Origin of the sequence: Pseudoalteromonas sp. Bsw20308 (genome assembly GCF_000310105.2) — a bacterium.
In the GTDB taxonomy this organism is placed as follows: Bacteria; Pseudomonadota; Gammaproteobacteria; order Enterobacterales; family Alteromonadaceae; genus Pseudoalteromonas; species Pseudoalteromonas fuliginea.
In genome coordinates this window covers 3,632,205-3,689,875 of the sequence record NZ_CP013138.1, presented here as the reverse complement: position 1 = coordinate 3,689,875, position 57,671 = coordinate 3,632,205, and the positions used below count along the sequence as shown (strand labels likewise).

Genomic DNA, 57,671 nt, shown 5'->3' with positions numbered 1-57,671 from the left:
TGCATAGCACTACTACTTGAGCGCTGCAATAATAAGAGGTTGTTAACAATCGTTTTCATACGCTGTGAAATACTAAGTACATCACTTGTATAGGTGTCGCTAATACGTTTATCGTCAGGGTAGCGAATAGCCACCTCTGAGAGGCTTATGAGTTCAGCTATTGGGGTTTTTAGCTCGTGTGCAATGTCGCTTGTTAGGCGTTTTTCATTACTATAGAGTTGCTGATTAACGGTAATAAACTTATTTAGCTCGTTACGTATAGGTTCTATTTCTTCTACTTTAAAGTCGCTTTCTATTGTTTGCGCAACACCGGTAATATCGAGTAACTTAATTTGGTCGTTTAAATTGTGTAGAGGGTGCAGGCCTTTATTTACAATACGTGTCACTAAATAGCGCACACCAAACACACCAAGTACACAGGTTAAAATAAAGACCACATCAATAATAATCAGTACTTTATTAAGCTCAGAGGTGGGCGCTGCAATTGCAAGCGTCATGGTATTAAAAACAGCAGAGTGAGTGGGGTTTCTATCATCTTTTTGGGCTACAAAGTGACTTATAAGTGCGCGACCATCACGCCCGTTAGGAAGCTCGTAATCTATGATTTTAGATTCGTTTATCGGCATTTCTAAAAAAGGCAGGTTAGCATTTTCATAAAGCGCTAATGAGTCCGAGCGCTCAAACACATCACGGCCATGCCATAATTGGTAAAACTCCGTGGCATCGGCTGCTTCATATTCCGACATAAACTCACCAGCAAAATCAAATTCAACCACGTTGTTGTCATCTTCAACTAAGGTTTTTAAGTAGTTAGCTTTATTAGTTAAAGACTGATTGAACTGATCTTCCACCCAAGTATCAACACTTAAATCAACGGTTAAAAATATGGTGAACAAAATAACTGAGATCACAGCGCTAATATTATTAACGAGTTTACGTTTTATTGAGTGATTTTTATTTTGTTGTTGCGACATAACCAAATCCACGTTTATTTTTTATCGGGAGCTCGCCATCAAACTGTCTTACTTTTTTACGTATAGTTGAGATGTGTGCTTCAAGCGCATTTTTAGAGAGCATATCAAACTGACCTACCACCGCTTCACTTATAAGTTCAAGCCCCAATACTCGCTCTGGGGCGTTAAATAAGCATTCTATTATTTTGTATTCATTACGCGTGAGCTCAATAGCATGTTGCTTGTAGTGAAGAGTTTTAAGGGAGAGATCTAATACGCAATCACCTACGGTTAGGGTATTTTGTTGGTTTTGCAGTGAACCACGACGAAGTAATGCAAGGACACGAGCATGGAGTTCTTCAAACGAAAATGGCTTAGTTAAATAATCGTCAGCGCCTTTCATAAGGCCGTTAATTTTATCTTGAGGCTCACTTCGTGCCGATAAAATTAGCACACGGCTTTGGCTATTACTGCTGCGCAGTGCTTGTAAAATACTCATGCCATCAACGCTCGGTAGCATTAAATCAAGTACGAGGAGGTCGTAGTTTCCACTCAGTGCCATACTCAACCCTTCTGAGCCATCACCAGTTTCATCTACGGTAAAACCAAGGTTGCTAAGGCCAACTTGCAAGCTGCGTCTTAGTGCTTCAGAGTCTTCAATAACGAGGATTTTCATGTTTACTCGGTTTATAAAAATAGCCTTGTTACTTTAACAAGGCTTTATTATCAAGTCACTTGGTTAATGATACCAACCATTTGTGTAGGCTAAATTACCTAAGTTCGCATGGGCTAGGGCTTTTTTTACTAGTTGCTCATCGTTTTCACATGGCACAAGCTGGTTATTGCTATACGTATAGGTGGTTGCTGGTTTTTGTGGTTGTAACACCACCACTTTATTATCGTGCATGTAGGCAAAGTTTTTGTCGTATTGCATCATTGCGCGTTGTTTTTTGTCGCTAATTGGCTTTGATAAATCATGACCTATCATTGGGTGCTTACCACTTGCGCCAATTAAAGACAGTAGAGTAACAGGAATATCGAGCTGACTGGCTAGTTGGCTATCTCGTTTATGGGTAATACCTTTTCCAAAAATAACGGCCGGAATTTTAAAGTGATCAACCGGTACTAAATTTGAACCCGATACGCGCGAGTCGTGATCGGCAATAACTATAAATACAGTATCATCCCAGTAGCTCGATTTTTTAGCTTTTTCGATAAAGGTGCCTAGTGCGTAATCGGCATACTTGGCAGCATTATTACGGGTTTGTGTTTGTTTATCGTACAGCGTTATTTTATCGTCAGGAAAGTCATACGGGCTATGATTAGAGCTTGAAAATATAAGGCTAAAAAAGGGTTTGTTTTGATTTTTAAGCTTAGTAAGTTCTATATCGGCTTGGTCGTACAAGTCTTCGTCTGATGCGCCCCACGAGCCATTAAAGTCTATTTTTTTAAAGTTATTTGTATCTACGATACTTTTAAAACCGTTGCCTAAAAAGAAGCTGCGCATGTTATCAAAATGGCTTTCGCCACCATAAATGAACTGCGTGTTGTAATTTTGCTTCGCTAAAAAATCAGCAATGGTAAAAAAGTCGCGTTGTGATTTATCAAGCTTAACAACCGCACGCGAAGGCGTTGGTGTAAACCCTGTAATTACCGCCTCAATTCCACGCACTGAACGTGTACCGGTGGCGTATAAATTATCAAATCCCCAGCCTTGTTTATAAAGGGCGTCTATATTAGGTGTAAGTGGTAAACCGCCAAGCGTGCCTACATAACGAGCACCTAAACTTTCTTGTAAAATAATGACTAGATTTTTGGGTTTACCTGTATTACTTGCGCCATGAAACGTTTTTGTAGGGGCGGTTACATCACTAAATGTGCCTTGCGTATTTTGCATGTTACTACGCACAATACTAAGCAATTCATCGGTGGGCATTTTACCGTAATAGTCTTGGCTTGATTGCTCATTAGAAAGTTGCTTAACTGCAAACGCGACGCTATAAAGTGAGTTAAGGGTTAAGTCGTTAAGTAAGTGATCTGTAGAAAACGAGACCATGGCGGGGTTAAGTGGTCTGTGCCCTAATGAGTTGCGGGCGCCCAAAATAGTTAAGCATACTAAAACGAGCGCTAAAATTGATTGGTTTAAGCCTGTTAGTGATGACTTGCTTTGCCATTGATTGCTAAATACTTTACTTGCAAATTTACAGCTTAAAACAAGTGCTATAACAGCAGTAAATACTTCTACCTTATAGCCTGAAAAAATCATTTTTGAGACTTCTTTAGGGTAAATTAAATATTCTATAAATAAGCGGTTTGGGCGTAAATCGTACTCGTTTATAAACGTAGGCGTAATCACTTCAAAAAAAACAAGTAAAGCAGACATTCCCACTAAATAAATTTTAATGAGGCCGCGTACTTTATTTTGCCAACCTACGCTTTGCATCAGTAAAGTAAGTAGTAATGCGGGCATAATAATGTAGCTTAGAGTGGCTATATCTACTCTTAACCCACCTATAAATATAGATAACCACGCATGCGATCCAAATACACGCTCCCCTTGCCATACACTTAATCCAAAGCGAGCAAGTGTTAAAAAGCTAAGTGCCAAAACAGTAAATACAACAAAAATCCATACAGGGCCAAGTGCATTTTGTATTTTAGGTATAAAAGTTAGCTTTATGCCCATAACACAGCCCACCAAATAAGAGCGGCAATTAGCATAGCTATAAACACGCTTGCAGAGGCTATATCTTTAGCTAGCCCCGAAAGCTCATGGTATTCACTGCCAATTCTATCAACTACAACCTCAACTGCTGTATTTACCAGCTCAGCAAACAATACAAAAAGCAGGCTGGCTATAAGCAGTAATTTATCCTTTAGTGCAATTTCTTGTAGCCACACAAACACACCGAGTAACGAAAACAGTGCTAGCTCTTGTTGGAACGCCGCTTCAAATCGACTCATCCATTTTAAGCCGTTAAAAGAATGGCTTAAGGTAAAAATAAGGCGCATTAAGCCTTGGCGTTTTATAACGGTTTTATTACTCATAGTTTTATTTCGCTTGGTGTTGTTTGGCAGCTAGCAAGTAAATCAAGTGATGCCTGATACGTTTTGCTTTTAATGCCAATTAAATTTAAAAGGGTGTGAAAAATATTGTTGTGTGAGCGTGCAGCAGTGGTGTCTAAATTAGCTAAACAGGTATTAGTAATGCGCTGATTATGCTCATCAGCCCACATATAAAGAGGAACATGCGTTTGTGTGCTAGGTGCAAAGCTATACGGAAAACCATGTAAATAAGCCCCACCTTCGCCAAGTGATTCGCCATGATCGGAGACATATAAAAACTGTTTATCTATGTTGTTTGGCAGTGCTTTTAATTGCTCAATTACCTGGGCGTTAACAAAGTCGCTGTACGCAATTGTGTTGTCGTAGGTATTAACTAATTCATCGAGTGAGCAGTTTTGAATGTCGCTTCTGTCGCACGTGGGCGTAAATTGCTTAAATTTTTCTGGGTAGCGTTTAAAGTAGGTTGGCCCGTGTGAGCCCATCATATGTAGGACAATAACGGTGTTAGCTTGGCTTAAATTAGCGAGTTTGCGTTTAAGTGGAGCAAGGAGTGCTTCATCAAAACAATATTTCCCATCGCAAAGCGCTGATGGGGTGGTTGGGATATCAATATTAACAACACGGGTGCATACGTTTTTACAGCCACTGTTGTTATCAACCCACAGTACGTCGCTGCCAGCTTGTTGTGCTAAGTCAACCAGGTTTTGTTGGTTGTCGGCTGCTAATCGATCAAAGTTATTTTGTGTTTGCAGTGAAAACATACACGGCACAGACACTGCAGTAGCGGTGCCACAAGACGCCACATTATTAAAATACGTTACATTATGCTTTTGTGTATAAGGGTTGGTGTTGCGCTTATAACCTTGATAAGCAAAGTTTTCTGCTCGTGCGGTTTCGCCAACAACCATAACTGTTACGCTGGTGGTGTTAGGCGCAATAAGAGTGGGTGTTGCATCTATATTTTTAAATTCCATATTGGTATACAGCAGCTGATCGCGCATATATTTATAACTGCTAGAGAGGTATTGAAAGGGAATAATTTCTTTTTTCAAAATGCGGTTATTGCGGCCTGTGGCTGCGTAGTCGGCGTAAAAGTTTACGACCACTAAAGCAATTAATGAGCAGCACGCTACAATAAGTTTTATACGACTAATCGCTTCTTGGTGAGGGCGGGTAAAATGTATTTTTACTTTGCTTAATATAAAAACAGGTAGCGCACAAAACAGTAGTAGAAAGCCTATGAGCTGCGGATTTAAATAGCTCAGCGCTTCACTTGAGTCTGTTTCGAACATGTTTTGAATCATCGAATAGTCAAACACGACGCCGTAATTTAATGAGCCGTAAAGCACGGCACTCGAAATTATCAGTAAAAGGTAGTTAATTGGTTTTAGTAACCACCTAACCGACACTATCGAAAAGAAAATAATTAAAAGGCATAACAAAAGTAGCGGGACTGAAAGTAAAAATAGCCATGAAAAAGATGCAAGAGAGGTTATGGCGCTAAACGAACCTTGAATAAAAGGAATGTTTATAACTAAACAGTAATAACAGGCAATCATCACTACAAAGGCATTTGCACTACAGTGAATGTAAAACCGCTTACTACGATTTGGCTTTTTTTGTACTGGTGTTTGGCTAGTTATGTTCATATTTAGGCTCGTTTAAAATAACAACGCCATGCTATGCAACAACACTTAAGAGTCGCTTAAGAGAACCTACGCATTACCTGAAGGTGATAAATAATTTTATTTATAAAAATATTCTCAAAAATTAATCAAACCTTAAATAAGGGATATAAGAATAGTGAATTTCTGAGAATAAAATTAGAGCATAAAAAAACCACTACTAGCTTATATAGTGAATTTTAAAACCTGATAAATTGCCTTTTAGTCTTTTTGTTAGATTAACTTTGGTGTTGACTTAAAGGGCTTAGCGCGGTACTAATATAAAAAGAAAGCGAAGGAATAACCTTCGCGATAATTGAACAAAATTTGGTATTAATTACATGCTTACAAACGCACTTAACCTAGTCCTGATTATTATCGTGGTGATTATTCCCGCGAGGGCTTCGTAGTGCTTTAAAAACTTAAGCATTAAAAAAGCCCTCCGCACTTAACCGTTCGGAGGGCTTTTTAGTTTTAAGGGTAAAATTTGTAATTGGGTTGTCACTGAGGAATGAGGGTTTATTAATGACAGGCGCAGAACTAACAATCGACTTATTGGCCAAACACGGCGTAAATGAAGTATTTGGCTACCCAGGCGGAGCTATTATGCCAATTTACGATGCGCTGTATGGCGCGCCAGTCAAACACTACCTAACTCGCCATGAGCAAGGTGCAGGGTTTGCAGCAGTTGGTTATGCTCGCAGCACACGTAAATTAGGCGTATGTTTTGCAACATCTGGCCCAGGTGCAACTAATTTAATAACCGCTCTTGCTGATGCGATGATGGACTCAGTTCCGTTGTTAGCGATCACCGGCCAAGTGCCTACTGCAGCTATTGGTTCAGATGCCTTTCAAGAAATAGATGTACTAGGTATGTCGCTTTCGTGTACTAAGCACAGCTACATGGTAGAACGAGCTGAAGACTTAGCAGAGATATTACAAGAAGCGATTCATTTAGCGCAAAGCGGCCGCCCTGGTCCTGTACTTGTCGATATCCCAAAAGATATTCAAATGGCGCAAGTCCCTTTTAAACCTTGGCTAGCAGCTGATGAATACTTACCAGAGTTAGATTTAAAGCAAGTTGCTATTGCTAATCAATTGTTGAGTGAGGCTAAACAGCCTGTAGCGTATGTAGGTGGTGGTGTACAAGCCGCTGATGCGCAAGACGAGCTAATGCAATTTTTAAATAAAACGCAGATGCCAGCTGTATCAACACTTAAAGCGTTGGGTAGTGTGTTACCAGATTACGAACATTACTTAGGTATGTTGGGTATGCATGGTGGTCAAGCTGCTAATATCGCAGTGCAAGAATGTGATGTACTTGTATGTATAGGGGCACGCTTTGATGACCGCGTAACAGGTAACTTAGCTAAATTTGCAGCTAAAGCTAAAGTAATCCATTTAGATATCGATGCTGCTGAAGTTGGTAAGCGAAAACCTGCTAAAGCTTCATTAATTGCTGATTTAAAAACGTCGCTACCCGCACTTGAGTGCTTTGTAACACCTAAAGCGTGGTGTGACACAAATAAAGAAATGAATGTTAAGCATGCGTGGCGTTACGACTACCCAGGTGAGAAGGTTTTTGCACCGTACTTATTAAACCAACTAAGCCTTCGCATGCCAAAAACAGGGGTTGTGTGCTGCGATGTTGGTCAACACCAAATGTGGGTAGCACAACACATGAAGTTTACTCACCCGAGTAATCATTTAAGCAGTGGTGGTGCAGGCACAATGGGCTTTGGTTTACCGGCTGCTATTGGCGCACAAGTAGCACGCCCTGATGACTTTGTTATCACTGTATCGGGCGATGGCTCAATAATGATGAATATTCAAGAGTTGGCCACGATTCGCCGTAATAATTTACCTGTAAAAATATTAATTTTAGATAACCAACGTTTAGGGATGGTTCGCCAATGGCAGGAACTGTTTTTTGAAGGGCGTTATTCTGAAACTAACCTGTCGGATAACCCAGACTTTGTGCAATTAGCTGCTGTATTTGGTATCCCAGGGCAAACAATTACTCACGCTAACCAAGTTGATGATGCGATAACTGCATTAGTTAACAGTAAAGGTCCGTACATAGTACATGCCTGTATTGATGATAAAGAAAATGTTTGGCCGCTTGTACCACCTGGGGCTGCTAACGACGAAATGATGACGGAGAAAGCAAAATGAAACATAGCCTAACTATTGCATTAAAAAGCCAAAGTATAGCGGTAGAGCGCTTTTTACGAGTGGTGCGTCATCGTGGTTTTGACCTTACGCATTTTCAGCTCAATATGGACGATGGTTTTTATAATGTAGACATGACGGTAGATAGTGATAAACCAATTCACCTATTAACCAGCCAGCTAAACAAGCTGGTGGATGTAAAAGAAGTCACTTTACAAAATTTACAGCACCAACAGGCTGTGTAATTACGAATTAAAAAATAATTTACGAGTAACTGAGTCACTCGGTTATTCACCAATTTTAGAATGAGGAATGCCCGCTTACATTGCGGCAAAAACTGAGGTAACTATGGCTAAATTAAGAAGTGCAACAACAACTGAAGGACGTAAACGTGCAGGCGCAAGAGCATTATGGCGCGCAACAGGTATGACAGACTCTGATTTTGGTAAACCGATTATTGCCGTAGTTAACTCGTTTACACAATTTGTACCTGGGCATGTACACCTTAATCAGCTTAGTGAGCTTATGGGTGAGACGATAACCCAAGCCGGTGGCGTTCCTAAAGAATTTAATACCATTGCGATTGATGATGGTATTGCAATGGGACACGGCGGTATGCTTTATTCGCTGCCTTCACGCGATTTAATTGCTGACTCGGTTGAATACATGGTAAATGGTCACTGCGCCGATGCGATGATTTGTATTTCAAACTGCGACAAAATCACTCCAGGGATGATGCTTGCAGCGCTACGTTTAAACATACCGGTAATATTTGTATCGGGCGGCCCAATGGAAGCGGGTAAAACTAAACTTGCTAACATCGACATTAAACTTGATTTAGTCGATGCCATGGTTAAAGGCGCTGATGAATCGGTAAGTGATGCAGATTCAGAACAAGTTGAGCGCTCTGCATGTCCAACATGTGGTTCGTGTTCAGGCATGTTTACTGCAAACTCAATGAACTGTTTGTTAGAGGCAATAGGTTTAGCATTGCCAGGTAACGGCACGACGCTTGCGACTCATAAAGACCGTAAACAACTGTATGTTGAAGCGGGGGCTCGTATTGTTGATTTATGTCGTGAGTATTATCAAAAAGATAATCAAGATGTATTGCCACGTGCTATTGCTAACAAAACAGCCTTTATGAATGCAATGGTTGTTGATATTGCAATGGGTGGCTCGTCAAATACGGTATTGCATTTACTCGCTGCAGCGCAAGAAGCGGGCGTTGATTTTGATATGTCGCACATTGATGCGCTTTCTCGTAAAACACCGTTTTTATGTAAAGTGGCACCAGCAACACCAGAGTACCATATTGAAGATGTACACCGTGCAGGTGGCATGATGGCTGTTGTACGCGAGCTTGGTAAAGCGGGCTTAGTTGATATGTCAGTGAATCATGTAGCTGGGTCAACAATGGCTGAGCTTGTTAAAAAATGGGATGCAACAGATCCTACTAACGAAGCTGCGCGCAAATTTTACCGTGCGGGTCCTGCGGGCATTCGTACCACTAAAGCAATGAGCCAAGAGTGTCGTTGGGATGAAGGCGATAATGACCGCGTGAATGGTTGTATTCGAAGCGTTGAACACGCTTTTCGCCAAGACGGTGGTTTAGCTGTGCTTTCGGGTAATCTAGCTGTTGATGGTTGTGTTGTAAAAAGTGCTGGCGTAGTTGATGAAATGCTACATTTTGAAGGCACCGCCATTGTATACGAATCACAAGATGATTCAGTAGAAGGGATTTTAAATAACGAAGTAAAAGCCGGTGATGTTGTTGTTATTCGTTATGAAGGCCCCAGAGGCGGCCCAGGTATGCAAGAAATGCTATACCCAACTAGCTACTTAAAATCAAAAGGCCTAGCTGAAAAATGTGCACTTATTACTGATGGTCGCTTTTCGGGTGGTACTTCGGGTTTATCAATTGGTCATGTGTCACCAGAGGCAGCAAGTGGTGGTGCAATTGCTTATGTTGAAAATGGCGACAAAATCATTATTGATATCGCAACCCGTGAAATTACGTTAGCGTTAAGTGATGAAGAGCTTGAAGCACGTAAACAAAAACAATTAGCACGCGGAAAACTGGCGTACAAACCAGTTGATCGTGAGCGCTATGTCTCGTCTGCTTTAAAAGCATATGCATTACTTGCAACAAGTGCTGATAAAGGCGCAGTGCGCGACTTAGCTAAATTGGAGGCGCTTAGTTAATTATGGTCTCTCAAGAGCTCGATTATTTTCGCGCTATTATTCAAGCAAACATGGAGCCTTTGGCTAAAGTTACTGAGGTCAGCGAAATGGCTGAGCTTGGTGCTAAATTAGGTAACCATGTTTGGTTAAAGCGTGAAGACCAACAGCCCGTGTATTCATTTAAATTACGCGGTGCGTATAACAAATTAAATAAATTACCTAAAGGCTCAGTGGTTATCACTGCTTCTGCGGGTAATCATGCTCAAGGGGTTGCACTAAGTGCTTCTCACTTAGGGCATCAAGCTACAATTGTAATGCCAGTAATAACGCCTGAAATAAAAGTCAGCGCAGTGCGTGCACTTGGCGGTGAAGTTGTGCTACATGGGCATCATTTTGATGCCGCAAAAGCACATGCGCTTGAGCTTACAGAGCAACGAAACGGTATATTTGTTCCACCATTTGATGACCCTGACGTCATTGTTGGTCAAGGCACTGTAGCACGCGAGCTAATGCAGCAATTAAACGAGCTCGATGCGGTGTTTATTCCTGTTGGCGGCGGCGGTTTACTTGCTGGGATGGCGGTTTATATTAAATCGCTGCGTCCAGATATAAAAGTAATTGGCGTAGAAGCCGATGAAAGTGCATGTTTACAAGCTGCACTTAAAGCCGGTAAACCGGTAGAGCTTGATCGCGTTGGCAGTTTTGCCGATGGCGTAGCGGTTAAAATTATTGGCACTGAAACATTTCGCTTAGCGCAAAAGTTTTGTGATGAAGTTATAACCGTTACCAGCGACGAAATATGTGCTGCCATGCAGGATATTTTTGTATCTACCCGTGCAATTGCAGAGCCTTCAGGTGCACTTGCAACGGCAGGGCTTAAAAAGTGGAGCCAACAGTCAGGGTTAAAAGGGTTACATTTAGCGGCTGTGCTTTCGGGTGCTAATTTAAACTTTGATCGCCTGCGTTATGTTGCAGAGCGCACTGCGCTGGGTGAAAAAAACGAAGCGTTATTAGCGGTTACTATTAAAGAAGAAAAAGGCAGTTTTAAACAGTTTTGTGCTTCTTTAGGTGGCCGTGCTATTACTGAGTTTAACTACCGTTATGCAGGACCTGGTGAAGCACAAATATTTGTAGGTATTGCCCTGCGCCAAGGCGAGCAAGAGCTTAATGAGCTAAAGCAAGACTTAACAAATAATGATTACCAATTTTGCGACCTGTCGGATAACGAACTCGCTAAATTACATGTGCGCTATATGGTTGGCGGAAAAGCACCAGAGCAATTACATGAGCGCTTACTTCGCTTTGAATTTCCTGAATATCCAGGTGCGCTTGCACGCTTTTTAGATACTTTAGGTAGTAATTGGAACATTACCTTATTTCATTATCGTAATCACGGTGGTTCTATGGGGAATGTACTGGCAGGTTTTGCTATTGAGCCAAGTCAGTATGAGATGTTTAACGAGCACTTAGATCGTTTAGGCTACAGTGTGCAAGATGAAACACAAAATCCGTGCTTTAGCCAATTTTTAACATCAAAGCCGCAAGCAGAAAAAGCCGAAAAACTCGCCTCAGTATAGTCCTTCTTTAAAGGCAGGCACCTAACTAGGGTGCTTGCTTTATCGCAAATTTTACATATAGTTACAGGTAATCGTCATACTTTTTGAGGGCACTTGGTTGCTATTAAAAGGATTAATTTTTGTATTGTGTTTTTTTTGTAGTCACATAGTGGCGCAAGAATCAGTTACATTACAGCTAAAATGGACGCATCAGTTTCAGTTTGCCGGTTATTATATGGCAGAGCAAAAAGGCTTTTATAATGAAGCAGGCCTTGATGTAACTATAAAACCAGCTAATCCAATGATGCCTGATACTTTTGGTCCTGTTGCCAATGGAGAAGCACAGTTTGGTGTCGGACATTCAGGCATTTTACAGCAACGTATTAATGGACAACCTCTTGTTGCTATGGCTGCCTTATTACAGTTTTCACCTTACTGCTGGATGGTTAAAGACACGTCTGATATTTTTCATCCACGTGACTTTGTTAATAAACGTATCACTGCGGTGAGCAAAAATGATGGTACCGAACTACTTATTATGCTTAAACGCAGTGGCGTTGATGTCGATAAACTCAAACTTTACGATGGCGAAAATCCAGATCAGGCTTGGATTGAAAACAAGCTAGATGCTATGCAAGTGTATGTTACTAACCAGCCGTACTACATGACTCAGCAAGGCGTATCTCACCGGCTTATATGCCCACAGCGTTATGGTATGGATGTATATGGAGATATTTTATTTACCAGCGAAAGTATGCTTAAAAAAAATCCGCAAACGGTGGAAAAGTTTTATCAAGCAAGCCTAAAAGGCTGGCGCTATGCAATGATGAATATGGATGAAGCTATTGCGGTAACCCAGCAAAGATATGCACCGAGTAAAAGTTTTCATCAGCTCGCTTTTGAGGCCGAAGTACTAAGGGATTATATAACGCCACCCACGACCAGTTTAGGGCATATGTCGATAGCAAAATGGCGTTTAATTGCTGATCTATATGCAATTGAGCAAAATGAACTTGATGAGGTGAAAGCGAATTTTATATATAAATATCAAGAACCCGAAAAAGTGCAGTTATCGTGGATGTTAATTGCTGCGATGATTATTAGTATTGTTTCTATTCCTCTGTATTTACGTTTAATATTCAGCAAAAAATAACCACTTAATGAGAGTTCATCGAGCTGGTATAATTAATTGTCTTTTTTATACTTTAAGCAGTTATGACTTTAGCGGAACAATTTTTTGCACTTGATTCATTACTCATGCGTAATCGTCATTATTGGCAGTGCACTGCGTTTGATTTTGACGCGATTCCTTGGGGAGATCTGCAAGACACACTCAATAATCTAACGGATGATCAAGTAATCGCACTTGATAATGATCAAGATAAACTATATCAATTTTTTAGCAATCATATAAACCAACTTGATGAGCTCGCTAATTTATGCGAATTACCTAGCACCGCACACGCGAAAGTTGATTATCCTTTTTGGCTGAGTAACGGCATTAAAGGCCGTAAATTTGAGCAGTTAAAAGATTTTGTATCTGCACTACCTAATACTAAGCAACCAGTTTTAGAATGGTGCGCCGGTAAAGGGCACTTAGGGCGAATGCTTGCGTTTAATGGCGCAAGTAATGTGCATAGTATTGAACTGCAACAAAGCTTATGCGAGCAAGGACAAAAAAGTGTACAGCAACAAGGCTTGGTAATGCACTTTAGCCAAGCAAATGTATTAAAAGACGATATCACTCAATTTTTTAATACAGATATGCATGCTGTAGCACTTCACGCATGTGGAGGTTTACACCAAGCATTTATGCGCCAAGCAAGTTTAGCAAAAGTACAACAAATTAGTTTTTCACCTTGTTGTTATCATTTATTTACGGTTAATGAATACCTTGCAATGAGTGAGGTTGCAAAACAAAGTGGACTAAACCTAACACACCGCGATTTAAAGCTCGCTTTACAAGAAACTGTTACTGCGCCTTCTCGTTTAGAAAAAGTGCGCAAAACAGAACTAGAATGGCGACTCGGTTTTGATGCACTAAGAAAGTCGATTACTGGCGAACAACACTACGTAAGTGTTCCTTCGGTTAATAAAGCTATATTCTCAGATTCGTTTAAATCATTTTGCGGATGGGCAGCAGAAAAAAAGACACTAAACATACCTCAAGATACTGATTACAATAAATATTTATCTATTGGGCAGGCTCGAAAAAAAATAACTGATCGCGTTGAACTGGTTCGACATGTGTTCAGAAGGGCAATTGAGGTTTGGCTTGTGCTCGATCGTGCTTTATATTTGCAACAGCAAGGCTATCAAGTAAGCGTTAAAACGTTTTGTGAAAAGCAGTTAACGCCTCGCAATATTTTGATTCTTGCTAATATCCACTAAATTTCCGCCCTCGACTTAATAAGAGATGCAATGAGAAAGTTAAAAAATTTATTCGATAACAATAAACGTTGGGCTGCTCGTACAAGTGAAGCAGACCCTGAGTTTTTTAAAATTTTATCTATGCAACAAAATCCTGAATATTTATGGATTGGTTGCTCAGACTCTCGTGTACCTGCTAATCAAATAGTTGATTTACTACCAGGCGAATTATTTGTACATCGTAACGTTGCTAACGTGGTTGTACATACCGATCATAACTGTTTATCGGTTATGCAGTACGCTGTAGAGGTTTTAAAAGTAAAACATATCATGGTTGTGGGGCATTACGGTTGTGGTGGCGTACAAGCCGTTTTAAGCAATGCAAAGTTTGGCTTTATTGACAACTGGCTACGCCATGTAGGGGATGTAAAAGAAAAGCACCTTGAACAACTTGACGCAATGCCAGAAAGTGAACGATTAAGCCGCCTTATTGAGCTAAATGTAATAGAGCAAGTACGTAATGTATGCCGTACTAATATAGTGCAAGATGCGTGGGAGCGTGGCCAAGAGCTAAGCGTTCATGGTTGGGTGTATGGTTTAGAAAACGGGCATCTTCATGATCTAGAATCTGTAGTGACGTGCGCGAGCGAAGAAACGCAAAGCTATAAAAGAGCAGTACAACACGTACTTAATAAAGTGGGTGAGAGTAAATAAATTCATGACTAAAACGGCGGTATTAATTGGTGCTACAGGTTTGGTCGGTAATGAGTTGCTCCATAAGCTACTTAATAGCGAGCATTATACCAAAGTGGTTACGTTGAGCCGTCGGGCTTTGCCTATTTTACACGCAAAGCTAGTTAATCATGTTATTGATTTTGAAAAATTAACTCAATACGTTGAGCTGTTTAAAGGTGATGTATTGTTTTCGTGTTTGGGCACCACCCGTAAGCAAGCTGGATCGATACAAGCTCAGCGTAAAGTTGATTTTGATTATCAGTTTATAGCGGCGCAGTTAGCGGCATGTAATGGGGTTACGCATTATTGTTTAGTGTCATCAAGCGGGGCGAACACGCACAGCAATAGCCCTTATTTAAAAATGAAGGGTGAGCTTGAGCAGCATATAAAAGCACTCGCTTTTGATAAAGTAAGCATTTTTCAACCGTCTTTATTGTTAGGTGATCGTGAGCAATTTAGAGTGGCAGAAAAAATAGGCAGTATTATTTTTCCTGTTATTACACGACTTCCATTTTTAAAGCGTTACAAACCAATAACTGGCGAGCAAGTTGCGCAAAAAATGCTGAGTGTGAGTTTAGCGCAACAGACTAAGTTATTTTATTACGTACTTGATGAGCTATTTGAATAAACTTAGTAAAACGCAAAAGGCAGCCTAAGCTGCCTTTGTAATTATTCAGTATCAGTCTCAGTGCTAAGTTGTTGCTCAAGCAATGCAACTTTAGCTTCAAGTTCGGTTAACTTTTCGCGAGTACGAATAAGTACTTGGCTTTGCACATCAAATTCTTCACGGCTCACAAAGTCCATCTCAGCAAGCTTGTTTTGTAAAACTTGCTTTGTTTTACCTTCGAGTGTGTCTGCTAGGTTTTTTACACCTTGTGGCATATTGCTAGTAATTTGCTTAGCAATTTCTTCAAGTTTTGCTGGGTTGATCATATTTGTCCCTTCGGCATTGCCTAAATGATAATAACTAATATTACCTTATACCCACGGTATTTAACACATGATCATCTTTACCTTAATTAATTAAGGCAATTGCTATGCTCGCAGTAATGGTTACGTTAAAATTGTGCGTCTTTTAAATTTCTTTGGTCGTTATGAAACTCAATCCTAAACAAGATGAAGCCGTAAAATATATTAGTGGTCCATGCTTAGTACTCGCAGGCGCAGGCTCTGGTAAAACCCGTGTTATTACGAATAAAATCGCTTATTTAGTGAAAAAATGTGAGTACAAAGCGCGAAATATAGCCGCCGTTACTTTTACCAATAAAGCAGCTAAAGAAATGCGTGAGCGAGTACTGCAAACGCTCGGTAAGCAAGACGCTAAAGGTTTATGGGTATCAACGTTTCATACACTCGGTTTAGAAATAATAAAAAAAGAATTAAGCACATTGGGGTTTAAACCTGGCTTTTCGTTATTTGATGATCAAGATACTAATCAGCTTCTTAGTGAGCTCACCGAAGACGAACTAAAAAAAGACAAAGACCTACTCAAACTACTTAAAATGGAAATTGGTAGTTGGAAAAACGAATTAGTACTGCCAGAGCAAGCAATACGTGAAGCGCGCGATGCGCAAAAAGCCTTGTTTGCACAGCTTTATGCTCGCTATCAAAATCAGCTACGTGCATATAACGCACTGGATTTTGATGATTTAATTATGATCCCTACCTTGTTACTCACTAATAATGCCACTTCCCGTGAGCGTTGGCAGCAACGCTTTAAATATTTGCTGGTGGATGAGTATCAAGATACCAATACAAGCCAATATCAACTTGTTAAATTGCTAGTAGGCGAGCGTGCCCGTTTTACCGTGGTAGGTGATGACGACCAATCAATTTATTCTTGGCGTGGTGCACGTCCGCAAAACTTAGTGTTATTAGGTAAAGACTACCCAGGGCTCAGACTAATAAAGCTTGAGCAAAATTATCGAAGTGCAGGGCGAATACTAAAAGCGGCTAACATTTTAATTGCGAATAACCCACATGACATAGAGAAAAAGTTATTTAGTGAACTAGGTTATGGTGAGCCGATTAAAGTAATAGGGTGCCGCGATGAAGAGCATGAATCTGAGCGCGTAGTTGCTGAAATAATCTCACATAAGTTTATGAAGCGAACCAGCTATAAAGATTACGCGATTTTATATCGTGGTAATCATCAAGCACGTGGCTTTGAAAAATCACTAATGAGTAACCGTATCCCTTATAAAATTAGTGGCGGTATGTCGTTTTTCGCTCGCTCAGAAATTAAAGATATTATGGCGTATTTACGTTTGCTAGTTAATCAAGATGATGACAATGCTTTTTTACGTATCGTAAATACACCGCGACGCGAAATAGGTACGGTTACCCTTGAAAAGCTTGGTACGCTTGCTAATGAAAAACATGCGAGCTTGTTTGCTACTTGCTTTGATAACGATTTAGGCTACAGATTAAAAGGGCGTGGCTTTAATGCGCTTGCTGGGTTTGCTCGTTGGGTTGTTGAGCTATCTGATAACGCGGTACGAAGCGACACGCTCGAAGCAGTTAAAGACTTGGTGCGTAATATTAACTACGAGGCGTATTTGTACGAGTCGTCCCCTAGCGCAAAAGCCGCTGAAATGCGCATGAAAAACGTATCCGAGCTATATCGTTGGATCACCGATATGTTGACCGGTGATGCCGATAACGAACCAATGACATTGGCTGAGGTTGTTAGTAAGCTAACCCTTCGCGATATGCTTGAGCGTAACGAAGAAGAAGATGAAACTGATGCAGTGCACTTATCAACACTACATGCATCAAAGGGCTTAGAGTACCCATACGTATTTATGGTGGGTATGGAAGAGGGCTTACTTCCGCATCAGGTCAGTATTGATGAGGACAACGTAGATGAAGAGCGCCGCTTAGCTTATGTTGGTATTACTCGTGCTCAGCAGGAGTTAACACTTACTTATGCAAAAAATCGTCGTCAATTTGGTGAAACCTCACAAACTGAGTTAAGCCGATTTGTACAAGAGTTACCGCAGGACGATCTCGCGTTCGAAAACAAAAAGGCGCCAAATACGCAAGCAGAGCGCATGGAAAAAGGCCAAGCAAGAGTCGCTAATTTACGGGCTATGTTTAATAAAAAACCTGAGTAATTAACTACTATAAAGGGTAATTACTTAGCTGAGCTGTGATTGCGTTGTGCTTGTTGGAGATTGCTCAGCGCAAACAAGAGAATGTTGTTTACCGACAAAAAAAGCTAAACCGTGTTTATCTAATAATGTTCTAAAGTTGAGTATTGAAGGGCCCTTGGCTATTACCTTTATTGTTTTAAGTTTAGTTATTGCTAATACACCTTGTAACTGAAAATCATAGCTTTCCTGCTGTAGAATACGCTTGCTAAACGTTGAACTTAGTAATAAATAGTCGAAGTTAACGTCGGTTAATAAATTAAGTTCACATCTATCTCTAGCAAAATTGTTTAATCCAATAGAGTAGCCAAGATGGGGAAGTTTTTTTAGATTTTCGAGTTGTGTAGCACATGCATGGCGAATTTCTTGTTCATCAAATAATAGACAAAGCTGGCTTTGGCCAATTTGTTTGCTCAGTACTTCGGTGAATAAAGTAAATTCATGAGGCTCTAATAACAGGCAAGAGCAGGGCACAAGTGCCATGCTTACATTAGCTTCAAGCGCTTGTGCATAAGCTCGTTGTAGTAGCTGTAATTCTACCTCAAGATGCTGTTCTTTGTCGGATGCAAACTTTTTCAAAATATCAAAGCTAGTAAAACCAAGTATTGGGTGTTCACCAAATGCTTCAAATAATGATTCAGATTGATGTTGCTCATCTAAGGTAATAATTTCTGAGCTTCTAAAGCTCATTGGTAATGCATCTAAATGATGCAATATATGTAATTCTTGCTGTGATACTGATTGTGACAGGAGTGGATGAAATAACTCGTAGCGATTTCGGCCCGAATTTTTTGCATAATACATAGCTGCATCAGCATCGCGAATAATTTCGTCTGTGTGTGTATAGTCGTGCTTTGAGTAGGTTATTCCTATACTCGCGCCGCTTTGAAGAGAGGTACCTTTTAAACTAAATGGTTTCTTCATTAAATCAATAATACGATTTGCAACGTCTTCCGCTTGCTGTGGCTCGGTTAAATGCGTTAATAAAATAACAAATTCATCCCCGCCTAAGCGAGCAAGTAAATCGTGCTCGCGTATGCACTGAGAAAATAGCTCTGCGACACTAATTAAAAATTGATCACCGGCATGATGTCCTAACTGGTCGTTTATATCTTTAAATTTGTCTAAATCTATAAATAACACAGCAAAATGATGTTCAGGAAAGCGTTGAAAATGTTGTAGCGTTTTTTCTAGTTGTGTTAAAAATAAACTACGATTAGGCAAACTAGTGAGAGAGTCATGATGTGCATCATGATAAAGCTGCTGTTCTATTTTTTTTCGCTCTTCCATTTGCATTTGTAAATGTAAATTAGTTTGACGTAACTCTTTCGTTTTTTCGCTCACCCGAAACTCTAGCTCTTGGTGGCTTTTTTTTATTGATTGGTTAGCTAGTTTGGTTTGCAATACAGCTGCAATTTGATGCGATACAAAGGTGATAAGTTCGCAATCATCTTGGTTAAAAATATGTTTGTTGTAATAGGCTTGGCAAACAATTAAACCCATAACTCCTTGCGAGGTCTTTAGTGGAGCACCCAACCAACTGGTGGCCATTTGCTCTTTTTTTACTGGTTTAGCTCGTTGTACTACGCCTTTCTCTATTAATTTTTTTGCTCTGCACGGATGTATAAGTTGTGTTTCTTCGGTGCTTATAACTAGCTCACTATAGCCTTTAGCAAAGCGTCTTGGTTGCGTATTATCTTTAAATTCATCAACACAATAAGGAAAGCTGATCCAGCCAGATTCTTTATCATAAAGTGCAATATATAAATTTTCTGCATAGGTAATTGTTTTTATTATTTCATGTATTTTAATGTAAGCATCGTTAAGGTTTTTAGCTTGAGTCGCTAATTCTGAAATTTTAAATAGAATTTGTTGACGTTGAAGTGCGCGTTTTCGTTGCTCTATTTCTAGGTTTAATGCGTCATTACTCTGAGTGAGTGCACGGGTACGAATTTTAACTTCTGATTCTAATAGCTCTCGTTTTTTAACGCGCTCTATTGCTGTTGCTAAGTAAAGTGACATAACCTCAAGCAATTGTATTTGCTGGTCACTGTAACCTTTTCGAGTATCGTAACTTTGTGCAGCGAGCACACCAATGATATTTCTTTCCTGATAAACAGGTACGCCAACCCAATGCTCGGCGGGGGTGCCTAATGCTTTAAATAAACCTTTTGCAGCTGCGTCTTGCATTTGCTGCTTAGTAAAACAGGTTGTTTTGCCTTGTTTAAATACATAGCCAGTCGCGCCTTCATCAAAGCTGTTTGTTTGGTTGAGTGCAACTGCAATTCCATCTTTTTCATCTGAAAAGTAAGAAAGCTCTAATGATTGTGTGTCTTGATTCGATAAAACGACATAAAAACTTTTACTAGGCACATATTTTTGTAAAATGTCATGGATAGCGGGATATAACAGAGTTAACTCAGCAACAGTACTAGCTTGCTCTGATAGTTGGATCAGCGCATTTTGTAGGTGATGGGATTGTTTGTACTTTTCGAGTAGCACTTTAAGGCGCTTGTTTTGATACGCTAACTTACTCGATGCTGAGAGTTTATCTTCCAATGACGTTAACCGACTATTATTATTGTATAGTTATTAGCCTTATAATTTCATTTTTAGCGGCGATCGTCAAGTGGATATTACCCTAATTAAGGCGCTAAAAGCGTTAAAAAGGTATTAAAAAAGGCTTACCCATAGGTAAACCTTTTTTATTTTACAAATACTTATTTAGATGTCATAAAATCGATTGCAGCGCTTATCTCATCATCAGAACAATCCATACAAGTGCCTTTTGGCGGCATTGCATTAAAACCATTAATTGCATGCCCAAGTAAAGTGTCTTTACCTTTAGCTATGCGTGGAGCCCAATCGTCAGCTGACTTTGGCGCGCCTAGTGCACCAGTGCCATGACATGCAAAACATGCCCCCTGATATACTTGCTCACCAGAACGTGGGCCTGTAGGTACTGCAGCAACAGCTGCTTTATCACCTTCAAGATACACAGCACCAACCGGCGCGAGACGTTTTTTAATTGCATCTTCAGTCATAGAGTTATCATATGGCTGTGCGTATGCGGTGGTTGCTAGCAATAATAATGCAGCAGCTGTTAATTTTTTCATTTTGCCTTGCTCACTTCGATTTGAACGTGATCAATCACGATATAGATGACGGAAATTAAACCGATTATAACTCTCTGAGCCAATTTATAAAATGCTAAGAGACGTTTTTATTAATAAAACTGACTACTTTTTGCGTTAACGCAATAAAATTTAATTATTTATTGTTTTTTGTTGAGCAATTTAATAGGCGTAATCAGTCATATAATTAACTTCTTAGATCTTAAGATCAAAATTAATTCATTGTTAATACGCTAGTAACTAGTTTTGCGATCCCCGCATCCGCATCAAGAATCGATTGTGCCAACATGTAAGCAGGAGTGGTAACTAGCTTATTTGCTTCATCGAACACTACATCATCCACTGCGCAGTTAATATGTTTGGCGCCTAATGTGCTTAGTGCTTGTGCTGTATCTACATCGTTACCAATAGTGAGTTGGGCATTATCGTAAATAAATGGGATCAAAGCGGGTGCAATACACATATACCCAGCAGGTTTTTTTGCTTTAGCAAATGCTTTACAAGTATTAAGTACGTCCTGATTGATATTTGCTTTTGTGCCCTTAATTGCAAAGTCGCATAAGTTTTTAGCCGCACCCAAACCACCAGGTACAATTAACGCATCAAATTTAGCTACATCTAGGTCAATCAGGGATTTTATGTCGCCCCGTGCAATACGAGCAGCTTCTGTTAATACATTGCGTTTATCAGGCATAACATCGCCTGTTAAGTGGTTAATGGTATGAAGTTGCTCAATATCAGGTGCAAAACATTGATAAGCCCCGCCATTTTTGGCTATGTGTAATAGCGTTAAAACTACTTCATTAATTTCACTGCCATCGTATACGCCACTTCCTGCTAATATTACAGCTACTTTTTTCATGCTTTTATATTCCTTAATTAAATTTATTAAGCTTATAGTTTGAAGTTTAACATGTACTAAATTGTCTATTTAAATTAATTTCAGTGTGAAAATTGTACGCTAGGTAAGTTGTAATGCGGTATATATCTTTTGGTGATTATACCTAATGAAAAAAAGTATAAAGGATCGCTATGATCTTTGATCCATTATGCTAGAATACTCGTCCGGTTATTGGGTTGGATGACTATAATCGAAGTGAGTAACAGCGGATGTAGTCGTTAAAAAACCTTTTTCCACATTTGTCTAAAAGAATAAAAAAAGAACCTCGTATTATCTTTTTTAAATAAAAACATGTAGTTAAAGTATTTTCTAGGCATTGTATTATGCTTTGGAAGAATTTTTTGTGGCTGTTATCTACATACTTATCCACAGCTTGCTCAAGTTGAAATGAGACAATGATTGATAATTCACAGTCGTTTTATTTCCTACCTTATGGCATGCTTACAATCACCTTAATTTTTTGCATTTAGGATCCAAATTCACCATGGCTCAGATCCCCGAAAACCCACTTATTTTAGTTGATGGCTCGTCATATTTATTTCGTGCTTATCATTCTCCGCCGCATTTAACTAATTCTAAAGGTGAGGCTACGGGCGCTATTTACGGCGTGATCAACATGCTTAAAAGCTTGATCAGACAATATGATCCCTCACACATGGTGGTTATATTTGATGCAAAAGGCAAAACATTCCGTAACGACATGTATAGCGAGTATAAGGCAAATCGTCCGCCTATGCCGGATGACTTACGCACACAAATAGCACCAATACACAGTATTATCAAAGCGATGGGTTTTCCGCTAATTAGCATCGAAGGTGTTGAAGCCGATGATGTTATTGGCACATTTGCACGTATAGCATCAGAGCAAAAACGACATGTACTCGTCTCCACTGGTGATAAAGATATGGCGCAACTTGTAAATGAACACGTTACGCTCATAAACACGATGACCGACAGTATTTCAGATCCCCTTACTGTGGTTGAAAAGTTTGGTGTAGGTCCTGAACTTATTATTGATTACTTAGCATTAATGGGCGATAAGGTCGATAACATCCCTGGTGTTGAAGGTTGTGGGCCTAAAACGGCGGTTAAGTGGTTAGAAAAATATGGCTCGTTGCAAGGTGTAATGGATCACGCAAGTGAGATCAAGGGTAAAATAGGTGAAAAGTTAGCTGCAGCTCTCGATCATCTGCCTTTAAGCTACGAGCTTGCAACAATTAAGTGCGATGTTGAAGTCGAATCAGATCTTGAAACGTTCAAACTACAAGAGCCAAATAAAGACGAATTAATTGCACTATATGGTGAGTGCGAATTCCGTCGTTGGTTAGCTGAGTTGCTAGATAACCCTAAAGATGCAGAAACACATCTAGCTGTACCTACCGAAGCCACTGAATTACCAAAAGTAGAAGATGCTCATTACGAAACTATTTTAACGCAAGCGCAATTTGATACGTTAATAGAGCAATTAAATAGTGCCGAGTTATTTGCATTTGATACAGAAACTACCAGCCTTGATTACATGAAAGCGCAATTAGTGGGTATGAGTTTTGCCGTAAAAGCGGGTGAAGCTGTGTATTTACCTCTAGCGCATGACTACCCAGGTGCGCCTGATCAACTAAGCCTTGAATTTGTAATGCAAAAGCTAGGTCCAATTTTGGCCGATGAAAACAAAGCTAAAGTAGGGCAAAACCTTAAATACGACAAAAGTGTATTAGCGAATGCAGGTTTTGCGCTAAATGGTATTAAGTTTGACACCATGCTTGAGTCATACGTATTTAATAGTGTGGGTACACGCCATGATATGGACTCGCTAGCACTTAAATATCTAGGCCATAAAAATATTAGCTTTGAAGATATTGCTGGCAAAGGTAAAAAGCAACTTACCTTCAACCAAATTGAACTTGAAAAAGCTGCGCCTTATGCTGCAGAAGATGCCGATATTACTTTGCGCCTACATGAAGTGCTTTGGCCAAAAATAGCGGCTGATGAAAAGCTAAAATCCGTATTCGAAGATATAGAAATGCCACTTGTTAGTGTGATTTCTGATATTGAACGAACCGGTGTAGCAATAGATAGCAATATGCTTGCAGCGCACAGCCAACGATTAGGCGAGCGTTTAATTGAACTTGAAAAAGAAGCATTTGAAATAGCAGGCGAACCATTTAATTTAAGCTCTCCTAAGCAACTACAAGTATTGTTGTTTGAAAAGCTTGGCCTGCCTATCATCAAAAAAACACCTAAAGGTGCACCTTCTACCGCAGAAGAAGTATTGCAAGAGCTTGCTCATGATTATCCACTACCTAAAGTAATTATAGAGCATCGTGGTTTATCAAAGCTTAAATCAACTTACACCGATAAATTACCATTAATGGTGAATGAGAAAACCCAGCGTGTACATACGTCTTATCATCAGGCAATTACTGCAACGGGGCGCTTGAGTTCAACCGATCCTAATTTACAAAATATTCCTATTCGTTCAGAAGAAGGGCGTCGAATTCGTGAAGCGTTTATAGCTGCAGATGGTTATAAAATTGTCGCTGCCGATTATAGTCAAATTGAGCTGCGCATTATGGCGCACCTTTCACAAGACAAAGGTTTATTAAATGCATTTGCTAACGGCTTAGATGTACACAGTGCAACTGCCGCTGAAGTATTTGGTGTAGAGCTTGATGATGTAACTACCGATATGCGCCGCAAGGCGAAAGCAGTAAACTTTGGCTTAATTTATGGTATGTCGGCATTTGGTTTAGCACGTCAACTAGATGTGCCACGCCATGAAGCGCAGCATTACATAGATAAATACTTTGAGCGTTTTCCAGGTGTATTAGAGTACATGGAAACAACACGCGAAAAAGCAGCTGAAAATGGCTATGTTGAAACAATATTTGGTCGCCGCCTACATTTACCAGAAATAAACGCACGTAATGGGGCGCGTAGAAAAGGAGCCGAACGTGCTGCTATAAACGCACCAATGCAAGGTACTGCCGCCGACATTATTAAAAAGGCAATGCTGAGCGTTAACCGCTGGGTACACGAACAAGCGCCAAATACAATTAAGCTGCTTATGCAAGTGCACGATGAATTAGTATTTGAAATCAAAACAGACTGCGCATCACAGTACACAAAACACATCTGTGAACTGATGTCGCAAGCTGCTGCGCTAGATGTACCACTTATAGTTGAAGCTGATGAAGGTGACAACTGGGAACAAGCTCATTAATGCAATTTGAGCATTTTAATTAAAGCGCCTTTTGGCGCTTTTTTTATGTTTAATAAAAATGGCGAATAACAGCGATTCAATCAGGTATATGCAAGCTTTAGTTAAAATAAGGTTAATTTAAGCAACTATTTGTATTAAATAGTTATATGTTCGTCAATTCGAGCTGTTTTACAGGAATATGATTGTATTTTAATGCGTGCTTTTGTTAAAGTCCCGCCTGTCCTATCCTGTAGGACATCCTGTTGATGATGCATCTGAAAGGGTGCAACAAATTGATAGCTTCTCCCCAGTTTGCTATACCGGCCTACCAACTTGTTTGGTGGGCCGTTTTTTGTTTTACGCCTGAAAATCCTATCTAATTAATTCTTTATTGCGCTATACCAATTGTATTATTCATTCGTCATTTCGAGGTGGTTTGGGTACATCGCAGGTGATACCATCGAAGTTATATTATTCTTTTCATTTTATTACTAAGGAGTGCGTTATGTTTAAAGCATTAGCTATTGCAGGTTTTTCTTTATCAAGTTTAGTTATTTCTAATGTTGCTCAGGCCAATTGGCAGCTAGTGAATGATAAAAGCCAACTAAGCTTTGTTTCAATTAAAAAAGATTCGATTGCTGAAGCTCACCATTTTACTAACCTTGAAGGTATGCTTTCTGATAAAGGCGAGTTTAGCGTTAATGTTGATTTAACATCAGCCGAAACTCTAATTCCTATTCGTAATGAGCGTTTAACAGCAATATTATTCGAAGCGGCTAAATTTCCAAATGCTGTTTTAACTGCAAATTTAACTAAAGAACTGAGCAATATTAAAAAGCCTGGTCAATATGTATTGAAGGGTATTAAAGCTGAGCTTGATTTTCACGGTAATAAAAAGCCATTGGCAATTGATGTACTCGTTAACAGCACGCAAAGTGGTGATTTAACGGTATCATCATTAACACCTATTATTATTAATAGTGATGATTTTGGTGTAACTGAAGGCGTTAAAAAGCTGCAAGAGCTAGCGGGCTTACCTTCAATTGCGACAGCAGTGCCTGTTACATTTGCAATTACACTTAAAAAACAGTGATTTCTTTAAGTGAGCTTAGCAAGCAATTAAGCGAGCCAAGCAAACCTTTTGATAGTTGGCAGCCTAATCATTGTGGTGAACTGCCAATTGTCATTAATCATGAGGGGAAATGGTTTTACGATGGCAGCGAAATAACACGCCCAGCCATGGTGAAGCTGTTTGCTTCTGTTCTATGTAAAGAAGGTGAGCAATTTTATTTAAAAACACCTGTCGAAAAAATAACAATAACGGTTGATGATGCGCCGTTTATTATTGTTGATTGGCGTTTTGAAAATACAGTGCAAGGGCAGGTGTTGTGCTGTATTGATAATTTAGCTAGGCAGTGGTTGGTGAGCGCTCAGCAGCCTTTAGTTATAAAAGACTATAAAGGATCAAAAGTACCTTATCTAAAGCTACCTTATGGCTGTAGTGCGCGTGTTGCGCGAAGCGTATTTTATCAGTGGGCTGAAAAAGCCGAGTCTGATAAGCTCGGCTATTTTATTAAATCTGCAGGAAAGCAGTTTTATTTATCGTAACGCCAGCGTTTAAGCCTCTGGGTTAGTTTCGTCTGTGATTGTTTCATCGGTAGGTGGTACAGCAATAACAGGACCTAAAAACCATTCATCTAGTTTTTTAGCTACTTCTGGTAAACCCGTGCCTTTTAATGATGAAAATGCATGAACTGTAATATCCCCATCAAGCGTGCTTAATTCACGACGAACTTGCAGTACTTGTGATTTACGAGGGCCTTGCTTTAATTTATCGGCTTTAGTTAATAGTGCTAATACTGGAATTTCACTACCAATTGCCCAATTAATTAAATCACGGTCTAAGTCTTTTAATGGGTGACGAATATCCATTAAAATAACAATACCTTTTAAGCTTTGACGCTTTTGTAGGTATTCGCCTAACGACTTTTGCCATTTCTTTTTCATTTCGATTGGTACTTTAGCAAAGCCATAGCCTGGCAAATCGATAAGGCGCATATCGTCAACATCCGCTAAATCGAATGTATTGATTAGCTGGGTACGCCCAGGTGTTTTACTTGTACGTGCTAGCTTTTGATCGGTTAATGCATTTAATGCACTCGACTTACCTGCATTGGAACGACCGGCAAACGCAACTTCAATTCCCGTATCAGCAGGTAATTTAGTAATGTCGGGAGCGCTTGTTACGAAAGACGCAGTATTATATTTGATACGAGATTTGAGCACAGGCTCTCCTAAAACTTAAAAAAATAACGTTGAGTAAACCAAATTCACTCAGGGCACGTATTTTATACTATAAAGGATGTATTAAAAAGCGTATTTAACCACCTAAAAACAGTACCTATGGTACATTTAAAACATGTTAAAGCTTAATCTAAGTCAAAACCCTGTAAATTATAAGCTTAATATGTGTAGAAAACGTGCCAGAGAATTTATTATCGTGTAGAATATATGTATTACAGCATCACGATTGTAGATGATACAGGGTCGGAAACAGAGAATTCACCATGAAAAAAATAGCACTATCTTTAACAATATTGCTTGGTGCGTTGTCAGCAAGCAACGCAACAGCATTTGATGGCGATGTAAACGCAGGTAAAGAAAAATCAGCAACGTGTGCGGCTTGTCACGGCCCAGACGGTAATGCGCCGGTTAATATTTACCCTAAAATTGCAGGTCAACATCCAGATTATATCCTTAAGCAACTTCAGGATTTAAAATTAGGTATGACGTCAGGCGGCAAAGAAGGGCGTATGGATCCAGTAATGAGCGCTATGGCTATGCCACTTAGCGAGCAAGACATGAAAGATCTAGCAGCTTATTTTTCTTCAATGAACATGACCGAAGGTGCTACACCTAAAGATGTCGTTGATGTTGGCGAAATGCTTTTTAAAGCAGGCGATGCAGAGCGTGGAATTCCATCATGTGCAGCATGTCATGGTCCACGTGGTAACGGTTCGTCACTTGCTAAGTTTCCAAAAATTTCTTTTCAGCATCCAGGATACATCAAGTCTCAACTTGAAAAATTCCGTGATGGTACTCGTCATAATGACCTAAATGGCATGATGGGCGATATTGCAAAAAAATTAACAGATAAAGACATTGAAGTACTTTCTCAGTACTTAGGTGGTTTACACTAAAGTCGTATTTATTTATTTTTAATTAATGAATAGACTAAAATATGTATAAAAAAGCAGCTTAAGCTGCTTTTTTTGTGTCCGAAATTAGCGATATTACCGTTATGCTTTGTAAGACATTGACCATGCAGTGGTGTGAGAAAAGTCTTATTTTAAATATTTTTTTTTCATTAACTCATTGTAATTTAAAATAAGTTAAATTTGTTAATGTATGTAGTGTAAGAAAAAAGATATAAATTAGTTGTAACAAAATTATTAACGAGTAGATTAACCCCTGTCGCAAAAAAACAATAAAAAAACGGAAATAGCTATAAGGAAAGTAGCGCGGCACGACTACATAGCACAAGATTGGTGCTACTAAAGGAAATAATAAAAAAGAGTCAGGAAGACCGATAATAATAAAAACTCATGGAAGTTTAATAATAAAAACAAAATGGAATGCTACAAGGAACGTAAAAATAATAACAATACGGACTGATAATAATAAAAATAATAAAGACTAAAAAAAGTCGAAGGGAGAAGTGTCCAGATAATGGCGCTCAGATTAGCAGGCGGTAGAGATGTTTTCTCTACCGCCTTTTTATTTGTCCTGTTACAATACCCACCGTTTAATAACTAGCAGTAAGCTAGTTTAGGCGCTATAACACAGAGAAGCCCAACCTCTGAAGCGCAAACTGAATTCTTCTGGCTATGCCAGCATTGCGATGCCCATTAATTTGCGCCTCGCTCAAAACCTCTTAAGTGAGACGATCAAGATATGAGTAGAACGAAAAAGTCACGCAAAAGCCCAGCAAATGGACCTGTACGTTTAAGCCAAGATAAGCTTAAAGAGATGCGTGCGTTAAAAGAGCAACGAGTTAAAAAAACCAAAGGCGCTAAGCCTGGTTCGCGTAATGCACCGGATGCATTAAATGGTGATAGCCAAAATTCACAATCAGGTTCTAGAGATAAGCGTATAGGTAGTAAAAAACCAGTGCCATTGGTTGCAACTGCTGTTGAACCAAAAGTAGAAATGAAACGTAACCTGAAGCCAACTATTGAGCTTAAAAAAGTTGTACAGCCAGAGTTTACACCAGAGCAAGAGCTTGAAGCGCTTGAGAACGATGTGCGTTTACTTAAATTAGTTGAGCGCCATGAAGGTGGTGAATTACTAACAGGCAAAGATGCTAAATATTTTAATAGCCGCATTGCTCGTCATCAAGTTTTATGTGAATTGTTAGGTCTTGAAGACGAAGATGAACCAGAGCTTGAAGATGACTTTAGTGATGAAGACAAGTCAAATTCTGACTTTGATCAGTATTTATCAAATGATCTAGCAAATGAATGGCTAGATGATGAAGAAGACAAGTAATTAATAAGGGTAATTAATGAGTACCGCGGTAATTTTAGCCTTACTTTTAGGCGCTGCTATTATAGCTGGCTTGGCATTTTATGCAGGTCAGTTATTGTATAAGTTAAATGCGCAAAAAAAGTTAATTGCGAAGGCGCAGACTGAGAAAAAGCAAAAGCTTGAAAAGTCTCGCTTAGAGCGAAATGCAAAACTAGCCGATAGTATTCATTTAATTGCGCGTGCAATGAATGAAGAGCAGTGTGAGTTTTCTGAAGGCTGTTTACGTATTTGGGTACTTATGTCTCAATATGGCTTTGAGAGCGAGCGTGATTTAACGGCGCTGTATCCTGGCATTCATCAAATGTACCAGGTAGTTAAAGAAATGCCGACGCACGATGCACGTAAAAAATACTCTAAAAAAGAGATTTTTAAGTTAGATAAGGCTCGCTGGCACGCAGAAGAAACACTTAAAGATGAAGTTAAAGCCGATTGCGCTAAAATTATCATTGAATTTAAAGCGGCCTCAGGCAGTGATAAAGTAGTTTTTAACTAGCTGCTCAGAGAAAGCAGACCTTGGTCTGCTTTTTTATGCACAACAATTTATGGTTAAATTACCCGTGAGAAACGCGTCGCATTTATTTGTTTTTGTAAGTGAGCATCGAAGCACATACAAATAATACGAATGAATAAGTTTCCGCGTGGTGTTACGCTAATTTTATTATCAATTATAGTGACTAGTTCATCTTTTATAAGTGGCGCAAGCGCTACTAATGCATCCTCAAAGTAGTCATTAAATATAAGCGCGTGCTTTTCGCTAAAGTCTTGTATATTTAATTCAAACTGGCAAATGAGCTGCTTAATTGCATCAGCACGAATTACATCATCATGTGTTAAGTGCATTCCTTTATTAAGTGCGCAGCCGCTTTGTGTTTCGATGCTGTGGTAATAATGTTTTAATTCTTTTTGATTTTGTAAAATGGCGGTGCCAATTTGCGAAATTGATGACACGCCTAAGCCTAATAAATCACAATTTCCATGTGTTGTATAACCTTGAAAGTTACGATGTAACTTGCCTTCATTTTGCGCAACAGCTAGTTCATTATCAGTTTTTGCAAAATGGTCCATACCAATAAATTGATAGCCTGCTTGCGTCATCTGCTCCAGCGTATTTTTAAACATGGTGAGCTTATTATGTGCACTGGGTAAATCTGCATCTTTAATCTTACGCTGTGCGGCAAAGCGCTCAGGTAAATGCGCATAGTTAAACACTGATACTCTGTCAGGGCTTAGCTCAATAAGTTGCTCTATAGTTTGCCTAAAGCTCTCTGGTGTTTGCAGAGGGAGCCCGTAAATCATATCTGCATTAATAGATTGAAACCCCAACTCACGAGCTTGTGTAATTAATTGCTTGACCGTATCTGCATTTTGCGGGCGATTAACAGCAAGTTGTACGTCATCGTTAAAGTCTTGAATACCAAACGAGACGCGGTTAAGGCCAAGCATCCTTAAATCAACAAGCATATTATCGGAAAGTGAGCGTGGGTCTATTTCAATGCCGCGCTCTGTTGTGCGTGTAAAATTAAAGTGTTGTTCTAAAAGCTTAATTAAACGGGTCATTTGTTTTGCGGTTAAAAAGGTGGGAGTACCACCACCTAAATGTAATTGCTCAACCGTGTAGTTCTTAAATAAAGGCGCTTGGGCAGTAATTTCTTTTGCTAAAAAGTCGAGATACGTATCTGCCTTAGATTGATGGCGGGTAATTATTTTATTACAGCCACAGTAGTAGCACAGCTGACTACAAAACGGGATGTGAATATATAAAGAAAGAGTGCGACTTGTTGACGATTCTATAGCGCTTAGTAGGTCTTGTTGCTGGTACCCGTCACGCAGTGATAAAGCCGTGGGATAAGAGGTATAACGCGGACCAGACACATTATATTTGTTTATTAGGGTTTCATCCCATTGTGGAAGTTTAATCATCACGCGCACCTAAGTATTTATTTAGGGGGGATTATAAAAAAGTACTCAGGAAGGCGGTTTGATCTATAACAAAAAAGGTGCCGAAGCACCTTTTTTAATAAAATATAACTTAATACGACCTAATTAATACGTAATAGTATGAGCATCTTTAAGGTATTGAAATAATTCTTTATAACCTTTACCTGGCTTTTCAGCTTTCGCTTCTTTTGCTGCATTACGAACTAATTGGCGCATTTGTTGACGATCAAGAGATGGAAACTGCTCAATAGTCTCATTGATAAGGTCATCACCTTGCTCAATTAAATCTGAACGTAATTGCTCAATTTTTTTGACCAATACTTCAGCTTGGTTATTTTTATTAAGCATCACATTGATAATCGCTTTAATATCATCAATGTTTTCTACAGTACGCAGTGTTTTAGCGATGTAGTTTAAGTGGCGGCGGTACGCGTCGCTTTTGTTACTTATTTTATCAGCAACAACCATCGCTTCTTTTAAATCGTCATTTAATGGCAGGCGTTCGCGCTGTTTTTTACCCATTTTGGCAATTTCAGTACCTAACTGATGAAACTCTTGCGCTTCGCGTTTAAGCTCCGTTCTTGATACATATTCAATTTCTTCTTCAATTTCAGCAGGCTTGCCTTTTTTCTTTGCCATGGGGTGCTCTTAAATAAAAATAACTTTTACCATTATACATGAATATGATACTTAGGAATATTAGCTGATGTGATGCATTGAGTGTGTTAGCATTTAAATATAAGAAATGTGTGCATTCTGCCTCTAAGGCTCAGGACTTAATTTATGAAAAGCCAACAAAACGATCCAATTTATTCTCAAATATCGCAAGTTAAAGATGCGGTAGCAGAAGTACTCGAACATGCTAAAAAATTAGGCGCTACAGCTGCAGAAGCTGCTATGTCTAGCACGTCTGGTTTATCGGTTAGCACACGAATGGGTGAAGTAGAAACCATTGAGTTTAACCAAGATGGCGGCTTAGGCATTAGTGTATATGTTGGTAACAATAAAGGTTCGGCGTCAACGGCTGATTTAAATCCAAAAACATTGCGCACGGTAGTCGAAAAAGCGATTGATATAGCCAAATTTACATCGGATGATCCATTCAACGGCGTTGCTGATAAAGAGTTACTTGAATTTAATCCTAAAGATTTAGATTTATACCATCCTTGGGATGTAAGCCCTGAGGAAGGTATTGAGCTTTGTCATGCTGCTGAGCAAGCTGCATTAAATGCAGACGAGCGCATTGTTAACTCTGATGGTGCGAGTTTTTCATCGCATCAGGGATTACGTGTTTATGGTAACAGCCACGGTTTAATTGCAGGCTTTCCACGTACTCGTCACAGTATTAGTACTATGGTAATAGGTCAAGATGGCGAGCATATGCAGCGCGACTCTGCTTATACGGTTGCACGCGATCAGGCTGGTTTAAATGATGCGGCGGCAGTGGGTCTTGAAGCGGCAGCTGAAACTTTGGCTAAATTAAACAGCCAAAAGTTAGGCACAATGAAAGTGCCTGTTATTTTTAGAGCCGATATTGCAAATTCATTGTTTGGTCACTTGGTGTCGGCAATTGGTGGTGGCGCACTTTATCGTAAATCAAGTTTTTTACTTGATAGCTTAGGCACTCAGGTATTTAGTAATTGTGTGAATATTGCTGAGCGCCCACATATTTTAAAAGGGTTGGCATCGTCACCGTTTGATAGCGAAGGTGTTAAAACATTCGATAGAGAAATTATTCAAGGCGGCGAGTTACAAACGTATTTACTAGCAAGTTATGCCGCGCGTAAAATGAACATGATGCCAACAGGACATGCTGGCGGTATACATAACTGGCTTGTTGAGCAAACTCATAACGATTTAACTGCACTATTAAAAACCATGGACACTGGCTTATTAGTTACAGAGCTAATGGGGCAGGGCGTAAATACCGTAACGGGTGACTACTCTCGTGGTGCTGCTGGTTTTTGGGTTGAAAATGGTGAAATTCAATATCCGGTAAGCGAAATTACCATTGCTGGTAATTTAAAAGACATGTTTAAAGGTATTTCCGCCATTGGTGGTGATATAGAACGCCGTGGTGGTATTCAAACAGGCTCAGTACTAATAGAGCAAATGCAAATAGCCGGCGCGTAGTATTAATACGAGGTGTATACTTAAACTCAGGGTGTTTTCTTTGGGTTTAAGTATACCAATTGCATTAAATTAGTGAGTTATTTAATCGGCTAGAATGCTTATGTTTTTAATAAAATTGGTATCAATGTAATGTGTAAGTTTTACGAGGTGTAAAATGGCTAAAGATAGATATGCACCAAAACCGCTAACCGATATTATGGCGGGGTTAAATAATCGTTTATCGGCTTATGCAGGCAAAAGCCAAGCACTTGATACACAGCAAACACTACTTAAAGATTTTTTAGGTCCTAAATTGGGTGATAAATGCCGAGTCAGTAATTACCGAGACGGTACGCTAATGATAGAAGCCGTGTCTGCACCTATCGCGCTTAGGCTTAATTATTTAAAAATGGATATGCTTTCACATTTTAGAGCTGCCGGAATGGCAGAACTCGGGCAAATAAAAATAACTGCAAATCCTCAAGCAACTCAAAGATTAAGTACAGCGAATAAGTCGGGCAGTCCTGCAGTTACCAACTCTCGTAAAATGAGTGAGCAAACAGCGGATTACTTAAACGCGATAGCATCTTCTGCACCCCCTTCTTTAAAAGAAAAACTAGAGCGTTTAGCACTTCACGGAAAAAATAAAAGCAAGCCTTAACTACCCACCATCTTGTTATTGGTGGGGCTAATTTTGCAGCTCACCGCATTCAAAATACTTTGTTACATATTCCATTTTATTGTTGGCTTAATGAGGTTTATGATACTGCGTGGTGTGCTTTATTATTTAAAGCTCCCTTGATACCCATTCCATTAAGTAAAAGCGTACAGGCAGTGCTATTTTTACTCCTGCTATATTCAAGAATTTAATGGAGTTGGTATGTGATACCAACCTGCATAAATCTTTGATCAATTTAACGAATTAAATTGCACTATAACGTCGTTAAAAATTTTTTATTTAGAACAACTAGATACAAAAACTTTTGCCTAGTTCTAGCGTAATTTTCTTAACGTTAAATAGACCCCATACATAAGCAGATTGGTATGATTTAATTCTAACTAACAAACGGAATCATTATGAATAAAGTAACAATGGCCGCTGCGAGCATAGCGCTTGCACTTGGTCTAGTAGGTTGTGGTGAAAAACAACAAGAAACTAAAGTAACCGATACTCCTGTAGTAACAGCACCCGCTGAAAAGCCACTAGAGCTTGGTATTGAACTAGCGAATATGGATAGTTCAGTACGCGCACAAGACGATTTTTATTATCATGTAAATGGACAGTGGTTAGCAAAAACTGAAATACCAGGTGATAAGTCTAACTACGGTTCTTTTTCGCAGCTATATGATGAGTCACAAAAAGCGATGAAAATTGCCCTTGAAAACGCAGCCGCGAATAAGGCCGCTAAAAAAGGCAGCGATGAGTATAAAATTGGCGCATTTTATAAAAGCTACATGAATCAATCTGCGCGTAATGAGCTAGGTATTACGCCATTACAACCTTCATTAGATACAATTGATAGCGTTAAATCTAAAGCTGATTTAGTGGGTTTAATGGCTAAAATTCAAAAACAAGGCGGTACTTTACCGTTTGGTTGGTTTGTAAATAACGATGCTAAAAACTCGAGCGAGTATGCATTGTATTTATCTCAGTCGGGTCTTGGTTTACCAGATCGTGATTATTACTTAAACGATGACGAAAAATTCACTAAAATTCGTGCTTCTTACGAGCAATACATCACAGATGTTTTAGCAAAATCAGGCGTTAAAAATGCAGCAGAAGCTGCCAAGAGCGTACTTGCATTTGAAAAAACACTAGCTGATGCTCAGTGGAGCCGTGTGCAAAGCCGTGATGCAACTAAATCTTATAACAAGATGACAGTAGCAGATGCTAGTAAGCTGATGGGGGAGCTTGATTTAGCTGCATTCTTTAAAGATGCAGGTGTGAGTACAAGTGATATTATTGTACGTCAACCAAGCTACTTAGAAGCACTTGCTACTATTTACAAAGATACTGATTTAGCGACGTGGAAAAACTACTTAAAATTTCATTTTGTAAGTGGTTATGCAGAGCTACTTAGCGAAGATTTAGTTAACCTTAACTTTGACTTTTACAGCACAACACTTCGTGGCGTAGAAGAACAAGCACCTCTTTGGAAGCAAGCGGTTGATGCATCTAACAGTGTACTTGGTGAGATTTTAGGTAAGGTATACGTTAAAGATAACTTCCCGCCAGAAGCTAAAGCACGCATGGAAGAGTTAGTTGATAACGTAATTAAAGGTTATGGCGTTGCTATTGAAAATCTTGAGTGGATGAGCCCTGAAACAAAGCTTGCAGCGAAAGAAAAATTAGACAAATTTACGCCTAAGATTGGTTACCCAGACACGTGGAAAGATTACTCAGAGCTAGAGATTAACTCAGATGAGCTAGTAGGTAATTACATCCGTTATAGCGAATGGGCATACGCAGATATGATTGCTAAATTGGGTAAACCAGTTGATCGCTCTGAATGGCACATGACTCCGCAAACAGTCAATGCTTATTACAACCCAGTAAACAACGAAATTGTATTTCCTGCCGCTATTTTACAACCGCCATTCTTTAATTTAGAAGCGGATGATGCTGTAAACTACGGCGCAATTGGCGCGGTAATTGGGCATGAGCTTGGCCACGGTTTTGACGACCAAGGTGCTAAATACGACGGTGACGGTAACTTACGTAACTGGTGGAGTGAGACTGACCTTAAGCAATTTGAAGAGCGTACAGCGGCTTTAGTTGCACAGTATAACGAATATAAACCATTTGAAGATGCAAGTGTTAATGGTGAGCTAACGCTTGGCGAAAACATTGGTGACTTAGGTGGATTAACCGTTGCGCATAAAGCGTATATGCTCTCTTTAGGTGATAAAAAAGCACCCGTGATAGATGGTTACACAGGCGATCAACGTTTCTTTATGGGTTGGTCACAAATCTGGCGTCGTAACTACCGCGATGAAGAGTTACGTAATCGTTTATTAACAGACCCTCATTCACCAAGCCACTACCGTGTAATCGGTATCTTGTCGAACATGCCTGAGTTTTACGAAGCGTTTGACGTAAAAGAAGGTGATAAAATGTATATCAAACCAGAAGACCGCGTAAAAATCTGGTAATTGCATTGCTATAAATAACAAAAAACCAGTAAGTTTTTAGCTTACTGGTTTTTTTGTATCTTGAATTTGTTCATCGACTAAGCACGCGTGCATCCATTCTTCGTTACTCAGTATGTTTTTATAAAGCGCGAGTTGGTTTTGTGCTCGCTCTAAATTATGCTCTGCATGAGATACTTTAAAGTACACATCGTTATTTAAGTAATCAGTTAAAAAGCGCACACTTAACATGAGTGGCATTATTTTAGCGCCTAGCAGCAGGCTGTCTTGTTCTTTTGTGCTCATGCTACTTTTTAATGGCGTTACATAGCCTTTAACAATGGCTGAAAATATATCTTTTCGAATAACAACGTTGTGTAAGTCTGTTGAATCCTCGGCTTCGGGGGAGCAAAATGTACGTACCATGTCACCAAAGTCATAAAGCCAAAATCCTGCCATACAGGTGTCTAAATCAATAACTGCTTTTGCTTTGTGAGTTATATTACAAAACAGCATATTATTTATTTTTGTATCGTTATGACACACTCTAAGCGGTATGTGTTTAGCTACCTGACTAAGCTCAGTAATTAAATGCTGCTGCGTTAAGCAATACTCTATTTCACTAGCGCAGTGCTTTACTCTATTAACTACGTTGTTAGTGATTGCGGTATTTAATTGCTCAAAGCGCATCGCTAAGTTATGAAAATCAGGAATTACAGTGTGTAGCTGTTGCGCATCAAAATCTTGTAATACATGAGCAAATACGGCAAAGGCGTAAGCCGCTTGCTCGCTCTGCTGGGTATTTTTAACAACGTCTTCGCTGTAGCTATCGCTAATATAGTTAAGGACGCGATAATACGCATTATCAATTTTTATTAAGTGTTCGTCGTTTTGTGTAGCTATATGTTTGATTATTTCAAGCGGGTAATTATTTTGCAGTTGTTTAGCATTTAAATGCTGCTCAATTAGTTTTGCATTACTCACTAACTGAGCAGGGTTTTTAAATACCTCAGTATTTAGTTTTTGCACAATAAACTGTTTATCAATACTTGTAAGTAGCCATGTACTATTTATATGGCCGCTACCAATCGCACTAACTTGAGTTAACTCAGGAGGCAGTGCTAACAGTTCGCTTAGCTTATTTTGTATTGAGATATTCATTGTGCTCACTTATGCTCTTTTTTATGCGTATCGGGCAACTATTTTTTCGATAATTTCAGCATTCGCTTCAGGAAAATCATAATTTTCTAATTCAGTAATTGCTACCCATTCGCTAGGTTGCCCTTCAGCGCCATGTGCCTCACCGCTAAAGTTACTTACTACGTGTACATCTAATTTAACGCATTTATCGCCGTAGTCATGTTCAATCACCATCAATTGGCTAGAGCTGTGAATGGTTAGTCCAACTTCTTCAATAAGCTCGCGTTTAAGTGCAACAAACACACTTTCTCCAGCTTCGACTTTACCACCAGGAAATTCCCATAAACCGCCTTGATGTTGTTCATCTGCACGTTTACAAATGAATATAGCGTTATTTTTCTTAATAACACCAACAGCTACATGTACAATTTCTATAGTCATTACTTTAAAACTCCATAAAAAAAAGCGACGCTAGCGCCGCTTTTTAATAAGCTACTGACAATATTGGGTTATTTTAATTTACCGCAACACTGTTTGAATTTTTGACCTGATTTACAAGGACAAGGGTCATTACGACCTACTTTTGGTTCTGTACGAGCCATTACTGTCGCTGTTTCTGGCGCTTCGCCACCTACGTGCTCAGCTTCTTCATGTTGGTATTCGCGAGGAGCATTTTCACTTTTACGGTGTTGCTCTTCTACTTTTTCAACATCTTCTTCTGCGCGTACTTGTACTTTACTTAGAATGCTTACAACATCTACTTTCAAGTTTTCAAGCATTTCAGAGAACAGCTCAAACGATTCACGCTTGTACTCTTGCTTAGGATTCTTTTGCGCGTAACCACGTAAATGAATACCTTGGCGTAAATGATCCATTGCAGCAAGATGATCTTTCCAATGCTGATCAAGGCTCTGTAGCATAATCGCTTTTTCGAATTGACGTAAAACAGAATCGCCAACTTGCTCTTCTTTTTGCTTGTATGACTGCTCAACCGCCTGCTCAATACGCTCACGAAGTTTTTCTTCGTATAGTTTATTGTCATCTGCTAACCACTGAGTAATAGGTAACTCAATTAAGAAGTCTTGTTTTAAACGCTCTTCAAGGCCAGGAATATCCCACATTTCAGCAAGGCTTTGTGGTGCAATGTACTGATCAATTGTATTGCTAAGTACGTCACCACGAATTGCAGTAATAGTTTCTGAAATATCACCTTCTTCAAGTAGTTCGTTACGCTGAGAGTAAACAACACGACGTTGGTCGTTTGCTACATCATCGTACTCAAGTAGTTGCTTACGAACGTCGAAGTTACGTGCCTCTACTTTACGCTGTGCATTTTCAATCGCACGGTTTACCCATGGATGTTCAATTGCTTCACCGCGTTGCATACCGAGTTTACGCATCATGTTAGTCATGCGCTCACCGGCAAATATACGCATTAGCGCATCGTCCATCGATAAGTAAAAACGGCTTGAACCAGCATCACCTTGACGACCAGAACGACCACGTAATTGGTTGTCTATACGACGAGATTCGTGACGTTCAGTACCTATGATATGTAAACCGCCGGCATCAATTACTGCATCATGGCGAATTTTCCACGCTGCTTTAATTTCAGCAATTTGCTCATCAGTTGGGTTTTCAAGTTTTTCAACTTCACTGTTCCAGTTACCACCTAACACGATATCGGTACCACGACCGGCCATGTTTGTTGCAATTGTTACTGTCCCTGGTAGGCCAGCATCTGAAACGATGTCAGCTTCTTGCGCATGAAATTTAGCATTAAGTACGTTGTGCTTAATTTTTTCTTTGCGTAAAAACTGCGATAGATACTCAGAGCTTTCAATTGAAATAGTACCAACTAGCACAGGTTGTCCGCGCTCTTGGCAATCTTTAATATCAATTAAAATAGCTTCGTATTTTTCTTCTTGCGTTAGGTAAACTAAATCGGCGCGATCGTCACGAACCATCGGCTTATTAGTTGGCATAACAACAGTGTCTAGGCCGTAGATTGACTGAAATTCAAATGCTTCAGTATCGGCAGTACCTGTCATACCTGCTAATGTTTCGTATAAACGGAAGTAGTTTTGGAACGTAATAGAGGCAAGCGTTTGGTTTTCATTTTGAATTTTCACACCTTCTTTAGCTTCAACAGCTTGGTGTAAACCTTCTGACCAACGTCGACCTTCCATTGAACGACCCGTATGCTCATCGATAATGATTACTTCGTTTTCTTTTACAACGTAATCAACATCTTTTTGGTATAGCTTATGAGCACGAAGGGCGGCATAAACATGGCTTAGTAGCGTAATGCTTGCTGCTGAATAAAGCGAATCGCCTTCTTCAATTAAGCCGCGCTCAGTAAGTAGCTCTTCTACTTTAATTTGACCGCGTTCTGTTAAATGAACTTGCTTAGACTTTTCATCAATCGTGTAATCGCCGTCGCCTTCAATACCTTCTTCGTCTTCTTTTTCTTGAAGTTCAAGTAAAGGCACGATGGTGTTTATTTCAGTGTATAGCTCAGAGCTATCCTCAGCTGGGCCTGAAATAATAAGGGGGGTACGTGCTTCATCAATTAAGATTGAATCCACTTCATCGACTACAGCATAGAATAATGGACGTTGAACTCGTTCATCAATGCTAAAAGCCATGTTGTCACGAAGATAGTCAAAACCAAATTCGTTATTTGTACCGTAAGTAATATCAGCAGTGTACGCTAACTTTTTCTGCTGTGGCATCATACCAGGTACGTTACAGCCTACAGTAAGGCCTAAAAATTCAAACAACGCACGGTTTGTTTCGGCATCACGCTTAGCAAGATAGTCATTCACGGTAATTACGTGAACGCCTTTACCGGTTAAACCATTTAAATAAGCAGGTAAAGTCGCTGTAAGTGTTTTACCTTCACCAGTACGCATCTCTGCGATGCGGCCTTCATGTAAAACCATGCCGCCTAATAGCTGTACGTCAAAGTGGCGCATGCCATTAACGCGTTTTGACGCTTCACGCACCACGGCAAAGGCTTCAGGTAAAATATCGTCTAGACTTTGCCCGTTATCGTAACGTTCTCTAAACTCGGCTGTTTTAGCTTTTAAATCTTCATCAGAAAGCGCTTCAAGTTGCGTTTCTAGCGCATTAATTAGCGCGACCGTCTTTCTAAAGTTTTTAATAGTGCGGTCATTGCGACTACCAAAAAGCTTGGTAAATAAATTAGATATCATGATAAAACCGTTACAATGTATTCTTTGTCAGCCGAGTATCGGCTAACCCATTTTTAATAATTGGTAATTAATATATGCTTTTAAGTAACACTTAGAACATATTAATTAGCAATTTTGTATTAAACCGCTAAAAAGCACTGTTTATTACGTGCGCTACTATACCAGACTCTGCCAAACAACAAACTATCTCAATAAAAAGATCTGTATATAAAATCGAAAAATTTGATCTGGTTCGTAAAAATAACTTTGTATTACCCAATTACAGTAAAAATAGTAGCGAACTGTAAAGATATGGTGCTAAATAAATTAAAAACAAGGGAGGCATTCATGCTTAAATTTAACGCATGGATATGAATTCTAAACGCGCTATTTTTGCACCTAATCTATTTGATTAACCAACAACAATACTTCAAAAATGATTGATTGGTTTTTGTAAAATAATTTTTTACATCAGTGCACATACGCTTTTGATTTAGTAGAGTGGTTATAATTATATCTAGTTTTAATTTGAATTAAAGTTAGGTTTTTACACTTGTTTTCCTTATAAAATAAAGGTTTAGGTGAAAATGAAAAATAAAAGCAATAAATTGGTAGTATTAGGTGCAGGTTGGTTAGGACATGCTTTATGCGTAAGTGCGCAAAAAGCTGATTGGCAAGTACAAGGAACGCATAGAACAGATATACACGAGTTTGATTTTGAACGTCAGTTTGCACTTGAAGATGGGCAACTAACACATCAAATTGATTTACAAGATGCTTATTGGGTATGTGCTATTCCACCACGTAGCAGGCACAGTAAAAGTAATTATCCTGAAACACTCACCGCAGCGCTTAAGCTTTCAAAGGAGTTAAACGCAAAGGGCTTTTTATTGTGCTCATCAACCGGGGTATACGATCAAGAGCCTGGTGTGTATAGCGAAAGTAGCGATATTTCATGCACAAACGAGCGCCAAATAAAGCTCTATGAAGCTGAAGAGCAAGTGCTTGAACAAGATGGCAAAGTACTTCGTTTAGCTGGCTTACTAGGGCCTAATAGAGAGCCGGGGCGTTTTGTGGCAGGCAAAGAGCTCAATACATCAAGTGAGCAAGTAGTAAATATGGTGCATCAACAAGATGTAATTAATGCTATTTTTGCGGTGATAGAGCACTGGCAAGTAGGGCAAAATATTTATAATGTGGTTAATCCTGCGCACCCCACAAAAGCTGAATATTACGCGATGAAGTGTCAGCAACATGGTGGTGAAATGCCAACGTTTACAGGAACTGATTCGGCTGAGCGCAAAGTATTAGGCTCAGCCATTGAAGCCTTAGGGTTTAGCTATCAGCACGGTATTTAATATGCTGAAGGCAGGGGACTGCTCTCTATGAAGTCGCATAGCTTACCTTCACTTAGTAATGTATTAGCAGCTTCGATATCGGGAGCAAAGTAGCGGTCTTTATCATAATAACTCACATGTTCGCGTAACAACGCTTTAGCGCTTTGCACTTTATTTGATGGTTCAAGCGGCTTTCTAAATTCTAGCCCTTGAACCGATGCTAACCATTCTATTGCCAAAACACCTTGGGTATTATTGGCCATTTCATCTAAGCGCCTTGCTGCAAAGGTTGCCATAGAAACATGATCTTCTTGATTTGCAGATGTAGGCAAGCTATCGACCGAAGCCGGATGCGCTAATGATTTGTTTTCTGACGCAAGCGCTGCTGCGGTAACTTGGGCAATCATAAATCCTGAATTTACACCGCCGTTTTCAACTAAAAATGGCGGTAATTTGGATAGGTTTGAATCGATAAGTAATGCAATTCGCCTTTCTGCTAATGCGCCAATTTCGGCAATTGCGATAGCTAAGTTATCGGCGGCCATTGCAACGGGCTCTGCATGAAAGTTACCTCCCGATATTATGTCGCCTACATCGGCAAAAACTAGCGGATTGTCGGTTACACCGTTCGACTCGCATAGCAACACTTCTGCAGCTTGGCGTATCTGAGTTAGGCAAGCACCTAGCACTTGAGGTTGGCAGCGAAGGCAGTATGGATCTTGTACTTTTTCACAATTGACGTGGGAATCACTAATTTGAGAGTGCGTATCGAGTAGGTCTCTAAATACTTGAGCGGTGTCTATTTGTCCGCGCTGACCACGAATATCATGAATACGTGCATCAAATGGCGCGCGACTGCCCATTGCAGCTTCTATGCTTATTGAGCCGATAACGCAGCTTTGTGCATATAAGTTCTCGCTTCTAAATAGCCCCTGAAGTGCAAACGCAGTCGACGCTTGTGTACCATTTAATAATGCTAAGCCTTCTTTGGCTGCAAGTGTTAGGGGTTCAAGTCCCGCTATTTTTAACCCTTGTGCTGCGCTAATTATTTCTCCTTTATGTCGCATTTGACCTTCAGCTAATAGAGGTAGGCACATATGCGCAAGAGGAGCTAAATCTCCCGATGCCCCCACGGAGCCTTTTTTAGGCACGCATGGATATACTTCGCTACTAAGCAGCTGCATAAAAAATTTGATTACTTGCAGACGAATGCCCGAATAGCCGCGCGAAAGCGAATTTACTTTTAAGGTGATCATTAACCTTACTGTGCTGTCATCCATGTATTCGCCAATGCCCGCAGCGTGTGAAAGTACAATGGAGCGCTGTAATAATTCAAGTTCGTCATCGGCAATTTTAGTATTGGCTAATAATCCAAAGCCGGTGTTAATTCCATATACAGTGCGGTGTTCATTAATAACGTTTTGAACGGTTTGCGCGCTGGCTGCTATTTGCGACTCGGCATGCTTTGCAAGGCTTAACTTTACCGGTGAATTATTAATTTTTCTTAGTGTGTTTAAATCAAGTGATCCGGGTGTGAGAGTAAGTTCGAACATGATCATTCCTCGTTTAACATAGGTAGGTCTAAATTTTGCTCTTTAGCGCAGTTTTTTGCTATGTCGTATCCAGCATCAGCATGGCGCATTACACCCGTTGCAGGGTCATTCCACAGTACGCGAGCAATACGCTCTTTAGCTTCATCAGTACCATCGGCAACAATAACTACACCAGCGTGCTGACTAAATCCCATGCCTACACCGCCACCATGATGAAGTGACACCCAAGTAGCGCCACTTGCGGTATTAAGTAGTGCGTTGAGTAATGGCCAATCTGATACTGCATCTGAGCCATCTTTCATGCTCTCTGTTTCGCGGTTAGGGCTGGCAACTGAACCAGAATCGAGGTGATCGCGACCAATAACGATAGGGGCTTTAAGTTCGCCATTTTTAACCATTTCATTAAAGGCCAGTGCAAGGCGCGCTCTATCTTTAAGTCCAACCCAGCAAATACGTGCAGGTAGACCTTGGAATTGTATGCGTTCCCGCGCCATATCAAGCCAGTTATGCAAATGTGCATCATTAGGAATAAGCTCTTTTACTTTAGCGTCGGTTTTATATATATCTTCAGGGTCGCCCGATAATGCTACCCATCTAAATGGTCCAATACCTTCACAAAATAAAGGGCGAATATAGGCAGGTACAAATCCAGGAAAATCAAATGCGTTGGTAACACCCTCATCAAACGCCATTTGACGAATATTATTACCGTAATCAGTAGTGGCGGCACCGGCTTTTTGTAGTGCCAGCATAGCTTTAACTTGGACTGCCATTGATTGTTTAGCAGCTTTTACTACGGCTTTTGGATCTTGCTCACGCATTTTTGCAGCGTGCTCCATTGTCCAGTTTTGTGGTAAGTAACCATTCAATGGGTCGTGAGCAGATGTTTGATCTGTGACTACATCAGGGGTAATGCCTGTTTTAACCAGTGTACTAAAAATATCGGCAGCGTTACCTAGTAAACCCACTGAGAGGGCTTTACCTTTAACACATGCATCGGTTATTAATTGCAGTGCGTGTTCAAGACTTGTTGCTTTTACATCAACGTAGCCTGTTTTTATACGAAAATCGATACGGCTTTCATCACATTCAACAACCAGTGCACTAAAGCCAGCCATTGTAGCTGCAAGTGGTTGCGCACCGCCCATACCACCAAGGCCACCTGTTAATACCCACTTACCACTAGCGCTACCTGCAAAGTGTTGCTTTGCCATAGCTACAAAGGTCTCGTAAGTTCCTTGTACTATGCCTTGCGAGCCAATATAAATCCAAGAACCCGCCGTCATTTGCCCGTACATCATCAAGCCTTTTTTATCGAGCTCATTAAAGTGCTCCCAATTTGCCCAGTGTGGAACAAGATTTGAGTTAGCAATAAGCACGCGAGGGGCATTACAGTGGGTTTTAAATACACCAACGGGTTTTCCTGATTGTACAAGCAGGGTTTCGTCGCTTTCGAGTCTATCGAGGGTTTCTATAATTTTGTCATAACTTGGCCAATCACGAGCCGCTCGGCCAATACCACCATATACAACAAGTGCATGAGGATGTTCTGCTACTTCAGGGTCTAAATTATTCATTAGCATGCGCTTAGCTGCTTCAGTTTGCCAGCTTTTAGCACTTATTTTATCGCCATGAGGTGCACGTATTACGCGACTTGTGTCGAGTCGGTTGTTCATGTTTTTCTCCTGTTGTATATACAAGGTGATTTGTTATAAAAAAAGCGCAGTAAGCGCTATTGTTTGTTATTTTTTAAATGTTAAGTGACCACCTAAGCGATATTTACTGCCTGGTGATACAAGGCGCGCAAAGCTTACAATGCCGTTAATAGACCATGTGCGTCGAATAACTTGTAAGCATGGCTCTTCGTTATATAAGTTTAACCATTGGCACATTTCGCTGTTTGGCATAATAGCCTCTACGGTATGCCTTGCTTGGGTAAGTGGGGCAACACTAGATAGATATTCATGAGGTGTAAGCATGCTAAAGTCTTGTTGTAAGTAGCCAGTCGCAAGGGCAGGATTTACAAAACGCTCTTCTAGCTGCAAAGGGCTGTCGTTTTCGTTATGCACAAGTACACTTCGATATACAACACTGTCAACCTCAACACCAAGTGCAATGGCAATAGGTGCGACTGCATTTATTGATTCGAGTATGAGTACGCTACAGGTGTAGTTGCCGTTACGCTCTTTTACTTCATCAGCAATATTTTTTATTTCAAGTAACGATGACTGCGATTTAAATGTAGCTACAAATGTACCTAACCCTTGGCTGCGGGTTAAAATACCAGCCTCGGTTAATTCGCTTAGTGCTCTGCGGGCTGTCATCCTGCTTACACTAAATTGACTACTTAGTTCGTTTTCAGAGGGAACACGTTGGTTTTCTTGCCACGTACCGCTGCGAATTTTATCGACAATGAATTGTTTTATTTGCGCAAATTTAGGTGTCGTCATTAAATTTATGGTTACATTAAAAATAAACTATATAAATAAGATGACACAATTATCTTGTATATACAAGATGGATTGTTAGACTATATTTTCATTATTCACGATGTAAAAAGGGCTGCAATATGCAAAGCACAACACAAAATTATGAGTTAGAAGAAATCGACTTACTTTTAACTGATGCCAATATTGCCACTATGGATAGCAATATAAATGCCCCTTATGGCGCAATTGAAAATGCTGCTATAGCCATTAAAAATGGTAAAATTGCGTGGATTGGAGAGCAATCAATATTGCCTAGTTTTGATGTGTTTGCAACGCCGACATTGAGTGTAAAAGGACAATGGTTAACGCCAAGCCTAATAGACTGTCATACGCACTTAGTATTTGCAGGTTCAAGATCGCAAGAGTTTGAACAGCGCTTGCAGGGTGTAAGTTATGAGCAAATCGCAGCACAAGGCGGTGGCATAGCAAGTACGGTTAAAGCCACAAGAGCAGCCGATCGTGAACAGCTATTTGTTGATGCAAAAGATCGCTTAAATACGTTGTTAAAAGAAGGTGTAACAACCGTTGAAATAAAATCAGGCTATGGACTAGATACTGAAAACGAGATAAAAATATTAGAAGTCGCTCGTTTATTAGGTGAACATCACCCTATTGATATTAAAACTACTTTTTTAGGGGCGCATGCTCTACCGCCTGAATACAAAGGCCGTGCTGATGAATATATTGATTTGGTATGTACTGACATGCTTGATCAGGTAGTGGCTAATAATCTTGCTGATGCAGTCGATGTATTTTGTGAAAATGTAGGCTTTAGTTATTCGCAAACCAAGCGTGTTTTCCAGGCAGCTAAAAAGCATAACCTCCCAGTAAAATGCCATGCTGAACAGTTATCTAATCAACATGGTGCTGAGCTGGTGGCGCAGTTCAAAGGCCTTTCGGCGGATCATATAGAGCATCTAGGTGAAGAGGGTGTAAAAGCTATGGCAGACGCTGGGACGGTAGCGGTGTTATTGCCAGGCGCATTTTATTTTTTAAGAGAAACTAAATTCCCACCTATTGAATTACTTAATCAATATAAAGTACCGATAGCTATTGCGAGTGATTTTAACCCAGGTACATCTCCCCTATGTTCAGTGCACTTAATGATGAACATGGCGTGCACATTATTTAGATTAACACCTGAGCAAGCATTAGCTGGTGTTACTCGAAATGCAGCTAAGGCTCTAGGGTTAGATGAGCGTGGTGTTTTAAAGGTTGGCGCAAGAGCTGACATTGCGCATTGGCAAATAAATCATCCGTCACAATTAAGTTACCAATTTGGCGTAAATAGACTGTTAAACTTATGGATTTTGGGTAAACTTAGTTAGTATTAATTTCGTCCATAATAAACATGCTTTTATTGAATTTTTTAGCGAGTACAAGTGGTGCTAATTTGAGTTTTTTAACCGACAGTAACTTCCCGATATTTTTTAGTGGTGCCTTGTTAATGGCGATGATCGCGTCCTTATTTACTATAAAAAATAGCGGTATGAAGTTTAGCTACCTATGCATTGCTGCTGTTGGTTTAGCAATTTTAAGTCTGGGTAATGCTTGGTTAGCTATTTTACTTGCCTTTGGGTTTTGTTTTCATTTGTGGCAGACGTTTGAGCGTAGTAATTGGACTCTGATCATCATCAGCTCGTTTGCTAGTTTGTTATTTGTTGTACTTTTTTCTGCACATTTATTATTAGCAATCCCTTTATTTTGGATTGTTATCGCTATTTTATTCTTAGCTGTTGCCGGTTTTATCAGTGAAGATGAATTGGCTGAGGAAGTGATTGTCGAAGATAAAGCGCAAGAAATATTTATTGAAAATTCACCTCTTTCTAGCTTTGCAGACAGAAAAAAGTTACGAGAAGGCTATTATGCCTGGTGTGATGATACACCCATAAAGGCAGCACTAGTCATTATTCGCCTAGAGGGCTTTGAACAAGTTAACCAGCAAATAGGGCGAGATTTCGGTGACTTATTACTGACTCAATCAGCAAATAGAATAAAAAAACTATTAGAAAACGATGAGATTGTTGATTTAGGGTCACAAGAAAAACTGGCGCATTTAGGTGGACTTAACTTTGCCTTTATTTGTAGTTTGGCGACTCAAAATCATCTTCATGAGCACGTTATAGAGCACATTCTTGGTGCAACATTAAAACCTTTCAACGTTGCAAACTGTACCGTAGAGGTTAACGCACGAGCAAGTTATGTGGATTGCGGGGCACAAGAAAATAATTTTGATGATTTAATCTCCTACGCATATTTAGCGCTTGATAGTCACCCTCAACGAAAGGTGGTCCCGTATCATCAGCAAATGATGGTAGAGCAACTAGAGCAACAAGCACGCTTAAAAGAGTTAGCTAATATCGACTTTTCAAGTGAACTAGAGCTCTATTTTCAACCAATTATTCGTAATGATGATGGAAAAATAGAATTTTTAGAACTGTTGTTACGTTGGCAGCATCCAAAGCAAGGTATTTTATCTGCAAATAGATTTATTGATGATATTAGAATTGCAGGATTGGCTTATCCATTAGCTACTTTTGTGATAGAGCGTGCGGCAGAACTCGCAATGGCATTGCGTATAGAAGGGATAGCAATACCGCTTAGTATTAATGTATTTGGTCCTGAAATGCTTAATGAAGAGTTTGTTGAGTTTGTTGACCGCATCACAAGTGAACATCAACTTGAGGCTGGGGATTTAATTGTTGAATGCCCGTTACACATTTTTACCAATTTAGATAATAAAGGTAGGGCGATGATTGCTAGGCTCAATAACATTGGATTAAAAGTCTGTGTTGATGGGCTCGGTGATAATCCAGTACTACTGTCTAAATTACCCAATTTAGCTGTTGAGTATATTAAAGTTGCACCGTCGTTAACTGCTGATTTTAGCAATCAAAATAATATACGCAGTTTAATTAGTGGCATGGTTGAAATGCATAACCAGCAAAAGACTAAAGTTATTTTTGAGGGCGTAGAAACGTTTGAGCAACTGAGATTTGTTAAAAGTTTAAATGCTTATGCTGCACAAGGTTATTACTTTGGTCATCCATTGAGTAGTATTGGTTTAATGAGCTGGCTAAAGCAGTGGCAGTTAACACAAGGGGAATATATTCCTCCTACTTCACGGTAAATAGCAGTATTAATTTTATTTCAATAAAAGTAAGGCGTTTACTAAAGGCCTTCTTTAGCTTGTAAATAGGTATTCACTAGCGCGCTAATTACTTGCCCACAGTGTTGTATGCCATTCTCAACGTTATTTGGATGCTGATTTGGTGCAGCTTCACATAAATGTAAATACTGAGACTGACGGTTTTTAGCGGCTAAATGCACAAAGTGCTCACTGTCGTCCACGTTAAACCCACTGCACGTATAGGCACTTACTGGCATGTAAGAAATGCTGTCTAAATCTACTTCAACTCCAAGTGGTAAGTTATCAAAGCTATTTAGTGCATTATTAACGGCTTGAGTGAGTGTAATATCCCGTCTCACTTTTATCGATTGGTAGCTATTAAATTTAAAATTAGCGTTAGACATAGCTTCAAGAATAGCTTGATTGTTTTTCAGTTCGTGTAAACCAATCACGTGATAATTATTTAAGAGTTGTTCGTTGTACGCATACCGGAAACCGTTGCCACTGTGACGGCCTTCACAGTCTCTAAAGTCGGCATGAGGATCAAAATTTATGGCATTAACCGGTGTATTTTTATATTTACTTAAAGCACGAATAATACCTAAGCAGTTATTATGCCCCCCGCCAATAATAATTGGCTCAAGACCTGCTTTAAATACAAGGGATAATACATTTTCTACTCGTTCATCGAGTTGCTGACATAAATTTCGTAATTGATTTAACTGTTTAGGCTGTTGATTATCAAGCTGCTTACTTTTTGCCATTAGATCATCAACATTGACTTCACCTAATAAAAGTACTTTTTGTGTAGCAATAAATTGATTATGAGGTTGGTTTAAAAAACGCTTTAAAAAAGCCGGCCACGCTTCGTCTGCACCGCCATTTCCTAGGTTTGCTTTGGGGCCAATATCTTCGCAAATACCGAGTAATACATAGCGAATACCAAACTGTCCGGCATCAATAAGTGCTTGTTGCACATTAACTTGAGTATCGAGCAAGGCCATTGCTTGCCAAGCTTTTTTTTCGTTTGCGCGGATAGAGCAAATCGCTTTAACCGCGCTTTCATCATATACCTTTAAATGCTTGGTCACGTTATGCTTCTACGATTTCCAATTCTAGTTCTTCAGCAGATAAAACAATGCCAGTACTGTCAGCATAAATAAAGTCGTCATCAAAAAATGATACACCAGCAAAGTTAACACCTATTGCGTCTTCGCCAGCACCTTCGCTGTCGGCAGCAACCGGTATTGAGGCAATTGCTTGAATACCTAAATCAAGTTCTTCAAGCTCATCGACATGACGTACTGCGCCGTATACAACAATGCCATTCCAGTTGTTTTCGAGTGCAAGTTCGGCTATTTCGATGTCGATAAGCGCACGACGAGTTGAACCACCGCCATCAATAAGAAGCACTAAGCCAGTACCATCTTGAGAAAGTAATTCGCGGATCAGTTCATTATTTTCAAAACATTTAACCGTTTTAATGCGACCACCAAAACTGTGGCGACCACCAAAGTTGATGAACATTGGTTCTAGCACGTCAACCACATCAGCAAAGTGGTCGCATAAATCAGAAGTGCTGTAATCCATTATTTTATCCTCAAAAGGTACATTAATTTATACCTCAGTATACCCTCCTCATAAGCAATAACAACGACTTAATCGCAGTAAATTTAGGCAAAATAAGAAGGGAATCAATAAAAGCAACAATAGTGTCTTAAAAGCGTCACGCAATTGTTATTTACAACACCTAAGCTAAAACAGTGTTCATATATTATGCAGCTAGGAGTAAGTGATGGATGGTAATAATATGCTTAAAAAAGTAGCTCAAATAGATGAGCAATTATTTTTAACTCTGTTTAATTGTAAATCGCCTTCATGGCTGAAAGTAATCGCATTTGGACTATCAAAAAGTGGTGATGGTGGCCTTTATCTACTCATATGTGGGGCTGTATGGTGGTTAAGTAACAATGAACCATATCAGTTATTACCAGTAACTTTGCTACTCGGATTTGCGATAGAAAGACCTATCTACTTTTTAGCTAAAAATCGTTTTGCTCGGGTTCGGCCGTGCGATTGTTTAGTTACAAACGCTTACATAGTACCTAGTGATAAATTTAGTTTACCTTCAGGACACAGTGCAGCTGCATTTTTAGTCGCGATGATCTTAAGCCATTTTTTTCCTGAATATACTTGGCTACTATTTGGCTGGGCCTCGGGAGTGGCAATTTCTCGAGTTGTACTCGGGGTTCATTTTCCCGCGGATATTATTCTAGGTGCTGTGGTTGGTAGTTCATGTGCGATATTTTCTTTAGCATTAGTGGTGCCTGAATGAAAATATTATATGGTATTCAAGGTACTGGGAATGGTCATATTACTCGCGCTCGGGTCATGGCTAGTGGTTTTAAGGAATTAGGAATTGATGTTGATTATATTTTTTCGGGACGTGCTAAAAAAGACTACTTTGATATGCAAGAGTTTGGGCAGTATAAAAGTTTTCGGGGGTTATCTTTTGATACAGAAAATGGTCAAGTAAAAAGCTATCGAACAGTTAGCAACGCGCGCCCTTGTAAATTGCTTGCAGATATAAAGTCGCTCGATGTAAAACAGTATGATTTTGTACTCAATGACTTTGAGCCAGTTTCTGCATGGGCTGCAAAAAGGGCTGGAATTCCGGTTGTTGGAATTAGCCATCAGGCCGCATTTTTGTCCAGTAGTGTGCCTATGTTTAGTCGCGGGATTTTACGTAAGTCACTTATTAAATACTACGCACCAGCCAATACGTATTTAGGTGTTCATTGGCAGCCTTTCGCGCATAATATTATTCCCCCTTTTATCGCTAATCATCAACATGGCAATCCAGTGGCGGTTATGAATAAAGTATTGGTGTATTTACCTTTCGAAAATTTAGACAGCATTATAGATTATTTAAAAGACTTCCCCGAAAAAGAGTTTTATTGTTATCACCCGCACGCCTGTAATCAATCTATTGGACATATACATTTGCGTTCCCCTTCACGCACTGGCTTTTTAAATGATTTAGCAAATACAAGTGGCGTAATAGGAAACGCAGGGTTTGAGCTTGCTAGTGAAGCATTAAAATTAGGAAAAAAATTATTATTAAAACCTTTAGACGGGCAGTTTGAGCAAGGCGCTAATGCACAAACGCTACTTGCAATGGGTATGGCACATGTAATGAGTTATTTAAATCCCCAAGCGCTTGATGATTGGAATACTGCGCCACAAAATAAACAGATTAATTACCCCAGTGATCCCGCTCCTTTGATTTTTTGGCTGCTTAAAAAACAATGGAATAATACACACTCATTACATAAAGGTTTATGGGGAAGTGTGAATTTATAATGATGAAAACTAAAATTAACAACACTAAATAACTATATAAAATAAAAATCTATTAATTTAATTAGTTGCTTTGACTCAATAAGCTATAATATTAAAGCATATTTAATAAAGGCGTTTGCGATGATTTTTTTACAAAACTTAACTATTAAACGACGTTTGCAATTAAACGCAGTTGTTGTTGGTTTAGCTATGGTGATTCTTTTATGTGTGATCATTTTTGAATCACGTACAACCTTAAACTTAAATAAGACTATTCAATTAGCAGAAGAACTTAATGTACATGCACTAGCACTGCGTAAACATGAGAAAAATTTTCTATTTTATAAGCACGAAGAAGCGTTAACTGAATTTGAAACTGATTTTAAGCAGTTAAGTAGTAAAATTACAAAATTAAAGCAATCAATGAGCCAACAAGGTATTTCTGCTGCTCAGGTTGAGCATTTTGAGCAACTAATTAATAGTTATAACAATGATTTTAATACTGTTGTTAAATTACAAAAAGAGATTGGGCTGAATCCTAAAGATGGCTTATATGGTAAGCTCAGAGCTGCTGTGCATGAAGTCGAAGTACTGCTGAAAGAGCAGCAAAACTACAAGCTTTTATCATCTATGTTGCAACTTAGGCGCTCAGAAAAAGATTTCATGCTGAGATTTGATATTAAATACCTAGGGCGTTTTAATGAAGGCATAAATACGTTTAAGCAACAGATAGCATCGACTGATCTGCTAAGCAGCTACAAAGCAAAAATAACCCCTTTGATTGATATGTATCAAAATGAGTTTGAAACACTTGTACAAGCGCAAACAGCATTAGGTTTAGACCTTAATTCTGGTGCGTTAGGTGTGATGCGAGAAAGCGTCAATAAAAGCGATGTAATTGTTACTCAAATTGTTAAAGAAACAAAACTACAAGTTGAAAAGAGTGTAGAGCAAGCACAATTTTTAGCCATTTTGGTTTTTGTAATTGCAGGTGTGATTGTTCTAGCGCTTGTTTACTTTACCAGTCACTCAATCATTGTACCTATAGAGCGTGTTTATCACACCATTAACGACATTCGTCGTAATAATGATTTAAGTGTGATGATAGAGCAAACAGGTAAAGATGAAATTACCACCATGACAATCGATTTTAATAGCCTCATTGGTGACTTTAGAAACTTAATAAATGAAGTCAACACGGCTTTAAATACGCTTAATGTAGCCACTGAGCATTTATCAGAAAGCACTGCAGCAACAAGTTCAGGTATGCAAGAGCAACTTCATGAAGCAGATATGGTAGCAACCGCGGCAACTGAAATGCAGGCGACTATTCAAGATATTTCTCATAATACCGAAGCAGCAGCCAAAAAAGCGGAATCGACCAACTTAAGTGCACAGCAAGGGCGTAATGAAGTGGATTCAACGGTTAAGCATATTAGAGACCTATCTGAATCCCTTGGGAATGCATCGAGTGTGGTATCACAGCTCGAAAAAGATGGGGAGACAATTGGTTCTGTGCTTGATGTGATCCGTGGTATTGCTGAGCAAACAAATTTACTCGCACTTAATGCTGCAATTGAAGCTGCTCGAGCTGGTGAGTATGGTCGTGGTTTTGCCGTAGTAGCAGATGAAGTCCGCTCACTTGCACAACGTACACAAGAGTCTACTAGCGAGATTGAAGGGATTATTAATACATTACAACAGCGCACTCAAGAAGTTGTGAGTATTATGCATCAGTGTCGTTCACAAGGCGATGAAAGTGCCTCGCAAGCGATTAAGGCTGGAGAATTATTAGGTGCAATTACGGAAGATGTACAAACTATAATGGAAATGAGTACTCAAATAGCCGTCGCAATTGACGAGCAAAGCCAAGTGGCGTCAGAGGTTAATAAAAATGTAGTGCGTATTCGTGATATTGCTCAAGATGCATCAGGGCATGCCGCGAACAATGCACAAACAAGTGAAGAAGTATCTGAGCAGGCTCGTGTGTTATTTAGCGCGATTGATAAGTTTAAGGTATAAATAAAGCTTGTAAAAAATAACCAATAAAGTTTAAGGAATAAACTTTATTGGTACACTGTCTTTACTTTGCTTGAGCTCAATTACACGCTCTAAATATTCAGCCCACAATGTATCGTGCTGCTCTTGCAGTTTTACAAAATAGTGCCAGCTAAATAACCCGCTATTATGGCCATCATCAAAATCTAAGCGCAAGGCATAGTGTCCAACAGGTGCAATACTTTTTATTCCTACATCTTGCTTATTAAGTACTAGCTTCATTGGACCAGAGCCATGGCCTTGCACTTCAGCAGAAGGGGAGTGAACACGTAAAAATTCACAGCTAAAGACGGCTTGGCTGTCATCATCAAAGTAAACATCTAGGTTTTTACTCACACTGTGGTAATGCACTTTTGTTACGTGTTTCATTTAATATATCCCATTAAAAAGCCTCCAATATGGAGGCTTTTAGTATAACGTTTATATTCGTTTTATAGAATAAAGCGGCTTAAGTCTTCATCTTCAACAAGTGCACCTAAGTGTTTTTCAACATAAGCGGCATCGATTACTAAAGACGAACCTGCTTTTTCAGAAGCATCGTATGAAATCTCTTCCATCAATCTTTCCATTACAGTATGAAGACGACGAGCACCGATGTTTTCGGTTTTTTCGTTAACTTGCCAAGCGGCTTTAGCAATACGCTCAATTGCATCATCACTAAACTCAATTGATACCTGTTCAGTTTTAAGTAGCTCGCGTTGCTGCTCAGTAAGCGATGCATGAGGCTCTGTAAGGATGCGTTTAAAGTCATCTGCAGTGAGTGCTTCAAGTTCTACTCGAATCGGTAAGCGACCTTGTAGCTCTGGGATCATATCTGATGGCTTTGCCATCTGAAACGCACCAGAGGCAATAAACAACATATGGTCAGTTTTAACCATGCCGTGTTTAGTGTTTACTGTTGAGCCTTCAATTAGCGGTAGCAAGTCGCGCTGAACACCTTCTCGGCTCACATCAGGGCCTGAAGAATCGCCGCGCTTACAAATTTTGTCTATTTCATCAATAAACACAATACCGTTTTGCTCTACTGCAAAAATAGCTTGTTCTTTTAGCTCTTCAGGATTTACTAATTTAGCGGCTTCTTCTTCCGTTAATAGTTTGAAGGCTTCTTTGATTTTTAGTTTACGTTTAGTACGCTTATCGCCGCCCATGTTTTGAAACATGCTTTGTAGCTGGTTGGTCATATCTTCCATACCAGGAGGCGCCATAATTTCTACGTTTGGTTGTGCTTGTGCTAAATCGATTTCAATTTCTTTATCATCTAACTGACCTTCACGTAGCTTTTTACGGAATGTTTGGCGTGTTGATGAATTATCGTCGCGTTGGCTTTCGCCAAATTGGTCTTTTGCAGGAGGTAAAAGGGCATCTAAAATGCGCTCTTCTGCTGCTTCTTCGGCGCGATGTTTAAACTTTTTAGTCTGCTGTTCGCGAGTCATTTTAATTGATACATCGACTAAATCGCGTATGATTGTCTCAACTTCTTTACCAACATAGCCAACTTCAGTGAACTTAGTAGCTTCTACTTTAATGAATGGCGCATTCGCTAATTTTGCTAAACGGCGTGCAATTTCTGTTTTACCTACGCCGGTTGGACCAATCATTAAAATATTTTTTGGTGTTACTTCGCTGCGTAAATCTTCATTTAATTGCATACGACGCCAGCGATTACGAAGCGCGATAGCTACTGCTTTTTTAGCTTTAGCCTGACCTATAATATGCTGATCTAGCTCGTGAACAATTTCTCTTGGGGTCATATCAGACATAATAGTTCCTATTATAATTCTTCGATTGTTTGGAAGTTATTAGTAAATACGCAGATGTTGCCTGCAATAGTTAAACTTTTTTCTACTATTTCACGAGCGCTTAAGTCGGTATTTTCTAATAAGGCTGTTGCTGCTGATTGGGCAAAGTTACCACCACTGCCAATTGCAATTAGGTCGTTTTCTGGCTGAACCACATCACCGTTACCGGTAATAATTAAAGAGGCTGTTTCGTCTGCTACAGCGAGCAGCGCTTCGAGTTTTCGAAGTGCACGGTCACTTCGCCAATCTTTAGCCATTTCTACTGCGGCTTTAGTTAGGTTTCCTTGGTGCATTTCTAATTTGCTTTCAAAGCGTTCGAAAAGAGTGAAGGCATCAGCAGTACCGCCGGCAAAACCAGCGATTACTTTGCCATTATAAAGGCGTCGAACTTTGCGGGCGTTGCCCTTCATTACGGTGTTACCAAGGGACACTTGGCCATCGCCGCCAATTACAACTTTGTCGCCGCGGCGAACACTTACGATAGTAGTCATGTTATTCCTCATCATCGAGCTGCAGAGGCAGCTCGTAAAAAACGATTATGATGAGGTTATATGGGTGAATGGTTTATTTTCAAGTCCAGCCCCAAATTCCGCAGCCGACTATTTTTACACGTTTAAGTTTGTTTTTATCGCTTTCGGCTTGGCGTTTGGTTTTATAAGGGCCTAAACGTACTTTATACCAAGTACCATTGCTGCCTTCAGCCTGTTTTATCTCAGAAATGAGCCCTGCAAATGCGATTTTAGCTTTTAACGATTCAGCTTGTGCATGAGTTCT

The 57,671-nt window shown here is 39.6% G+C and carries 48 protein-coding genes (2 of these 48 cut by a window edge); 24 read left to right on the top strand and 24 right to left on the bottom strand.

What is annotated here, in order from left to right:
- From D172_RS16155 to D172_RS16135, 5 genes are all read right to left on the bottom strand, one after another.
- Nucleotides 1-974, bottom strand: the 5' portion of a protein-coding gene (locus tag D172_RS16155) for a sensor histidine kinase (protein WP_007377293.1). Its footprint begins 463 nt before the window's first position; the window shows 974 of its 1,437 coding nt (coding positions 1-974); the start codon lies at nucleotides 972-974; its stop codon lies off the left edge, out of view.
- On the bottom strand, nucleotides 955-1,629 hold the full coding sequence (locus D172_RS16150) for a response regulator transcription factor (RefSeq protein WP_007377292.1): 675 nt from the start codon (nucleotides 1,627-1,629) through the stop codon (nucleotides 955-957). The genes D172_RS16155 and D172_RS16150 overlap by 20 nt, the downstream gene beginning before the upstream one ends.
- Nucleotides 1,630-1,692: 63 nt before the next feature.
- Nucleotides 1,693-3,639: an LTA synthase family protein gene (locus D172_RS16145; RefSeq protein WP_007377291.1), complete on the bottom strand. Its 1,947-nt coding sequence runs from the start codon at nucleotides 3,637-3,639 to the stop codon at nucleotides 1,693-1,695.
- Nucleotides 3,630-4,001, bottom strand: a complete 372-nt coding sequence (locus tag D172_RS16140; protein WP_007377290.1) for a diacylglycerol kinase — start codon at nucleotides 3,999-4,001, stop codon at nucleotides 3,630-3,632. The genes D172_RS16145 and D172_RS16140 overlap by 10 nt, the downstream gene beginning before the upstream one ends.
- Nucleotides 3,998-5,668: a phosphoethanolamine transferase gene (locus D172_RS16135; RefSeq protein WP_007377289.1), complete on the bottom strand. Its 1,671-nt coding sequence runs from the start codon at nucleotides 5,666-5,668 to the stop codon at nucleotides 3,998-4,000. Before D172_RS16135 ends, D172_RS16140 begins: the two co-directional genes overlap by 4 nt.
- Before the next feature lie 540 nt (nucleotides 5,669-6,208).
- Here D172_RS16135 and ilvG point away from each other — a divergent pair.
- The 8 genes from ilvG to D172_RS16095 all read left to right on the top strand — a co-directional run bounded on the left by ilvG (nucleotide 6,209) and on the right by D172_RS16095 (nucleotide 15,328).
- A complete protein-coding gene (ilvG, locus tag D172_RS16130) occupies nucleotides 6,209-7,858 on the top strand; it encodes an acetolactate synthase 2 catalytic subunit (RefSeq protein WP_007377288.1) in 1,650 nt (549 codons plus the stop codon).
- Nucleotides 7,855-8,100 (top strand): acetolactate synthase 2 small subunit, encoded by a 246-nt coding sequence (gene ilvM / locus D172_RS16125; protein WP_007377287.1) that lies wholly within the window; start codon nucleotides 7,855-7,857, stop codon nucleotides 8,098-8,100. The genes ilvG and ilvM overlap by 4 nt, the downstream gene beginning before the upstream one ends.
- A gap of 103 nt (nucleotides 8,101-8,203) precedes the next feature.
- Nucleotides 8,204-10,060 carry a dihydroxy-acid dehydratase gene (gene ilvD / locus D172_RS16120; RefSeq protein WP_033016146.1) on the top strand — a complete coding sequence of 619 codons (1,857 nt, stop codon included), beginning with the start codon at nucleotides 8,204-8,206 and terminating at the stop codon, nucleotides 10,058-10,060.
- Between the two features lie 2 nt (nucleotides 10,061-10,062).
- Entirely contained in the window at nucleotides 10,063-11,616 is a 1,554-nt protein-coding gene (ilvA, locus tag D172_RS16115; protein ID WP_007377285.1) for a threonine ammonia-lyase, biosynthetic, read from the top strand.
- A 97-nt stretch (nucleotides 11,617-11,713) separates the two neighbouring features.
- Complete coding sequence (locus tag D172_RS16110; RefSeq protein ID WP_007377284.1) at nucleotides 11,714-12,748, top strand: ABC transporter substrate-binding protein; 1,035 nt, start codon at nucleotides 11,714-11,716, stop codon at nucleotides 12,746-12,748.
- A gap of 62 nt (nucleotides 12,749-12,810) precedes the next feature.
- Nucleotides 12,811-13,986: a methyltransferase gene (locus D172_RS16105; RefSeq protein WP_007377283.1), complete on the top strand. Its 1,176-nt coding sequence runs from the start codon at nucleotides 12,811-12,813 to the stop codon at nucleotides 13,984-13,986.
- A gap of 30 nt (nucleotides 13,987-14,016) precedes the next feature.
- Nucleotides 14,017-14,679: a carbonate dehydratase gene (can, locus tag D172_RS16100; protein ID WP_007377282.1), complete on the top strand. Its 663-nt coding sequence runs from the start codon at nucleotides 14,017-14,019 to the stop codon at nucleotides 14,677-14,679.
- 4 nt (nucleotides 14,680-14,683) lie between these two features.
- Nucleotides 14,684-15,328 (top strand): NAD(P)H-binding protein, encoded by a 645-nt coding sequence (locus D172_RS16095; protein ID WP_007377281.1) that lies wholly within the window; start codon nucleotides 14,684-14,686, stop codon nucleotides 15,326-15,328.
- A 41-nt stretch (nucleotides 15,329-15,369) separates the two neighbouring features.
- Here the strand turns inward: D172_RS16095 and ubiK are convergent, their stop codons facing one another.
- Complete coding sequence (gene ubiK, locus D172_RS16090; RefSeq protein WP_007377280.1) at nucleotides 15,370-15,633, bottom strand: ubiquinone biosynthesis accessory factor UbiK; 264 nt, start codon at nucleotides 15,631-15,633, stop codon at nucleotides 15,370-15,372.
- Between the two features lie 161 nt (nucleotides 15,634-15,794).
- On the opposite strand from ubiK, the gene rep reads away from it, so the two are divergent.
- Nucleotides 15,795-17,816 (top strand): DNA helicase Rep, encoded by a 2,022-nt coding sequence (gene rep, locus D172_RS16085; protein WP_007377279.1) that lies wholly within the window; start codon nucleotides 15,795-15,797, stop codon nucleotides 17,814-17,816.
- A gap of 24 nt (nucleotides 17,817-17,840) precedes the next feature.
- On the opposite strand, the gene D172_RS16080 is transcribed toward rep, so the two are convergent.
- The 3 genes from D172_RS16080 to elbB form a co-directional block, all read right to left on the bottom strand.
- Entirely contained in the window at nucleotides 17,841-20,411 is a 2,571-nt protein-coding gene (locus D172_RS16080; protein ID WP_007377278.1) for a bifunctional diguanylate cyclase/phosphodiesterase, read from the bottom strand.
- Between the two features lie 161 nt (nucleotides 20,412-20,572).
- Complete coding sequence (locus D172_RS16075) at nucleotides 20,573-20,968, bottom strand: c-type cytochrome (RefSeq protein ID WP_007377277.1); 396 nt, start codon at nucleotides 20,966-20,968, stop codon at nucleotides 20,573-20,575.
- Between the two features lie 232 nt (nucleotides 20,969-21,200).
- Nucleotides 21,201-21,848 carry an isoprenoid biosynthesis glyoxalase ElbB gene (elbB, locus tag D172_RS16070; RefSeq protein WP_007377276.1) on the bottom strand — a complete coding sequence of 216 codons (648 nt, stop codon included), beginning with the start codon at nucleotides 21,846-21,848 and terminating at the stop codon, nucleotides 21,201-21,203.
- Nucleotides 21,849-22,371: 523 nt separating this feature from the next.
- Between elbB and polA the strand changes: the two genes are divergently transcribed.
- The 3 genes from polA to D172_RS16055 all read left to right on the top strand — a co-directional run bounded on the left by polA (nucleotide 22,372) and on the right by D172_RS16055 (nucleotide 26,694).
- Complete coding sequence (gene polA / locus D172_RS16065) at nucleotides 22,372-25,107, top strand: DNA polymerase I (RefSeq protein ID WP_007377275.1); 2,736 nt, start codon at nucleotides 22,372-22,374, stop codon at nucleotides 25,105-25,107.
- Between the two features lie 484 nt (nucleotides 25,108-25,591).
- Entirely contained in the window at nucleotides 25,592-26,179 is a 588-nt protein-coding gene (locus D172_RS16060; protein ID WP_007377274.1) for a YceI family protein, read from the top strand.
- Nucleotides 26,176-26,694, top strand: a complete 519-nt coding sequence (locus D172_RS16055) for a DUF1285 domain-containing protein (RefSeq protein ID WP_007377273.1) — start codon at nucleotides 26,176-26,178, stop codon at nucleotides 26,692-26,694. Before D172_RS16060 ends, D172_RS16055 begins: the two co-directional genes overlap by 4 nt.
- A gap of 9 nt (nucleotides 26,695-26,703) precedes the next feature.
- Here the strand turns inward: D172_RS16055 and yihA are convergent, their stop codons facing one another.
- On the bottom strand, nucleotides 26,704-27,372 hold the full coding sequence (yihA, locus tag D172_RS16050) for a ribosome biogenesis GTP-binding protein YihA/YsxC (protein ID WP_007377272.1): 669 nt from the start codon (nucleotides 27,370-27,372) through the stop codon (nucleotides 26,704-26,706).
- A 281-nt stretch (nucleotides 27,373-27,653) separates the two neighbouring features.
- Between yihA and D172_RS16045 the strand changes: the two genes are divergently transcribed.
- The 3 genes from D172_RS16045 to D172_RS16035 all read left to right on the top strand — a co-directional run bounded on the left by D172_RS16045 (nucleotide 27,654) and on the right by D172_RS16035 (nucleotide 30,166).
- Nucleotides 27,654-28,286, top strand: a complete 633-nt coding sequence (locus D172_RS16045) for a c-type cytochrome (RefSeq protein ID WP_007377271.1) — start codon at nucleotides 27,654-27,656, stop codon at nucleotides 28,284-28,286.
- 754 nt (nucleotides 28,287-29,040) lie between these two features.
- Complete coding sequence (gene yihI, locus D172_RS16040; protein ID WP_007377270.1) at nucleotides 29,041-29,634, top strand: Der GTPase-activating protein YihI; 594 nt, start codon at nucleotides 29,041-29,043, stop codon at nucleotides 29,632-29,634.
- Nucleotides 29,635-29,650: 16 nt separating this feature from the next.
- Entirely contained in the window at nucleotides 29,651-30,166 is a 516-nt protein-coding gene (locus D172_RS16035; RefSeq protein WP_007377269.1) for a DUF2489 domain-containing protein, read from the top strand.
- Nucleotides 30,167-30,219: 53 nt separating this feature from the next.
- On the opposite strand, the gene hemN is transcribed toward D172_RS16035, so the two are convergent.
- A complete protein-coding gene (gene hemN / locus D172_RS16030; protein ID WP_007377268.1) occupies nucleotides 30,220-31,593 on the bottom strand; it encodes an oxygen-independent coproporphyrinogen III oxidase in 1,374 nt (457 codons plus the stop codon).
- Between the two features lie 123 nt (nucleotides 31,594-31,716).
- On the bottom strand, nucleotides 31,717-32,250 hold the full coding sequence (gene yjgA, locus D172_RS16025) for a ribosome biogenesis factor YjgA (protein ID WP_007377267.1): 534 nt from the start codon (nucleotides 32,248-32,250) through the stop codon (nucleotides 31,717-31,719).
- 144 nt (nucleotides 32,251-32,394) lie between these two features.
- Here yjgA and pmbA point away from each other — a divergent pair, with 144 nt between their 5' ends.
- The 3 genes from pmbA (at nucleotide 32,395) to D172_RS16010 (ending at nucleotide 36,876) form a co-directional block, all read left to right on the top strand.
- Complete coding sequence (gene pmbA, locus D172_RS16020; RefSeq protein WP_007377266.1) at nucleotides 32,395-33,744, top strand: metalloprotease PmbA; 1,350 nt, start codon at nucleotides 32,395-32,397, stop codon at nucleotides 33,742-33,744.
- A gap of 154 nt (nucleotides 33,745-33,898) precedes the next feature.
- On the top strand, nucleotides 33,899-34,384 hold the full coding sequence (locus tag D172_RS16015) for a DUF721 domain-containing protein (protein WP_007377265.1): 486 nt from the start codon (nucleotides 33,899-33,901) through the stop codon (nucleotides 34,382-34,384).
- 416 nt (nucleotides 34,385-34,800) lie between these two features.
- Nucleotides 34,801-36,876 carry a M13 family metallopeptidase gene (locus D172_RS16010; protein WP_007377264.1) on the top strand — a complete coding sequence of 692 codons (2,076 nt, stop codon included), beginning with the start codon at nucleotides 34,801-34,803 and terminating at the stop codon, nucleotides 36,874-36,876.
- Between the two features lie 36 nt (nucleotides 36,877-36,912).
- On the opposite strand, the gene D172_RS16005 is transcribed toward D172_RS16010, so the two are convergent.
- From D172_RS16005 to secA, 3 genes are all read right to left on the bottom strand, one after another.
- On the bottom strand, nucleotides 36,913-38,013 hold the full coding sequence (locus D172_RS16005) for a phosphotransferase enzyme family protein (RefSeq protein ID WP_033023715.1): 1,101 nt from the start codon (nucleotides 38,011-38,013) through the stop codon (nucleotides 36,913-36,915).
- 21 nt (nucleotides 38,014-38,034) lie between these two features.
- Nucleotides 38,035-38,433, bottom strand: coding sequence for an 8-oxo-dGTP diphosphatase MutT (gene mutT / locus D172_RS16000; RefSeq protein WP_007377262.1), 399 nt, complete (start codon nucleotides 38,431-38,433; stop codon nucleotides 38,035-38,037).
- 68 nt (nucleotides 38,434-38,501) lie between these two features.
- Nucleotides 38,502-41,210 carry a preprotein translocase subunit SecA gene (gene secA, locus D172_RS15995; RefSeq protein ID WP_007377261.1) on the bottom strand — a complete coding sequence of 903 codons (2,709 nt, stop codon included), beginning with the start codon at nucleotides 41,208-41,210 and terminating at the stop codon, nucleotides 38,502-38,504.
- A 566-nt stretch (nucleotides 41,211-41,776) separates the two neighbouring features.
- On the opposite strand from secA, the gene D172_RS15990 reads away from it, so the two are divergent.
- Nucleotides 41,777-42,547, top strand: coding sequence for a hypothetical protein (locus tag D172_RS15990; protein ID WP_007377260.1), 771 nt, complete (start codon nucleotides 41,777-41,779; stop codon nucleotides 42,545-42,547).
- Here D172_RS15990 and hutH read toward each other — a convergent pair.
- The 3 genes from hutH to hutC all read right to left on the bottom strand — a co-directional run bounded on the left by hutH (nucleotide 42,544) and on the right by hutC (nucleotide 46,529).
- Entirely contained in the window at nucleotides 42,544-44,079 is a 1,536-nt protein-coding gene (hutH, locus tag D172_RS15985; RefSeq protein WP_007377259.1) for a histidine ammonia-lyase, read from the bottom strand. The two genes, D172_RS15990 and hutH, sit on opposite strands and share 4 nt — an antisense overlap.
- 2 nt (nucleotides 44,080-44,081) lie before the next feature.
- Entirely contained in the window at nucleotides 44,082-45,755 is a 1,674-nt protein-coding gene (gene hutU, locus D172_RS15980) for a urocanate hydratase (RefSeq protein WP_007377258.1), read from the bottom strand.
- A gap of 66 nt (nucleotides 45,756-45,821) precedes the next feature.
- Complete coding sequence (gene hutC / locus D172_RS15975) at nucleotides 45,822-46,529, bottom strand: histidine utilization repressor (RefSeq protein WP_007377257.1); 708 nt, start codon at nucleotides 46,527-46,529, stop codon at nucleotides 45,822-45,824.
- Nucleotides 46,530-46,648: 119 nt separating this feature from the next.
- Between hutC and hutI the strand changes: the two genes are divergently transcribed.
- Together hutI and D172_RS15965 are read left to right on the top strand one after the other, a co-directional pair.
- Nucleotides 46,649-47,896, top strand: coding sequence for an imidazolonepropionase (hutI, locus tag D172_RS15970; RefSeq protein WP_007377256.1), 1,248 nt, complete (start codon nucleotides 46,649-46,651; stop codon nucleotides 47,894-47,896).
- Nucleotides 47,897-48,015: 119 nt separating this feature from the next.
- Nucleotides 48,016-49,698, top strand: a complete 1,683-nt coding sequence (locus D172_RS15965; protein ID WP_205986663.1) for an EAL domain-containing protein — start codon at nucleotides 48,016-48,018, stop codon at nucleotides 49,696-49,698.
- Nucleotides 49,699-49,739: 41 nt separating this feature from the next.
- Here the strand turns inward: D172_RS15965 and D172_RS15960 are convergent, their stop codons facing one another.
- Together D172_RS15960 and rraA are read right to left on the bottom strand one after the other, a co-directional pair.
- Nucleotides 49,740-50,789, bottom strand: coding sequence for a formimidoylglutamase (locus D172_RS15960; RefSeq protein WP_007377254.1), 1,050 nt, complete (start codon nucleotides 50,787-50,789; stop codon nucleotides 49,740-49,742).
- Between the two features lies 1 nt (nucleotide 50,790).
- Nucleotides 50,791-51,288, bottom strand: coding sequence for a ribonuclease E activity regulator RraA (rraA, locus tag D172_RS15955; protein WP_007377253.1), 498 nt, complete (start codon nucleotides 51,286-51,288; stop codon nucleotides 50,791-50,793).
- A gap of 205 nt (nucleotides 51,289-51,493) precedes the next feature.
- Here rraA and D172_RS15950 point away from each other — a divergent pair, with 205 nt between their 5' ends.
- The 3 genes from D172_RS15950 to D172_RS15940 all read left to right on the top strand — a co-directional run bounded on the left by D172_RS15950 (nucleotide 51,494) and on the right by D172_RS15940 (nucleotide 55,062).
- A complete protein-coding gene (locus D172_RS15950) occupies nucleotides 51,494-52,033 on the top strand; it encodes a phosphatase PAP2 family protein (protein ID WP_007377252.1) in 540 nt (179 codons plus the stop codon).
- Nucleotides 52,030-53,061: an MJ1255/VC2487 family glycosyltransferase gene (locus D172_RS15945; protein ID WP_007377251.1), complete on the top strand. Its 1,032-nt coding sequence runs from the start codon at nucleotides 52,030-52,032 to the stop codon at nucleotides 53,059-53,061. The genes D172_RS15950 and D172_RS15945 overlap by 4 nt, the downstream gene beginning before the upstream one ends.
- 120 nt (nucleotides 53,062-53,181) lie before the next feature.
- A complete protein-coding gene (locus D172_RS15940) occupies nucleotides 53,182-55,062 on the top strand; it encodes a methyl-accepting chemotaxis protein (RefSeq protein ID WP_007377250.1) in 1,881 nt (626 codons plus the stop codon).
- A 30-nt stretch (nucleotides 55,063-55,092) separates the two neighbouring features.
- On the opposite strand, the gene D172_RS15935 is transcribed toward D172_RS15940, so the two are convergent.
- The 4 genes from D172_RS15935 to D172_RS15920 form a co-directional block, all read right to left on the bottom strand.
- Nucleotides 55,093-55,467 carry a gamma-butyrobetaine hydroxylase-like domain-containing protein gene (locus D172_RS15935; RefSeq protein ID WP_007377249.1) on the bottom strand — a complete coding sequence of 125 codons (375 nt, stop codon included), beginning with the start codon at nucleotides 55,465-55,467 and terminating at the stop codon, nucleotides 55,093-55,095.
- A 62-nt stretch (nucleotides 55,468-55,529) separates the two neighbouring features.
- The gene (gene hslU, locus D172_RS15930; RefSeq protein WP_007377248.1) at nucleotides 55,530-56,858 is read right to left on the bottom strand and encodes an HslU--HslV peptidase ATPase subunit; all 1,329 of its coding nucleotides are present in this window, start codon (nucleotides 56,856-56,858) and stop codon (nucleotides 55,530-55,532) included.
- A gap of 11 nt (nucleotides 56,859-56,869) precedes the next feature.
- Nucleotides 56,870-57,388, bottom strand: coding sequence for an ATP-dependent protease subunit HslV (gene hslV / locus D172_RS15925; RefSeq protein ID WP_002958366.1), 519 nt, complete (start codon nucleotides 57,386-57,388; stop codon nucleotides 56,870-56,872).
- Between the two features lie 79 nt (nucleotides 57,389-57,467).
- Nucleotides 57,468-57,671: the final stretch of an SPOR domain-containing protein gene (locus D172_RS15920; RefSeq protein ID WP_007377247.1), read on the bottom strand. Its footprint extends 324 nt past the window's final position; only the last 204 of its 528 coding nucleotides appear in the window; its start codon lies off the right edge, out of view; the stop codon is at nucleotides 57,468-57,470.

Excerpts from the sequence above, each read along its gene's own strand:
- D172_RS16150 (WP_007377292.1), bottom strand. The coding sequence starts at position 1,629 with ATGAAAATCCTCGTTATTGAAGACTCTGAAGCACTAAGACGCAGCTTG.
- D172_RS16145 (WP_007377291.1), bottom strand. The coding sequence starts at position 3,639 with ATGGGCATAAAGCTAACTTTTATACCTAAAATACAAAATGCACTTGGC.
- D172_RS16140 (WP_007377290.1), bottom strand. The coding sequence starts at position 4,001 with ATGAGTAATAAAACCGTTATAAAACGCCAAGGCTTAATGCGCCTTATT.
- D172_RS16135 (WP_007377289.1), bottom strand. The coding sequence starts at position 5,668 with ATGAACATAACTAGCCAAACACCAGTACAAAAAAAGCCAAATCGTAGT.
- ilvG (WP_007377288.1), top strand. The coding sequence starts at position 6,209 with ATGACAGGCGCAGAACTAACAATCGACTTATTGGCCAAACACGGCGTA.
- ilvM (WP_007377287.1), top strand. The coding sequence starts at position 7,855 with ATGAAACATAGCCTAACTATTGCATTAAAAAGCCAAAGTATAGCGGTA.
- ilvD (WP_033016146.1), top strand. The coding sequence starts at position 8,204 with ATGGCTAAATTAAGAAGTGCAACAACAACTGAAGGACGTAAACGTGCA.
- ilvA (WP_007377285.1), top strand. The coding sequence starts at position 10,063 with ATGGTCTCTCAAGAGCTCGATTATTTTCGCGCTATTATTCAAGCAAAC.
- D172_RS16105 (WP_007377283.1), top strand. The coding sequence starts at position 12,811 with ATGACTTTAGCGGAACAATTTTTTGCACTTGATTCATTACTCATGCGT.
- can (WP_007377282.1), top strand. The coding sequence starts at position 14,017 with ATGAGAAAGTTAAAAAATTTATTCGATAACAATAAACGTTGGGCTGCT.
- D172_RS16095 (WP_007377281.1), top strand. The coding sequence starts at position 14,684 with ATGACTAAAACGGCGGTATTAATTGGTGCTACAGGTTTGGTCGGTAAT.
- ubiK (WP_007377280.1), bottom strand. The coding sequence starts at position 15,633 with ATGATCAACCCAGCAAAACTTGAAGAAATTGCTAAGCAAATTACTAGC.
- rep (WP_007377279.1), top strand. The coding sequence starts at position 15,795 with ATGAAACTCAATCCTAAACAAGATGAAGCCGTAAAATATATTAGTGGT.
- D172_RS16075 (WP_007377277.1), bottom strand. The coding sequence starts at position 20,968 with ATGAAAAAATTAACAGCTGCTGCATTATTATTGCTAGCAACCACCGCA.
- elbB (WP_007377276.1), bottom strand. The coding sequence starts at position 21,848 with ATGAAAAAAGTAGCTGTAATATTAGCAGGAAGTGGCGTATACGATGGC.
- polA (WP_007377275.1), top strand. The coding sequence starts at position 22,372 with ATGGCTCAGATCCCCGAAAACCCACTTATTTTAGTTGATGGCTCGTCA.
- D172_RS16060 (WP_007377274.1), top strand. The coding sequence starts at position 25,592 with ATGTTTAAAGCATTAGCTATTGCAGGTTTTTCTTTATCAAGTTTAGTT.
- D172_RS16045 (WP_007377271.1), top strand. The coding sequence starts at position 27,654 with ATGAAAAAAATAGCACTATCTTTAACAATATTGCTTGGTGCGTTGTCA.
- yihI (WP_007377270.1), top strand. The coding sequence starts at position 29,041 with ATGAGTAGAACGAAAAAGTCACGCAAAAGCCCAGCAAATGGACCTGTA.
- D172_RS16035 (WP_007377269.1), top strand. The coding sequence starts at position 29,651 with ATGAGTACCGCGGTAATTTTAGCCTTACTTTTAGGCGCTGCTATTATA.
- hemN (WP_007377268.1), bottom strand. The coding sequence starts at position 31,593 with ATGATTAAACTTCCACAATGGGATGAAACCCTAATAAACAAATATAAT.
- yjgA (WP_007377267.1), bottom strand. The coding sequence starts at position 32,250 with ATGGCAAAGAAAAAAGGCAAGCCTGCTGAAATTGAAGAAGAAATTGAA.
- pmbA (WP_007377266.1), top strand. The coding sequence starts at position 32,395 with ATGAAAAGCCAACAAAACGATCCAATTTATTCTCAAATATCGCAAGTT.
- D172_RS16015 (WP_007377265.1), top strand. The coding sequence starts at position 33,899 with ATGGCTAAAGATAGATATGCACCAAAACCGCTAACCGATATTATGGCG.
- D172_RS16010 (WP_007377264.1), top strand. The coding sequence starts at position 34,801 with ATGAATAAAGTAACAATGGCCGCTGCGAGCATAGCGCTTGCACTTGGT.
- D172_RS16005 (WP_033023715.1), bottom strand. The coding sequence starts at position 38,013 with ATGAATATCTCAATACAAAATAAGCTAAGCGAACTGTTAGCACTGCCT.
- mutT (WP_007377262.1), bottom strand. The coding sequence starts at position 38,433 with ATGACTATAGAAATTGTACATGTAGCTGTTGGTGTTATTAAGAAAAAT.
- secA (WP_007377261.1), bottom strand. The coding sequence starts at position 41,210 with ATGATATCTAATTTATTTACCAAGCTTTTTGGTAGTCGCAATGACCGC.
- D172_RS15990 (WP_007377260.1), top strand. The coding sequence starts at position 41,777 with ATGAAAAATAAAAGCAATAAATTGGTAGTATTAGGTGCAGGTTGGTTA.
- hutH (WP_007377259.1), bottom strand. The coding sequence starts at position 44,079 with ATGTTCGAACTTACTCTCACACCCGGATCACTTGATTTAAACACACTA.
- hutU (WP_007377258.1), bottom strand. The coding sequence starts at position 45,755 with ATGAACAACCGACTCGACACAAGTCGCGTAATACGTGCACCTCATGGC.
- hutC (WP_007377257.1), bottom strand. The coding sequence starts at position 46,529 with ATGACGACACCTAAATTTGCGCAAATAAAACAATTCATTGTCGATAAA.
- hutI (WP_007377256.1), top strand. The coding sequence starts at position 46,649 with ATGCAAAGCACAACACAAAATTATGAGTTAGAAGAAATCGACTTACTT.
- D172_RS15965 (WP_205986663.1), top strand. The coding sequence starts at position 48,016 with ATGGCGATGATCGCGTCCTTATTTACTATAAAAAATAGCGGTATGAAG.
- rraA (WP_007377253.1), bottom strand. The coding sequence starts at position 51,288 with ATGGATTACAGCACTTCTGATTTATGCGACCACTTTGCTGATGTGGTT.
- D172_RS15950 (WP_007377252.1), top strand. The coding sequence starts at position 51,494 with ATGGATGGTAATAATATGCTTAAAAAAGTAGCTCAAATAGATGAGCAA.
- D172_RS15945 (WP_007377251.1), top strand. The coding sequence starts at position 52,030 with ATGAAAATATTATATGGTATTCAAGGTACTGGGAATGGTCATATTACT.
- D172_RS15940 (WP_007377250.1), top strand. The coding sequence starts at position 53,182 with ATGATTTTTTTACAAAACTTAACTATTAAACGACGTTTGCAATTAAAC.
- D172_RS15935 (WP_007377249.1), bottom strand. The coding sequence starts at position 55,467 with ATGAAACACGTAACAAAAGTGCATTACCACAGTGTGAGTAAAAACCTA.
- hslU (WP_007377248.1), bottom strand. The coding sequence starts at position 56,858 with ATGTCTGATATGACCCCAAGAGAAATTGTTCACGAGCTAGATCAGCAT.
- hslV (WP_002958366.1), bottom strand. The coding sequence starts at position 57,388 with ATGACTACTATCGTAAGTGTTCGCCGCGGCGACAAAGTTGTAATTGGC.